This is a genomic window from Sphaerochaeta sp., assembly GCF_050256055.1.
Taxonomy (GTDB): domain Bacteria; phylum Spirochaetota; class Spirochaetia; order Sphaerochaetales; family Sphaerochaetaceae; genus Sphaerochaeta.
The window spans coordinates 1-57671 of record NZ_JBFWIJ010000019.1; the positions used below are offsets into that span (position 1 = coordinate 1).

50 protein-coding genes (1 of these 50 running past the window's edge) are annotated in these 57671 nt (G+C 48.4%); 37 read left to right on the top strand and 13 right to left on the bottom strand.

The genetic code is table 11. From position 1 onward, the window contains the following. Positions 1 to 29 precede the first annotated feature (29 nt). The 5 genes from AB7C91_RS08645 to AB7C91_RS08665 all read left to right on the top strand — a co-directional run bounded on the left by AB7C91_RS08645 (position 30) and on the right by AB7C91_RS08665 (position 6223). Positions 30 to 1133, top strand: a complete 1104-nt coding sequence (locus tag AB7C91_RS08645) for a substrate-binding domain-containing protein (protein WP_332445803.1) — start codon at positions 30 to 32, stop codon at positions 1131 to 1133. A gap of 63 nt (positions 1134 to 1196) precedes the next feature. Next, entirely contained in the window at positions 1197 to 2684 is a 1488-nt protein-coding gene (locus AB7C91_RS08650) for a sugar ABC transporter ATP-binding protein (RefSeq protein ID WP_332445804.1), read from the top strand. Positions 2685 to 2699: 15 nt separating this feature from the next. After that, positions 2700 to 3659, top strand: a complete 960-nt coding sequence (locus AB7C91_RS08655) for an ABC transporter permease (RefSeq protein WP_332445805.1) — start codon at positions 2700 to 2702, stop codon at positions 3657 to 3659. Then, the gene (locus AB7C91_RS08660; RefSeq protein WP_428590635.1) at positions 3656 to 5305 is read left to right on the top strand and encodes a glycoside hydrolase family 3 protein; all 1650 of its coding nucleotides are present in this window, start codon (positions 3656 to 3658) and stop codon (positions 5303 to 5305) included. The genes AB7C91_RS08655 and AB7C91_RS08660 overlap by 4 nt, the downstream gene beginning before the upstream one ends. A 54-nt stretch (positions 5306 to 5359) precedes the next feature. Beyond that, complete coding sequence (locus AB7C91_RS08665; protein WP_428590638.1) at positions 5360 to 6223, top strand: helix-turn-helix transcriptional regulator; 864 nt, start codon at positions 5360 to 5362, stop codon at positions 6221 to 6223. A gap of 218 nt (positions 6224 to 6441) precedes the next feature. Here AB7C91_RS08665 and AB7C91_RS08670 read toward each other — a convergent pair whose 3' ends face one another. Genes AB7C91_RS08670 through AB7C91_RS08680 form a run of 3 tightly spaced genes read right to left on the bottom strand, consistent with a single transcriptional unit; the run spans position 6442 to position 9724 of the window. Beyond that, on the bottom strand, positions 6442 to 7407 hold the full coding sequence (locus AB7C91_RS08670) for a D-2-hydroxyacid dehydrogenase (RefSeq protein ID WP_428590641.1): 966 nt from the start codon (positions 7405 to 7407) through the stop codon (positions 6442 to 6444). Between the two features lie 22 nt (positions 7408 to 7429). After that, on the bottom strand, positions 7430 to 8539 hold the full coding sequence (locus AB7C91_RS08675) for a GntR family transcriptional regulator (protein WP_332445810.1): 1110 nt from the start codon (positions 8537 to 8539) through the stop codon (positions 7430 to 7432). 39 nt (positions 8540 to 8578) lie between these two features. After that, entirely contained in the window at positions 8579 to 9724 is a 1146-nt protein-coding gene (locus tag AB7C91_RS08680) for an iron-containing alcohol dehydrogenase (protein WP_428590644.1), read from the bottom strand. Between the two features lie 411 nt (positions 9725 to 10135). Between AB7C91_RS08680 and AB7C91_RS08685 the strand changes: the two genes are divergently transcribed. The 5 genes from AB7C91_RS08685 to AB7C91_RS08705 all read left to right on the top strand — a co-directional run bounded on the left by AB7C91_RS08685 (position 10136) and on the right by AB7C91_RS08705 (position 15184). After that, positions 10136 to 11137, top strand: a complete 1002-nt coding sequence (locus tag AB7C91_RS08685; RefSeq protein ID WP_332445812.1) for a TRAP transporter substrate-binding protein — start codon at positions 10136 to 10138, stop codon at positions 11135 to 11137. Positions 11138 to 11205: 68 nt separating this feature from the next. Next, entirely contained in the window at positions 11206 to 11724 is a 519-nt protein-coding gene (locus AB7C91_RS08690; RefSeq protein WP_332445813.1) for a TRAP transporter small permease, read from the top strand. Beyond that, a complete protein-coding gene (locus AB7C91_RS08695) occupies positions 11721 to 12998 on the top strand; it encodes a TRAP transporter large permease (protein WP_332445814.1) in 1278 nt (425 codons plus the stop codon). Before AB7C91_RS08690 ends, AB7C91_RS08695 begins: the two co-directional genes overlap by 4 nt. Positions 12999 to 13030: 32 nt before the next feature. Beyond that, positions 13031 to 13477 (top strand): RbsD/FucU family protein, encoded by a 447-nt coding sequence (locus AB7C91_RS08700; protein ID WP_332445815.1) that lies wholly within the window; start codon positions 13031 to 13033, stop codon positions 13475 to 13477. Positions 13478 to 13525: 48 nt separating this feature from the next. After that, on the top strand, positions 13526 to 15184 hold the full coding sequence (locus AB7C91_RS08705) for a dihydroxy-acid dehydratase (protein ID WP_428590649.1): 1659 nt from the start codon (positions 13526 to 13528) through the stop codon (positions 15182 to 15184). A 153-nt stretch (positions 15185 to 15337) separates the two neighbouring features. Here AB7C91_RS08705 and AB7C91_RS08710 read toward each other — a convergent pair whose 3' ends face one another. The 6 genes from AB7C91_RS08710 to AB7C91_RS08735 are packed head-to-tail and all read right to left on the bottom strand — an operon-like array spanning position 15338 to position 22284. Then, entirely contained in the window at positions 15338 to 16522 is a 1185-nt protein-coding gene (locus AB7C91_RS08710) for a hypothetical protein (RefSeq protein ID WP_428590652.1), read from the bottom strand. A 4-nt stretch (positions 16523 to 16526) separates the two neighbouring features. Then, a complete protein-coding gene (locus AB7C91_RS08715) occupies positions 16527 to 17657 on the bottom strand; it encodes a 2-dehydropantoate 2-reductase N-terminal domain-containing protein (RefSeq protein ID WP_428590655.1) in 1131 nt (376 codons plus the stop codon). Next, positions 17654 to 19189: a xylulokinase gene (locus AB7C91_RS08720; protein WP_428590658.1), complete on the bottom strand. Its 1536-nt coding sequence runs from the start codon at positions 19187 to 19189 to the stop codon at positions 17654 to 17656. Before AB7C91_RS08720 ends, AB7C91_RS08715 begins: the two co-directional genes overlap by 4 nt. 8 nt (positions 19190 to 19197) lie before the next feature. Next, the gene (locus AB7C91_RS08725) at positions 19198 to 20031 is read right to left on the bottom strand and encodes a carbohydrate ABC transporter permease (protein ID WP_428590661.1); all 834 of its coding nucleotides are present in this window, start codon (positions 20029 to 20031) and stop codon (positions 19198 to 19200) included. Between the two features lie 12 nt (positions 20032 to 20043). After that, complete coding sequence (locus AB7C91_RS08730) at positions 20044 to 20922, bottom strand: carbohydrate ABC transporter permease (RefSeq protein WP_428590664.1); 879 nt, start codon at positions 20920 to 20922, stop codon at positions 20044 to 20046. 60 nt (positions 20923 to 20982) lie between these two features. Next, the gene (locus AB7C91_RS08735; protein ID WP_428590667.1) at positions 20983 to 22284 is read right to left on the bottom strand and encodes an ABC transporter substrate-binding protein; all 1302 of its coding nucleotides are present in this window, start codon (positions 22282 to 22284) and stop codon (positions 20983 to 20985) included. Positions 22285 to 22404: 120 nt separating this feature from the next. On the opposite strand from AB7C91_RS08735, the gene AB7C91_RS08740 reads away from it, so the two are divergent. Next, positions 22405 to 23250, top strand: coding sequence for a MurR/RpiR family transcriptional regulator (locus AB7C91_RS08740; protein WP_428590670.1), 846 nt, complete (start codon positions 22405 to 22407; stop codon positions 23248 to 23250). 105 nt (positions 23251 to 23355) lie between these two features. Here AB7C91_RS08740 and AB7C91_RS08745 read toward each other — a convergent pair whose 3' ends face one another. Beyond that, complete coding sequence (locus AB7C91_RS08745) at positions 23356 to 24021, bottom strand: GntR family transcriptional regulator (protein ID WP_428590673.1); 666 nt, start codon at positions 24019 to 24021, stop codon at positions 23356 to 23358. A gap of 216 nt (positions 24022 to 24237) precedes the next feature. On the opposite strand from AB7C91_RS08745, the gene AB7C91_RS08750 reads away from it, so the two are divergent. From AB7C91_RS08750 to AB7C91_RS08875, 26 genes are all read left to right on the top strand, one after another. Beyond that, positions 24238 to 25332 (top strand): mandelate racemase/muconate lactonizing enzyme family protein, encoded by a 1095-nt coding sequence (locus AB7C91_RS08750; RefSeq protein WP_428590676.1) that lies wholly within the window; start codon positions 24238 to 24240, stop codon positions 25330 to 25332. Positions 25333 to 25369: 37 nt separating this feature from the next. Then, a complete protein-coding gene (locus tag AB7C91_RS08755; RefSeq protein WP_428590679.1) occupies positions 25370 to 26704 on the top strand; it encodes an ABC transporter substrate-binding protein in 1335 nt (444 codons plus the stop codon). Between the two features lie 54 nt (positions 26705 to 26758). Next, positions 26759 to 27643, top strand: a complete 885-nt coding sequence (locus tag AB7C91_RS08760) for a carbohydrate ABC transporter permease (RefSeq protein ID WP_428590681.1) — start codon at positions 26759 to 26761, stop codon at positions 27641 to 27643. A 13-nt stretch (positions 27644 to 27656) separates the two neighbouring features. Next, positions 27657 to 28496 carry a carbohydrate ABC transporter permease gene (locus tag AB7C91_RS08765; protein ID WP_428590684.1) on the top strand — a complete coding sequence of 280 codons (840 nt, stop codon included), beginning with the start codon at positions 27657 to 27659 and terminating at the stop codon, positions 28494 to 28496. A 3-nt stretch (positions 28497 to 28499) separates the two neighbouring features. Then, a complete protein-coding gene (locus tag AB7C91_RS08770; protein WP_428590687.1) occupies positions 28500 to 29639 on the top strand; it encodes a mandelate racemase/muconate lactonizing enzyme family protein in 1140 nt (379 codons plus the stop codon). Between the two features lie 32 nt (positions 29640 to 29671). Next, a complete protein-coding gene (gene argH, locus AB7C91_RS08775) occupies positions 29672 to 31198 on the top strand; it encodes an argininosuccinate lyase (RefSeq protein ID WP_428590690.1) in 1527 nt (508 codons plus the stop codon). A 231-nt stretch (positions 31199 to 31429) separates the two neighbouring features. Then, positions 31430 to 32527: a M20/M25/M40 family metallo-hydrolase gene (locus AB7C91_RS08780; protein WP_332445817.1), complete on the top strand. Its 1098-nt coding sequence runs from the start codon at positions 31430 to 31432 to the stop codon at positions 32525 to 32527. Beyond that, entirely contained in the window at positions 32527 to 33456 is a 930-nt protein-coding gene (locus tag AB7C91_RS08785) for a nucleoside hydrolase (protein WP_332445818.1), read from the top strand. Before AB7C91_RS08780 ends, AB7C91_RS08785 begins: the two co-directional genes overlap by 1 nt. A 171-nt stretch (positions 33457 to 33627) precedes the next feature. After that, complete coding sequence (locus AB7C91_RS08790) at positions 33628 to 34113, top strand: MarR family transcriptional regulator (protein WP_332445819.1); 486 nt, start codon at positions 33628 to 33630, stop codon at positions 34111 to 34113. Beyond that, a complete protein-coding gene (locus tag AB7C91_RS08795) occupies positions 34106 to 36337 on the top strand; it encodes an ABC transporter ATP-binding protein (RefSeq protein ID WP_428590695.1) in 2232 nt (743 codons plus the stop codon). Before AB7C91_RS08790 ends, AB7C91_RS08795 begins: the two co-directional genes overlap by 8 nt. Next, entirely contained in the window at positions 36334 to 38229 is a 1896-nt protein-coding gene (locus tag AB7C91_RS08800) for an ABC transporter ATP-binding protein (RefSeq protein ID WP_428590698.1), read from the top strand. Before AB7C91_RS08795 ends, AB7C91_RS08800 begins: the two co-directional genes overlap by 4 nt. A 119-nt stretch (positions 38230 to 38348) precedes the next feature. Beyond that, positions 38349 to 39473 carry an ABC transporter ATP-binding protein gene (locus AB7C91_RS08805; protein ID WP_428590701.1) on the top strand — a complete coding sequence of 375 codons (1125 nt, stop codon included), beginning with the start codon at positions 38349 to 38351 and terminating at the stop codon, positions 39471 to 39473. Positions 39474 to 39477: 4 nt separating this feature from the next. Beyond that, the gene (locus tag AB7C91_RS08810; RefSeq protein WP_428590704.1) at positions 39478 to 40518 is read left to right on the top strand and encodes a sensor histidine kinase; all 1041 of its coding nucleotides are present in this window, start codon (positions 39478 to 39480) and stop codon (positions 40516 to 40518) included. Next, positions 40515 to 41213 (top strand): response regulator transcription factor, encoded by a 699-nt coding sequence (locus AB7C91_RS08815; RefSeq protein ID WP_332445824.1) that lies wholly within the window; start codon positions 40515 to 40517, stop codon positions 41211 to 41213. Before AB7C91_RS08810 ends, AB7C91_RS08815 begins: the two co-directional genes overlap by 4 nt. 116 nt (positions 41214 to 41329) lie before the next feature. After that, positions 41330 to 42358: an ABC transporter substrate-binding protein gene (locus tag AB7C91_RS08820; protein WP_332445825.1), complete on the top strand. Its 1029-nt coding sequence runs from the start codon at positions 41330 to 41332 to the stop codon at positions 42356 to 42358. 66 nt (positions 42359 to 42424) lie between these two features. Next, the gene (locus AB7C91_RS08825) at positions 42425 to 44137 is read left to right on the top strand and encodes an ABC transporter permease (protein WP_428590709.1); all 1713 of its coding nucleotides are present in this window, start codon (positions 42425 to 42427) and stop codon (positions 44135 to 44137) included. Continuing rightward, positions 44118 to 45233 (top strand): ABC transporter ATP-binding protein, encoded by a 1116-nt coding sequence (locus AB7C91_RS08830; protein ID WP_428590712.1) that lies wholly within the window; start codon positions 44118 to 44120, stop codon positions 45231 to 45233. Before AB7C91_RS08825 ends, AB7C91_RS08830 begins: the two co-directional genes overlap by 20 nt. Before the next feature lie 366 nt (positions 45234 to 45599). After that, positions 45600 to 46367: a DeoR/GlpR family DNA-binding transcription regulator gene (locus AB7C91_RS08835; protein WP_428590715.1), complete on the top strand. Its 768-nt coding sequence runs from the start codon at positions 45600 to 45602 to the stop codon at positions 46365 to 46367. Continuing rightward, the gene (locus tag AB7C91_RS08840; RefSeq protein ID WP_428590718.1) at positions 46360 to 47271 is read left to right on the top strand and encodes a TIM barrel protein; all 912 of its coding nucleotides are present in this window, start codon (positions 46360 to 46362) and stop codon (positions 47269 to 47271) included. Before AB7C91_RS08835 ends, AB7C91_RS08840 begins: the two co-directional genes overlap by 8 nt. An 11-nt stretch (positions 47272 to 47282) precedes the next feature. After that, a complete protein-coding gene (locus AB7C91_RS08845) occupies positions 47283 to 48113 on the top strand; it encodes a hypothetical protein (protein WP_332445830.1) in 831 nt (276 codons plus the stop codon). A gap of 148 nt (positions 48114 to 48261) precedes the next feature. Next, a complete protein-coding gene (locus AB7C91_RS08850; protein ID WP_332445831.1) occupies positions 48262 to 49251 on the top strand; it encodes an extracellular solute-binding protein in 990 nt (329 codons plus the stop codon). A 67-nt stretch (positions 49252 to 49318) separates the two neighbouring features. After that, positions 49319 to 50437, top strand: coding sequence for an ABC transporter ATP-binding protein (locus AB7C91_RS08855; protein ID WP_332445832.1), 1119 nt, complete (start codon positions 49319 to 49321; stop codon positions 50435 to 50437). Further along, positions 50437 to 52167, top strand: a complete 1731-nt coding sequence (locus AB7C91_RS08860) for an iron ABC transporter permease (protein WP_332445833.1) — start codon at positions 50437 to 50439, stop codon at positions 52165 to 52167. Before AB7C91_RS08855 ends, AB7C91_RS08860 begins: the two co-directional genes overlap by 1 nt. A 47-nt stretch (positions 52168 to 52214) precedes the next feature. After that, on the top strand, positions 52215 to 53477 hold the full coding sequence (locus tag AB7C91_RS08865) for an AGE family epimerase/isomerase (RefSeq protein WP_428590723.1): 1263 nt from the start codon (positions 52215 to 52217) through the stop codon (positions 53475 to 53477). Then, a complete protein-coding gene (locus tag AB7C91_RS08870; RefSeq protein WP_428590726.1) occupies positions 53467 to 55065 on the top strand; it encodes a hypothetical protein in 1599 nt (532 codons plus the stop codon). The genes AB7C91_RS08865 and AB7C91_RS08870 overlap by 11 nt, the downstream gene beginning before the upstream one ends. 81 nt (positions 55066 to 55146) lie before the next feature. Beyond that, positions 55147 to 55572, top strand: coding sequence for a rhodanese-like domain-containing protein (locus AB7C91_RS08875; RefSeq protein ID WP_332445836.1), 426 nt, complete (start codon positions 55147 to 55149; stop codon positions 55570 to 55572). 13 nt (positions 55573 to 55585) lie between these two features. Here the strand turns inward: AB7C91_RS08875 and AB7C91_RS08880 are convergent, their stop codons facing one another. From AB7C91_RS08880 to AB7C91_RS08890, 3 genes are all read right to left on the bottom strand, one after another. Further along, a complete protein-coding gene (locus AB7C91_RS08880) occupies positions 55586 to 56311 on the bottom strand; it encodes a transglutaminase-like domain-containing protein (RefSeq protein WP_428590729.1) in 726 nt (241 codons plus the stop codon). Between the two features lie 226 nt (positions 56312 to 56537). Further along, on the bottom strand, positions 56538 to 57407 hold the full coding sequence (locus AB7C91_RS08885; RefSeq protein ID WP_428590732.1) for an MBL fold metallo-hydrolase: 870 nt from the start codon (positions 57405 to 57407) through the stop codon (positions 56538 to 56540). Positions 57408 to 57410: 3 nt separating this feature from the next. Further along, on the bottom strand, positions 57411 to 57671 hold the 3' end of the coding sequence (locus tag AB7C91_RS08890; RefSeq protein ID WP_332445839.1) for a carbohydrate ABC transporter permease. Its footprint extends 579 nt past the window's final position; the window shows 261 of its 840 coding nt (coding positions 580-840); the start codon falls outside the window, past its right edge; it ends in the stop codon at positions 57411 to 57413.

A 57671-nucleotide genomic window follows, 5' to 3' on the forward strand; every position in this document is an offset into this window, starting at 1 on the left:
GAGCTATACTTGATCAAAAGGAGAGAATCATGAAAAAACAACTGGTACTGATTCTTGCAGTGTTGCTCGTATGTTCACTGACCCTTCCTGTTTATTCGCAGGGAACCAAGGAAGCTGCTGTCGATACTTCGCAGTATGTCTATGAAACAAAAGGCCCCAATGGGGAAGCTCCGACTGATTATTCAAAGGTCGTGCTTACCGATGCAGAGAAGGCTACCGTGAAGAAAGCAGGCTACAAGGTAGCCATCCTTATGCACGAGTCTTCCGACTGGGTAAATGCCGTGATAGCCGGTGCACGTTCCATGAGCACGGAACTCAACATGAATGTAGTTGCCGTTACCGATGCCGGACAAGATCCCAACAAACAACGTACCGATATCGAAACCACGCTTGCGCTCAATCCTGACATCATCATCACTTTGGTGCTGGACCCTGTCAGTGGCTCAGTGGCTTTGAAACAGGCTATCGATAAAGGTGTCAAAGTGGTGTTGATCAGCAACCTTCCAAGCAATTTTACGCATGGCAAGGACTATGCGGGAATCGTAACCGACGACCTGTTCCAAATGGGTAAGAGTGTTGCCGATATGATCGGATCCTATTTGAACGGAAAAGGTGAAGTCGCCCTAATGTTCCATGATGCCAACTACTATGTGACCAACCAACGTGACCAAGCTGTTGAAGCCGTTTTGCGAAGGGATTATCCCAATATCAAGATTGTAGCCAAACGTGGCATTGTAAACGCAAGCGATTCGGAAACCCTTGCATCGGCCATCCTGACCCAATACCCCAATGTGGACGCAATCTATGCTCCTTGGGATGTCCTTGCCGAGGGAGTTGTTGCTGCAGCAAGGACTGCCGGGAACAAGAACGTAGGAGTATTCACCATAGACCTTGGCGCAAATAATGTCATGGATATGGCGAAAGGTGGAAACATGAAGGGAGTCGTTGCCGACCTACCTTTTGTGCTCGGAGAAAGCTTGGTGAAGATGGGTGCACTGAGTATGCTTGGCAAGGAAACCCCTGCCTTTGTTACCGTCCCCGCAATTTCCATCACCAAGAAGAATATCGAAGCAGCTTGGAAGCAATCCCTGAATAGGGCCCTGCCTGCCGAAATTGCTCAAGCATTGAAATAACCATAGGGGTGCTTGTCGTGAATCGCTCCGACAAGCACCTATTTGCAAAGGATTGGAATGGACATGAACGAATATGCAATAGAAGCGAAAGGCATCAACATTGGCTTCAACGGCGTTCAAATTCTCCATGATGTGGATTTCTCCGTGAAAAAAGGAGAAGTACATGCTCTGGTGGGACCGAACGGTGCCGGTAAGTCAACCTTGGTAAAGATTCTCAATGGGGTATATGTCAAGGATGCAGGGATCATATCCCTGTATGGACAACCTTGTGAATACAGGACTCCCGAAGAAGCGTTGCAAGCAGGTATTGCTATGGTTTTTCAGGATTTGAGTTTGGTCCCCACCATGACTGTTGCTCAAAATATTTTTCTCAAATCGATTCCCTTTCGCTTCGGTCCATTCATAGATGACAAAGCAAGCGCAAAGTATGCGCTGCAATTGCTGGAACGCATCGGGGTGAATACTGAGATTCATCCTGGGGATCTGGTTTCTGATTTGAGCATCGGGCAACAACAGTTGGTGGAAATTGCAAAAGCTCTTTCCAATGATCCGAAGATACTCATCTTGGATGAACCGACTGCTTCGCTGTCCACGTCGGAGATTGAGCGATTGTTTACGGTGATCAACACCCTGAAACAGAAAGGGATCACCATTATTTACATCACCCATTACCTCCAGGATATCTTCAAGATTTGTGATGGAGTCACCATGATCCGAGATGGGAACGTGTTGTTTTCCAAATCAACGCAAGATATTACTTTGGAGCAATTGGTCGTATCCATGACCAACGATCAAGGAGGTAGCGTCACATGGGAGCATGTACAGGGACTGAGGGAAGCGAAGCCACTACTTGAAGCAATCGATTTGACTACCCGTTCGATCGAGAATGTCTCGCTCTCGGTGTATCCTGGAGAAATTGTGGGTATTGCCGGACTATTAGGGAGTGGACGTACGGAATTGCTTCGTGCATTGTTTGGCATCGATCCCCTCCTCCGTGGAGAAATCCGGCTTGATGGTAAACCGATTACTATCCATTCAACATCGGATGCTATTGCCCATGGAATTGCATTAGTTCCAGAGAATAGACGGGAACAAGGTTTGGTGCTCGACTATTCTGTTTCTGAGAATCTGGTAATGCCTATTGTCCATCGTATCAAACGGCTTCTGTTTGTCGATGAGCAAAAGAAGGACTCCATCTCCAAGCGGTACATCAAACAGCTTGGCGTCAAGACACAAGGGCCAAACCAAGTGGTCCGATATTTGTCAGGGGGAAACCAACAAAAGATCGTTGTGGCCAAATGTTTAGCCAGTGATTCTCGGGTATTGTTGCTCGACGATCCGACTTTTGGCGTCGATCTTCAGGCAAAACATGAAATTATGAAAATCATTCATGCTTATGCTGCAAAGGGGAATGCCGTGCTTATGGTTTCCTCAGAATTCAATGAACTTGCTGATTATTGTGATTCCATTTACGTCATGAAACGGGGAAAACTTTCAGCATGTATGTCTGGCTCGATGACCGAAGATACGCTTCTCTATATGGTCCAGTAATGTGAGGAACGATGCATGAATACTACACTTTCTGAAAAGATGAAACAGGTGAAATGGCGGGAATTGGTAATCTACTATATTTTTCTCGGTGTTATTCTTCTTTTCTCAATCCTTCTCTTTGATAAAGGGTTCCTCTCTGGTTCCAACCTGATGAATATCGCCCGCCAGACTGCCATGACATCGATTATGGCAATTGGCATGACATTTGTTCTTTCCACTGGGGAAATTGACCTTTCATTTGGTTCCGTAGTGGCACTTTCCTCCATAGTAACTGCAAAGATACTCAATGCAACAGGAAGTATTCTTCTTGCACTCGTGTGTGGTCTTGCGGTAGGGGCCGTGATTGGATTGTCCAATGGTCTTTTGGTGGCAAAGATGAACATTCCTTCCTTCTTGGTCACGCTTGGAATGAACGGGATTGTTCTGGGATTAGCCCGGTGGGTGAGTAACCTTCAATCGATACCCATCAACAACGATGCATTCACCTTTCTGTTTGGTTCAGGTGACCTCGGACCGCTTCCGATACTCTTTCTCTGGACGATCAGCTTGACGATCATTGGGCATTTGTTACTGAAGAAAACTCCCTATGGTCGTAGAGTGTTGGCAACCGGAGGGAACAAGATTTCAGCCATGTACTCAGGTATCAAAGTTCCGAATATCAAGATTTCCGTCATGCTCCTCAACGCGATCATGGCGGCTCTTGCCGGTATTCTCTATTCAGGAAGGCTTCATGGAGCACGATACACCTTGGGAGAGAACGATGTCATGATCGTTATTGCAGCGGTTATCATCGGTGGAACCAGCATGAATGGTGGCAAGGGCTCAGTTGTTGGTTCCCTGCTCGGAGCGTTGATTATGGGAATCTTGAACAACGGTTTGATCCTTATGGGATTCTCTGTGGATCAGCAGATGATATTCCGTGGGTTGATTATCATTGTTTCCGTTGCACTGACCATGCGGGAGAAAGTGAAATGAAGAAAACCAAGGAAGAAATCCTAACTCTAATCCAATCCATGTCGCCAAAAGAGAAAGCGGGGCAACTGTTTCTCCTTGCGTATCCGGGAAAAGATCCGGAAATCATTCGTCCACTTATCGAAACCTATGGGATTTGTGGCTGCTACATAAGCCAGGATAATGCCAGAACCTTCGATGAAGCTGAATCAATCAGTACCAAATTGCAGACCATGAGTTTGCAGAAACAAGGAATCCCATTGCTTCTCGGTGTTGACCAGGAAGGCGCTTGGGGGGTATTGGTACCCGAGTCACACACTGGACCGGGTAATATGGCGCTTAATGCCATCGATGATCCCCAAGCGGTTTCCATTATGTATTCTGTCATCGGAAACGAAATGCTCAGCGTCGGGTACAATCTGGTCCTTGGTCCGTGTTCCGATGTGAACAGCAATCCTCGTTCTCCCATTATCGGAACCCGGTCATTCGGGCAGTTCCCCGATCAAGTGGCAGAGGCAGTCTCCAAAGCAGTATCAGCCGCTCGTCATACCGGAATTCTTACGTGTCTGAAACATTTTCCAGGACATGGCGCCACCTCTGGGGATACGCATCGAGAAATTCCCTTCATCGATGCATCCTATGATTCGCTGCGTGCGTCTGATCTCGTCCCCTTCAAAGCAGGCATAGATGCTGGTGCCGAGCTGGTTATGACCAGTCATATCCGCTATCCCCAGATAGATCAGGATAATCCGGCAACGCTTTCCAAGACAATCCTGCAGGATATTCTTCGTGGTGAACTTGGTTTTACCGGGCTCATTCTTTCTGACAGCATGAATATGGGAGCTATCCGCAAGACCTATGATCCTGCACAGTCAACGTTGCTTGCGCTGCAGGCAGGCGTGGACATTGTCATGCTCAGTGAAGAGCACTATGATTTTGAAACCGGTGATTATTTAGGCAAACAACTGCGGAGCTTGGAACTTGTGGAGAAAGCGATTGAAACGGGTATACTGTCAGAGGAATTGGTTACCGATAAACTCTTGCGAATTCTTGATTGCAAGTTCAATGCAATGATGTTGCGAACTCCTCGTCTCATACCGGAACAAATGGAAACATATGCTGCACAATCACGCAACTTGGCAAGCCAGGCGGTTTCCCTTTTACAAAAAGGTTGTTGGCCACTTCCGCGCAAGGAAAGGATAATCTGTATTAATGCAACCCCCCGTTCCAGCTATCATTCCATGGTAAACAGCAGGGGTATCGGGCCGAATCAGGAGATACCGGCATTTGAAAGTTTCATTGAAGAATTTCAGAAATCTGAGGAACTGTTGGTACTCTCACACGAACAAGTGGATACAGAAAAAGTATTGCTTGATGCTGCAGCCGCCATTCTTGTGATTACCGAGGATTATCCGCTTCCTGGCGAGGATTTTGACAAACAGGCGCAACAGGAATTGGTACGTCGGTTGTGCGGCCAGTATGGGAAGAAGTTGATTATTATTGGATTGCGTAGCCCCTATGAGCTCTCGCTGTATCCCAAGAATGTAACGTACCTTTGTTCCTATTCAAGTCGAACGTGTTCAGCAAAGGCAGCTGCCAAATATGTGTTGGAACGGAAGGATGAGGCTATAGCTACTCGATTACCGGTTTCAGTACCGTACGAGCTTTAGGTTTTCAAAGAAAACAGCTTGCAGTGGGTTTGGCCGAACATCTATACTGCAGGTATGTTTGGAAAGAGTGGAACCATGCAAAAAGATTCATTTCTCGAAACGGTACAATCATCCCAGGTAGGGTCGGTGTATGTTTCCATTCTTGAAACACTGATTGAAAAGAACAACATATTTTTTCTGGTCTTTGACAAAACTGGTACGATTCTCTTCCAGAATATTCCCAATGGCAGCCGATTGAAGACTCTCGATGATCTCGTCTATCTGCTGCCACAGAAAAATATCGACAAAATCCGAAAAATTATGGAGCTTTCTTTTGAGGATGCTGTAGAAATAACTACCCGTGATGGATTTCTGGAATTTGTTCTGTTCTCACATGCTTCTCTTCCGGGTAGATTTTTTCTTCAAGTGAAGATGCATACTGAGTTGGATGCAACACAACTGGCGCAGGATCCGAAACAGGAAAGTAGGAAACAGACAGAGCAAGAGATGCAGGACATGCAGATGGTCCAAGCCTTTCTATTGGAATTGAAGGAGTTGGAAACCATAGAACCCACCGAAGAGAACAGAAAGCGGGTAAAGGACTATTTCCTCCCTCAGTTGGAGATACAAGAGCAGTTGGTAAAGGATCCTTTGACCCTCATCTGTTTGGATATCATTAAAAAAAATCTGGATGAGATGGTTGATGCTTCGGGAACCATGGGAAAGTTATACAAGGTGCTTACACCTTCCGAGGTAAAAGTTGCTGAATTCATCAGAATGGGGATGTCCAGTAAGGATATCGCCAATACGCTCGAGATTACTCAGAAGACAGTTGAGAACCATAGGAACAACCTCAGAGAAAAACTTGGTCTGAAAAACAAGGGCGTGAACCTTCAAGTATTTCTTATGAATATGGGTGAAGAGGAAGATTCTCAGTAGCACACCGATGGTTTTTCTTTTTCCGATTTTGATAATTTCAAGAAAGAAATCTGAAGTATGAGTGACGTGTTTGTATGCAATCAGTCCATGTGTCTTGATGATTGATCTTTCTTAGTCAGTCTTTGTAGTAATCAACTACGCTACTCGAAGGAAATCCTCTTTTATCTTTTCATTCTGTCACCCAGAACGCAGTGTAGGTGCATGTCAAACCCAGACAATCAATACCTGCGATCAAAGTCCACCAGATTCCGCATGGGCTGCCCATTGAGGTATCGCCCCAGATTCTCGAAGAAGATATTAAAGACTTGGTGCGGGTCGCTCAACGACATACCGCTTGCATGCGGGGTGATGAAGACATTGGGCATCCTCCAAAGTGGATGTTCAGGGGGAAGCGGTTCCGGTTCAGTTGCATCCAAGCCCGCACCTGCAAGCCTCCCGTCTTGCAGCGCCTGGACCAATGCCTCTTGGTCAGCCAACGCACCCCGAGCTACATTGATCAGGTACGAGCCTTGTTTCATCAAACCGATACGTCGTTCATCCAGGATGTTCTCCGTCTGGGGAGTCGAGGCAACACAGAGCACCACATAGTCTGCTCTGGAAAGCAGGTCGTCCAGAGACTCGGTGGTGTACAGTTCATCCACATACGGCGGTTTTTCCGTCATGGTCCGCTTCACAGCCAGTACCTGCATGCCATGAGCCTTGGCTCGGATGGCAATGTTCTTCCCTATGTCCCCGAACCCGATGAGCAGGATGGTGCTCTCCCAGATATCATGAGTGGGAAAATACCGCTGCCAATGTTGTGTTTCCATCTGACGCTGATACGTAAAGAAATAATGGTTGAATGCAATGATCATCCCCAGCACATGGTCGGCGATCTGCTTCCCATAGGTGCCGACTGCACTGGTCAGCAGGATGCCCTTATTCCGGAAGAGCGCTTTGTTGCTGTATTGGCCGACCCCGGCGCTTGGTGTCTGCAACCAGCGCAGATGCTCTGCATGCACCAGATCCCCGGGTTTGGGAAACCCGACGACTATCTGTGCCTTCGCCAACTGCTCGATGGTGTAGGATGGTTCATCAGCGACCGTCACCCGAAGCTCGGGATAGTGTTCGGCCAGTTTTTTCAATTCAGATGCATCGGGTTGGAAATGTGAACAATTGAGCAACAGCGTTTCTATCTGGTTCATACAGGAACATTCCTTATGGTTCTTAGGATTTTCGTACCGGCTCTGCGGTGGACTGGCGGATTACCAGTGAACAGGGTACATAACAGCGCATGGGAGTATTCAAAGTTGGATTGGCCATTTGGAACAAAAGCCCATTGATGGTCGCTTGGGCCAATTCTTTGATACCGGAATGGACGGTTGTGATCGCAGGGATTGCATACCGACTCTGTTCGATGTCATCGAACCCCACGATCGAGATATCCTTTGGGACTTGCAAACCCAACTCACTTGCAGCGCGGAGACATCCGATGGCGATATTGTCGTTGAAGCCAATGATTGCCGTAGGCATGGGGTCTGCCGTACTCAGCAATTCCTTGGTGATGCGATAAGCCGTATCGGGTTCCCAATCGCAACTGGCAATATAGGGCGGGGCGATCTGATTTTTCGAGAAGGAGTAGGTGCAGCCGATCATTCGCTCTTGGGACGTCAGATAGGTGTTGATGCCGGTAATCAACGCAAATGTGCGATGCCCCAGTCCGATGAGGTAGTCGCACATCTGGATCATCCCATTTGTATTGTCCGGCAGATACGAGAGCAATTTCGGGTTGTATTCATTCGCCAAAACACAGGGAATGTGTGCATCAATGGACATCTGGATGAACTTGTCGGCCGTATTGCTGACAAAGATGATTCCATCGAAGTGCTGACGTTTGAGGACGAGCGAGAAATCATCGTGCTCATCCAACGTTGAATAGAGGCAATTGTATCCATGGGCACGACATTCCCGTTCCGTGTGATAAAACAGGGTGGAGTAGAAAGGCTGACTGATACGATCGGTCCGGTGTACCGAGGGAGGAAGAAAAAACCCTATGTTTCCATTCAAGGCGGTTTTCCCCGAAGGTTCTTCCTGATCCTTGTGTATGGACACTTCTCCCTCACGGCACACCTTTGTCCCAATCCCTGCTTGTTTGACGACCAACTGGTCGTCAACCAGCATTTTCAGGGCTTTCCGAACGGTCGTCCGATCGACCTTGTGCTGCTCCCCGATTTCCCGTTCCGAGGGGAGCAGCTCCCCTTCTTGAAAGGTTCCCGAGAGTATTTGGGCCTTCAGCGTATCATAGACGATCTCATATAATAATTTTGTAGTGGCCACTGTGAAAAACTCCTCCATGAAACCTTATCGTGTAGCAAGTTACATTGCAAGCTTGAAAACGTATCTATACACGTCTTCATCAACCTTCCGTGGATTGCAGGTAATATGCCCGGTGGTTTTCTTCACGGTTTCCACCATCAGGTCCTCATCAGGGGTTTCCCCCTTCAGATATGCTTTGAGCGAAGTCGGAGCCCCGATGCTCTTTCTCAGGCGTTTCACTTCCTCGATCGCCCGCAGTGCGTTGTTTCGCTCACTTTCTCCATGCACGGCCACGCCAAGCGCTTCTGCAATCTGAGCATACTTATGCACAGCACAATCAAGATTGAACTCCATTGCCAACGGAAGGAAGATCGAGCAGGCATCCCCATGGGGGATGGTGTACATTGCCCCGATCGGCTGCGCCATGATATGGGCGATGCCGATGCCGGCTGAAATTGCACATCCTCCGAAATAGCTTGCAAGCAGCATGTCCGAACGAGCTGCAATATCATCAGGATGCTCGCAAGCGCGTTCCAATGACTGCTTGATCAGGCGGATGGCCTGGAGCCCGTTCATTTCCGTAAGCGGTGTGGCGTTCAGCGAGACATACGATTCAATGGCATGGCTGAGCGCGTCCATACCGGTTGCGGCGGTGAGCCGCTTCGGCATCCCCACGGTTACCAGCGGATCCAGGATGGCCACATCGGCGATCATGGTTGTGTGATAGAGACTTTTCTTCAAGCCGTTGTAGTTGTTCTTCACCACGGCAACTTTTGTAGCCTCTGCACCGGTTCCCGCAGTGGTGGGGACGGCGATGAAAAACGGTGGTACGTGGGTAACTGCCCGTCCATGCATCTGGTAGTCCTCGGCAAGTCCTCCGTTTGTGGCCAGCATGCCGATTGTCTTGGCTGCATCAATGACGCTCCCTCCCCCGACGGCGAGGGTGCAGTCACAATGTTCTGTAATAAATTGGTCACGTCCATTGTTGATCACCGTAAGATCAGGTTCCCCTTGTATGGCAAGGTATATAGAATATTCGATGCCCTCAGTGGTGAGGCCGTTGCAGATGCGCTCGCGAAGTGCGGGATTGGAGTTGCCTGAAGCAAAGAACACTTTCTTCAGTCCGTACCATTTCAAGATTCCCGGTATTTCATCAACTCGGTTTTCTCCGAACACTATCCGTCTGTTGTTTATCATCTCCCACATACGTTGCAGCCTCCAAAATTGTGCTGTTGACAGTCATCGCAGTGCTGTCATACCGGTTATGCCACCTGTAGCATACCTGTTGTTTGTATACTTGCATTGAACAGATCAAAAGTCAATAAAATTTCACGAACAAAATATCGCTTGGTGTTTTGTTTTATCATGCAGGATGAAATCCGTTCGCTGGGTATGGCAAAGCCATACTCTTCTGAATATCAAGTAATAGTATTATATATAATACAATATAAATACAAATGAAACCAATCGATCAGCATAATCGAGAATCTGTCAAATAGAGAAAAAAACTATTGCATTCGGGAAAACCTATGCTATGCTATGGGAAACATGTAGTAACACATGTATGTTCATTGAGAGTGGCGGATGTCTGTCACTCAGCCAAAAGGAGAAGAAAATATGAAGAAAACGGTTGTGTTTCTGCTGGTATTGGCTCTGCTTTCATCGGTGCTCTTCGCACAGGGGGGGAAGGAAGCTTCTGCTGCCGATGCAAAAGGACAGTACGTCATCAAGATGGCCACCCCGTCCAATCCGACGGACAATTGTGTAAAGGCATTCTTTGAATTCGAGAAAATCGTCGAGGAACGAACCAACGGTCGTGTCGATGTCCAGGTATTCCACAGCGCCCAGCTTGGTGCCCACCGCGACTATATCGAGCAGATGCAGATGGGTAGCCTGCAGGCAGCGGAAATCAACACTGCCGTACTTTCCGGTTTTGATTCGAAGTTCATGGTATTCGACCTTCCCTACCTTTCCAAGAATGTGGAACACCTGCAGAAGGTCCTTGCCGACGGTCTTGATGCCAAGCTCTCCGCTTCCTTGGAAGAGAGCACCGGTTTGAAGATTCTGGGTTGGATGATCCGCTCCCCTCGGAATATCTACAATTCCCGCAATCCCATCAATACCGCAGCTGATTTCAAGGGTATGAAGATTCGTGTTATGGAAAGCCCGATCATGACCAGAACCTTTGAGCTGCTTGGTGCGGTCCCGGTACCCCTTTCTGCTGCAGAGCGGTATATGGCATTGCAGACCGGAGTGGTCGACGGTGCAGAGAACTCGGTCGGCATCATTCTTTCCGAGAAAGAGTATGAAGTAACCAAGTATGTTTCGCTCACCGCCCATAACATTACTCCGAACATCATTGCCTTCGACAAGAAGTATTTTGACAAGCTTCCTGCCGACATTCAGAAAGTGCTGGTTGATGCAGGCAAGGAAGCCGGAGCATTTGCAACCAAGCTTGACTCGGACAGCCAGAACGACACCCTTGCCAAGCTGACCGAGCTGGGTATGAAGGTCAACGACATTACTGACAAGTCCACCTTCATCGCCGCAGTTTCCCCCATCTACTCTCAGTATCGCAATGAGATTGGTGGCGACATCATCGACGCATTTTTGAAGTAATTGATTGAAATGACCATGAGGGAGCGGCTAATTCCGTTCCCTCATGTCTGAACGCAAGGAGATGGGAAATGGAGAAGTTCGTCCACGTCCTGTATGACTACATTATTGAGTATATTGTACGGCTGATCGGTGTACTGCTCATCACCACCGTCCTCATGCAGATATTCACCCGCATATTCTTCAAGGTTCCTTTCTCTTGGACGGATGAATTAGCCCGTTTTGCTTTCATTTGGTATTGTTTTCTTGGAAGCGTGTTGACCATGCATAAGAAGATGCACCTGGGCATCGATTACTTTGAAAGCAAGATGAAACCGAAGAGTCGGTTTGTAAACCGCATTTTCGTGTATTCCATGCAAATCTTTTTCGCATCCTTGTTGGCATACTACGGATACAAACTTCTGGGAATCGTGGGACGGCAGAAATCGCCGATCATGCGTGTCCAGATGAAATACATCTACAGTGTGTTGCCGATCAGCGGGATCCTCTATTTGATCCTGAGCATTCATGAACTGTTGTTGCATCTCAAAGGCGAGGATACAGCGCAACCTGTGATGATGGAAACGCTCAAGGGAGATGTACAGATATGATAGCAGCAATTGTTTTCGTCATCATGATCGGCCTGATGGTATTCAATGTCCCGATTGCAATCTGTACCGCATTGGCGGCTGTCGGAGGCATTGCCTGGGCTTCCGATGTCCCGATGATGATCTTTGTCCAACGGATGTTCACCGGGATGGATACCTTTACCCTGATAGCGGTGCCGCTTTTCATATTGACCGGACGGTTCATGGCGTTGGGAGGGATCACCAACGACCTGATCTCCATGTCCAAGGTGTTGGTCGGATACTTCAAGGGAGGGCTTGCCTATATCAATATCGTAGCAAGCATGCTCTTTGCCGGCATCACCGGTTCAGCAGCCTCCGATACCTCCTCGATCGGTGCGATTCTCATCCCGGCTATGGAGGAACGGGGATTTGACAAGGATTTCTCGGTTGCCGTTACGGCCACCTCCTCAACGATCGGGGTCATGATTCCCCCTTCAATCCCCATGGTGGTATATGGAGCCTCTTCGGGTGCTTCCATCGGAAAACTTTTCCTAGGCGGCATCATTCCCGGCATATTGACCGGAGTAGCTCTGATGATCGTTTCCGGTGTGATATCCCATAAGAAAAACTATCCGAGCGATGCGTTTGTTGGATGGAAGGAAAGCATTCTCATCACCCTCAAGGGCATCCCCGCTTTGTTGACGGTGATCATCATTCTCGGAGGTATTGTCGGAGGAATATTCACCCCGACCGAGGCTGCAGGAGTTGCTGCCCTGTATTCCTTCCTGCTCGGTAGGTTCTATTACAAGGAATTGAGATTCCGGGATATTCCCAAGATGCTTGCCGAAGTCGCTCTGACAACCGGCCAAGTGGCATTGATGATCGCAACCGCATCTTCCTTGGCATGGCTTTTCGCCCAACAGGGTGTTCCTGCAATGATCGGCGGCCTGATTACAGGCATCACGACCAACAAATTCGTACTGCTTCTGATCATGAATGCATTATTGCTTTTCGTAGGCACTTGGTTGGATCTAAGTCCGGCAGTTATCATCTTCACGCCGATATTGCTGCCGATTGCAACCAGCCTCGGCATTGATCCCGTACATTTCGGGGTCATCATGGTCGTCAATCTTGCGATTGGTCTGTTTACCCCGCCCGTCGGTGTCTGCCTCTTTGTTTCCTGCGGGATCGCCAAATGTTCGATCAGCTATGTGGTGAAGGCCTTCATACCCTTCCTGGTGGTCATGATCGGTGTTCTGTTGCTGATTACCTATGTACCTGCACTGGTGATGACCATACCGAATCTGCTGATGTAAGGCAGCAAATACAAGGAAAAGGAAGAAGAATCATGGTATTGAAACATATTGATCCGCTGCTCTCGGCAGAACTCATGTCGGTAATGATGCAGATGGGGCATGGGGACGAGATCGTCTTCGCTGACCGTAATTTCCCCGCTGGTTCCTTGGCCAAACGCTTGATTGCGTACCAAGGAGTAACGATTGCATCGTTGCTTCCTGCTGTATTGCATTACTTTCCGATCGATTATGCGGTCGAACATCCGGTCTTTCTGATGCGCATTCCTGCAAATTCCGACTATACGGGAAATATCAGTGGAGCGTACCAAACTGTTTTGGATGCCGCCCACGGATCATCGGTTTCGATCGGATATCTGGACCGGCAGGATTTCTATGACCGCGCTTCACGCGCATTCGCTGTGGTTGCAACCAGCGAGTCGGCCCGCTTTGCAAACATCATCATCCGAAAGGGTATCGTCAGAATCGGTGAGGAACGGTAAGCCAAGCAAACCTACGGCTGCTGTATACCGCAACAGGGGGATCGTACTATGATTCGAACATGGAATGAGGAATCACTTGACCATAGGAATGCATTGCTCTATGCAATGGGCATTACCGAAGAGGATGCGAAGCGTCCGATCATCGGTATCCTGAATTCGTGGAATGAGATGAATCCAGGGCATTTCCCATTCAGGGATGTGATTGCCGAGTTGAAAGAGGAAATCTATCAAGCCGGTGGTTTGGCCTTGGAGTTGCCGGTAAGCGGCATTTGTGACGGCATTTGCTCAAACACCCCCGGGGATCGGTATACGTTGCCTTCCCGCGACTTGGTATCGACCGAGGTAGAGACGCTTGCGGAACTGAATATGCTTGAAGGCATGTTGCTGCTTTCCACCTGTGACAAGGTGGTTCCCGGTATGCTGATGGGGGCTCTGAAGGTAAACATCCCCACCGTAATGTTTACGGGCGGGTATATGGCCGCAGGGCATTACCAAGGGGAAATGCTTACCCTTACCCATACCAAGCAAGCCTTCGCCGCCTACCAGGGGGGCAAGCTGTCCAAGGAAGATTACAAAGGCATCGTACGATCGGCATGCCCGACACCGGGTGCCTGTCCGTTCATGGGGACGGCGAATACCATGTGCGCTACTGCAGAACTGCTTGGGTTCTCCCCGTTTGGGAATGCAAGCGTACGCAGCCAGACCGAGAAATGGCATGCGCTCGCCCGAGAAGCCGCCCGAAGACTGGTGCAATTGGTACAGCAGGAGATTCGTCCCCTCGATGTGATTACCCGCGACAATTTTGAGAACGTCGTTCGGTATATGATGGCTACCGGCGGTTCGACGAACTCCATCCTCCATATTCCCGCAATGGCCAGAATGGCAGGCATCGACATTGATCCGGTATTCTTTGATAAGATTAGTGCCGAAGTACCCTGGATCAGTGCCATCTATCCGAATCATAAGACCTACACCATGGAAGAGTTTGACCGTGCCGGTGGGCTTAACGCGGTGGTAGGCGAATTATTGGAAGCGGGAAAGATCATCGGTACTGCGAAGGGTATGTTCGGGACTACCGTTGCCATGGCGCAAGGCAGCAGGAGCTTGGATGCGAACGTCATTCGCTCTTGTGCCGACCCAATTCATCCACATGGCGGATTGGCCGTACTGAAGGGAAACATTGCGCCGGAAAGTTGCATCGTGAAGTTTGCGGCGATTCCTCGGGGGCTATGGACGTTCAGCGGTCCGGCAAAGGTCTACGAGTCCCAGGATGATGCATGGCAGGCAATGCTCAATGATAAGATTGTCGCAGGGGATGTGGTGGTCATCCGGTATGAAGGTCCGAAAGGTTCTCCGGGAATGCCTCATATGGAAACCTTCATGGCCGCAGTGTTGGGCAAGAAGATGGGCTCGGATATCGCATTGGTTTCCGATGGACGATTCTCCGGGGCGACCGGTGGTTTGGCAATCGGGCATGTCAGCCCGGAAGCCTATGACGGTGGACCCATCGCATTCATCCAAAATGGCGATATGATTCATATCGACATTGAACATAGATCACTCATGGTGGATATCAGTACTGAGGAGCTGGCAAAACGGAAGAAGGGCTGGAAGCCATTGGTCAAGCCGGCGACAGGTTATCTTGCACTGTACCGAAAGATGACTTCCTCCGCCCATCGAGGTGCTTCGATCTACTGGGATCTCTAAGTGACATACATCCTTTTTTCTGAAGCACGCTCTTTTGTGGCTAGCTGGCGCAAGGGAGCGTGTTTCTCCTTGGTAAGTAACTCCCAAAAAAAGTTTGAATAGTTCCCATGAATCATAATTGCCGATACTGTCTACTCGGTATTTTTGAACCGTTTATCGTATCCAACCGCGATTCTTGAGCATCTCAATTTTCACTTTAATGAGATTGATCAACTGTGCATCTGTATCCTGATGCAGCTTGCAGACATTCTCCAGAATAGAGTCGATCCCATGGTTGATTCGCATTTCTTTTAATTGTTGTGCGATGGGGTCGGATGGCTGGTCATAGAATATTGCCCCTGCAATGGAGGTTGCCAACCCTTCAGGTCGGCCACCATATTGGATCACCATTTTCGCTGGGCCTACCAACCTGTCCGTCGGGCCGAGCTTTCTGATAGGATCCCGTGCATTCCGTTCAAGATAATCAACGAGATGGATATTTTGGAGTTTATTCAACGAAGTCCTGGTGAATTCCATATGACTTGCATAGTCAAACCCATGCTTTGCGCACAAGGCTCTTCCCGTTTCCTCGTATACTTTTTCCAATACCTCCAGAATTTCTGGATCACGTGCAGCTTCAGAAATATAGGTATAGTGCTTCAGGCTCCCCAAATAGGAAACCGTTCCGTTTGCTGCATTGTAGGTATAGAATTTTCTATCCAGATATCCGTCAAAATCATCAACATAGGTAAGACCTTCCAATTTGGGGAGGTCTTTTTTGATCCGCTTCCGATCGATCGGCAAATACCAGAAATCTTGTACATTCACTGCAAGCGGGTCCTCCTGCAGCACTTCTTTGGTCGGCTCAATTGCCGAACGCATGATTACTGACTCAGTAAATCCTACATGAACATCCAGAAACTCGGCTTCTTGGTTTGACAGCCCTTCGTACACCGATGCCTTCAGTAGATCGGCAGGTTTGATCCAGTTCTCACAAAGGACAATATTGAGCGGATCATGATTGTTGGTTCGCATTCTCTGCAACAAGAGTGGTTTGAGAAATATACCGACAGAAGACAGGTTCTTTCCCCCAACAGACACAAAGATGGTATCAACCTCAGAGGATACGGCCTCCCCGATTTCCTTGCTGTCATCGTATCCCCATGCACTGACATTGGTCACCAGATCTGTATGGATTGTTTCTCCCAATATCCTGACGGTGTACTGTTTCCGTTCGTTCAATAATCGTACCAAATTGGAATTGTACTCAATAAACCGAAATGGATATCCTGCTTTCCAAAGGAGATGGCCTATAAATCCACGAGCAATTTTCCCTGCTCCGATCATGAGAATCTGCATTGTCTTACAACTCCTTTGTACGGGTTTGGAATGCACGAAGGTGAGTCTCAATCCGTTGGATCATCGCATTCGGAAGCTGAGGAACCAATCCTGCGACGCCTTCCTGCTTGTAGCGAGAAGATACGGCTTGTTCGTTCTGCTGCAGTGCATACCAAATTGCAGCAGCAATCACCAATTCCAACGGCTCTATTTCCAACTTCTGCTGCTCAGCAAGCAACAAGGGACCAACCAACCGCTCGTCAGGGGCAAGCTTACGCATCACATCCCGTGCATTGCGCTCGATCGAGTCCCTGATGTTTTGGTTCTGAAACTTATGCTTGGCTGATACAGCAAACTGTTCTTGTTCTTGGCTGTCGATTGCATACGCTTTGCAGAGCACCCTGTTGATTTTTCCATACAGAGCGTCGAGTACTCTGATGATTCTCGGGTCATTGGCTGCGTCGGCATACCAAGCATAGCCAAGATAGGAACCCAGGTAGGCTATCGCTGCGCTGCTGCAATTATACGTATAGATCTTTCGGGTCAATAACAACGGAAACTGCATTTCTGGAACGAAGGAAGAGGGGAGTGCATACAGGGAACCAGCTTTCAGTGCATCATAGGGGAGTTGATCGTATGCTTCAGAAAGAATGTCGACAGCAGAACCAGGTTTTTCGATGGTAGAGCAGAAAATTGCCGCTTCGGTTACCAGGAAAGAAAGGCTGTCGGTTTTGGTTGCTTCGTTTTGCCCGCTTGTCATCCGGATTGCTTTGTTCAGCTTCATAGCCGGATTGATTGCATTTTCCGCTGTGATGATCAACAGAGGATTCGTCTCCGTTCTTTTGTCCAGCGCTGCTTTGATCAAGGAGCCTGCCTGTTCCAAATTGCTTGCCCCTACGCTCACCAAGAGGATGTCAGCTTGGGCAATAGCTTCAAGCGCTTCCGGCTCCTCGGTATGGTAGGCCTTGGGAACCTGAAGGGTGAGATCAGGCCTTTCCCGACCGAAGAATTCAATGGTGTATTGTCCTTGATCCCGCAAGGTCGTAATGAGACTTAGGGATGAGTCAAGGAGTACAGGGACTTGTCCGGCTTCCTGTACTAATCGGGCCAAGAACCCTCTTCCCGTTTTCCCTGCTCCAAGAATGGTAAAATTCATACAGTGCTCCTTCGTCTTGCCAGCTGTTCATGGATTGGCTTGAGTTGTTGGTAGAGTTGTCGATAGAGAAGGAACATTTCTTCATAGGTGTCATGATACTTTGCATTGGGAGTGTACTGCTGAGCAGGGTGAACCATTGTTTGTACCGCAGTTGAGAGCGAAGGTGCAATACCAATTGCTGTTGCTGCCAAAATTGCAGCTCCCAAACTCGAACTCTCCTGACATTGCATCGACACCACTTCCGTATTGAGTATGTCCGCTTTCATCTGGTTCCATACGGGATCGGCACCCGCAGCTCCGGAAACCCGTAGTTGGGCGGGTGTTTTCTGTGATTCCTGCATGATGGAATAGCAATCCTTCAAGCTGAAACATACTCCTTCCAGTACGGCCCTGAGGAAGTGTGCTTTTGTATGAGCTGAACTGAATCCGACAAAACCTGCTTTTGCCTGCGCATCCCAGATGGGAGCACGCTCCCCATTGAGGTAGGGCAAGAAGAGGAAAGGAGCAGGTGCCGGAGCACCCTCCATCATATCCTTGACATATGCTTGTATGGTTTGGTTCGCTTTTCTCTCTCCGAATTGCTCCAGGAACCACTGCAGGGATCCTCCACCTGCTGAAGTTGCCCCATACCAAATATCCCAACCATCAACGACGGATGGATACCTGCCGAGTCGTTCGTCGTACGCTTGGGTGTCACTGGATCTGCAAAGCCGACCGATATGATCAGAGGTACCGGAGATAGTGAAGGCAAATTGGTCGTCTACGATCCCTGTTCCCACCAAGGATGCATGAAAATCGCCACAACCTGCAATTACCGGCGTTCCTGCAAGCAATCCTGTCTGTTCTGCAGCTTTTTGGGTGACCGAGCCAACAACCTCCATTGCGTCTCCAAACGACGGAAGACGTGCTTGTAAATCAGGTATGCCCAGAATTGTCGTTTGAATAAGGGGATCGATTTTTCCTGTCTTTGGATGCACCAACCCCCGCAAACTCAGCACATCGGTTGCATAGACACCGGTAAGCATGTAATTGAGGTATTCCTTGGTTTGCAGAAGTTTGAAAGGTTTGTCAAACAACTCAGGCCTATTCTGTTTCAGCCAAAGCAGACGCGGGATCGGCCATGCAGTCCCCGGGGGGAGGTGCATACCCAGCGCTTGATCAAGCTGTGTAGAGTGATAGTGTTCAGAGAGCCATTTCGCTTGGTCTGCAGCCCTTCCATCCTGCCAACTGATGGCACTCATGACCGGTACATGTTCTTGGTCAACGAGAATATGTGTACCGATTTGCCCGGTAAGTCCAATTGCTGCTATACAAGCTGAAGAGAGTCCACTTTTCTGCAAGAGTTCTCGTATCCCTTCTGCAGTGGTTTCCCACCATGTTTCTGGAGTATATTCACGAACTGCATGGCCAGCATCCCGTCTGATGGCCGATGTTGATTTACGGATTAGATGGATGAGTGTGCCTTGTGTATCGAATATGGCAATTTTTGAGGATGAAGATCCAGTGTCGATGGTTAAAAGATATGTTTGCATGGTGTTTCTTATCCTTTTACTGCACCAGCAGTGAGACCTTTGATGATGTATTTCTGCAAAAACAGGGAAATGATGATAACCGGTATGGTGACTACAACCGAACCGGCCATGAGGCCTCCCCAGTTGATGTCGGTATAGGAAATGAATCCATAGATGGCTACCGGCAAGGTTTTGGTAACCCGACCACTCAGAATGATGCCGAACATGAAATTATTCCAAGAGAAAACAAAAGAGAGAATCGAAGCGGTGACAATACCGGGACCTGAGATAGGAAGAATGATTTTCAAGAAACTATTGAAACGGGAACTTCCATCCACCGCGGCCGATTCCTCCAACTCTTTGGGCAGCGATTCAAAGAACGGTACCATGATCCATATGATGAACGGGAGAGCCACGACCATGTGTGCCAGGATCAAACCAAAATGGGTGTCGACGATCCCGAAGAAGGAAAATAAGACAAACCAAGGGACAAGAAACGTAATGGCGGGTATCATCCGTACCACCAGCAGCATGAGGCTGGTCATTTTCATACCGAACCGGGCAATGGCATACGAGGCGGGCAAAGCCAGTACCAGCGAGAGGAGGGTGGAAACAAGCGCTATGATGAAACTGTTGAGGATGGGGCGGAAAAAGCTGTAATTGGAGAAGAGCTCCCGATAGTTTCTACTTGTTGCATCAAATTTGAAGAGATACTGCATATTCAGCATTTGCGACTGCAGTTTGAACGAGGATAGCACCATCCAGATGAATGGAAAGGTCACTGCCAGAAGGATGATGTAGACGGTCAGATAATAGCCTGTTGATCGGATGATTCTGTTTTTCTTGCTCGAGTACCGTACCATGGGTCATTCCTCCTAAAAATCGATTCTGACACGGTCTCTGAGTCTGCCTACCAATAGGCTGAGTACCAGGACGAGCAGGAAGAATACTACCAACATGGCAGAGGCGTATCCGAGGTCAAAATATTGGAAGGCATTGATGAACGCCAATACATTCAGTGTTTCAGAAGAGAACGTGGGGCCGCCTTGCGTGGTCGCATAAATAATATCGAATGTCTTGAGCGCATCGATCAGTCGAAGCAGACTGGCGACTACGACGGTAGGAGTGATCATGGGCAGCGTTACGCGAAAAAGGATCTGATAGGCTTTCGCTCCATCCACATGGGCTGATTCTATGGGTTCCGTAGGTAGAGCGGCGAGGCCGGCCATTACGATCAGACTGATCATTGGGGTCCATTGCCAGATATCCATGATGACCAGGGCAAGTAAAGCTGTATCCGGGCTTCCGAGCCACAAGGGGAGATGTTCGAAGCCCAGGTACCCAAGTAGTGTGTTTGCAATGCCAAAGGTAGGTTCATAGATGAGCATCCAGACTAATCCTATGGAAACCGGTGTGGCTACCATGGGAAGCAGGAAGAATGTTTTGACCAATGGCTTTCCTATGAAATCGCGATTCAGAAAGAGTGCGATACCGGTTCCCAGCACTACCTCAAAGAGCAGTGCGGCTGCAGAGAAGAGAAGCGTCCGATAGGTTGCTTTGAGAAACCGAGAGTCAGCGAACATGGTGAGATAGTTGTCAAACCAGATGATGTCGGGTTTCCCCGCCATCGACCATTTCGTGAAGCTGAGGAAAAAGGTATAGAGTACAGGAATGATGACCATGATCGCGACGAACAGAAAGGCGGGTAAAATAAAGTAGTATTTGGTTCTCTGTTCGTTTTTCAATGCTTGCATAACAAAGCCTCTTCTCGGAAAGCAAGCAGGAGGAGGTGTTCCCCTCCTGCTTGTAACGATTTATTTCTTGTAATCTTCATCCAGAACTTTCTGGAAGTCAGCGTTTGCCTTGTCGGCTATTGCCTTGAGTTCAGCATCACTGACGCCTTGAATGGCAGCTTGGATGACTGTTCCAATGATATCACGGGTTTTGCCAACCTGGATGGTCACCGGTCGTTCGATGGAATATTTCGCTCCCATGGAATCCTTGACCGCTTGCACCAGGGAAGGGGGAAGATCCTTGGTGGCTGCAGGGTTGGTCCATGCCGACTGACGTGCACCAAATTGTCCGGCCTGCATGGCGAGCAGGGACATGTCCTTGCTGGTAGCCCATTTGATGAACTCCCAAGCAGCATCCTTCTTGGTGGAGAAGGAGGGGATCATGAGTGCCCAAGGGGCAACGTTGCAGATCGAGAGACCTTCGGGACCATCAGGAACGACGGCGAATTCCACCTTGTCCCATACCGAGGATTTGGTTTTGTCGACGGCACGCCCATACTGGCTGTCATTGTCAATACGCATGGCGGCAAGCCCTTCGGTAAAGATGTTGGAGGTTTCACCCCAGTTCATGCTCAAGACTCCGGGAGGGCCGTACTTTCTCAGAATGTTTCCATAGTATTGGAATGCTTTGAGTGCTTCAGGGGTGTTGATGGTTGCCGTTTTGTAGTCAGGGCTCTGATAGTCGGCACCATATCCCCTGAGGAAGGTCACAAACTGGGTAACAGCCGCATTGCCGGATCCACGTTCGACAAATCCATAGAATTTGTTGGCTGGATCATTCAGCTGGGCAGCGATTGCCTCAAGTTCTGCAAAGGTCTTGGGGGGCTTCAGACCCTTTGCAGCAAAAATGTCGGCACGATAATACAAGACAGGGCGTTCAGTGAAAAGGGGAATGCTATGGGTTTGTCCGTTGGTCCGGCTTCCTGCAATCGCACCCGGCATATAATCATTGATATCATATTCCGGTGATGCTGCAATGTAGGAATCCAGCGGTGTGCTCCATCCATTCTTGGCAAACATCAGCATTTCCTGGGGAGGACTGGTTGTATAGATGTCAAAGTCCTTGTTTCTTGCGGTAAGCTCTACTGTTGCTTTGTTTCTCAGTACGTCTTCTGGATACGCTTCCAATTCAACCTTGATTCCAGTTTTTGCGGTAAATTCGGGAAGCTTGGTTTTGATGAAGTCAGTCCAAGGAATACTCCCTGCAAGAACCCTGATGGTTACATCGGATTTTTGTTGAGTTTGTTCCGTGGTTCCTGCTGCACCAAGGGAGGTGGTTGCAACGAGCAGGACCACCAAAAGAGCAATCAGGGATTTTTTCATAGTCAACTCCTTTTTTGTTGATACAGCTAGTATATGAGTGTATGAAAAAAAATGTCAACAAAAAATTTTATCTAGTCGGGATTGTTCCCTTGTGCTATGATTCGATGCAAGAGGATTGAAATGGATAGTCTGTTGTTCCTTCTGGAGTCAAAACTGGACAACTTGCCGGAGTCAGAGCAAAAGGTAGCGCGATATATTTTGGATGAAAAGAAAAATGTAATCCATCAGAAGGTTGCTGATATCGCACGGGCTACCGGTGCAAGCACATCGGCGGTAATGAGACTATGCAGATCTCTTGGTATCCCGGGATTCCATGAGATGAAAATCATGTTGGCCAGGGATGTTTTTGTGGGAACCGAAACCAATGAGGCAATGGAAATCCAGGATCCGGCGGCTCTGAGTGAAGATGGACAATCGATAATATCCCATATAGGGCAGAGCAGTATTGAAAGTATCAAGGATTTGGAACGCATGGTCTCATTGCCGGAACTTGCAAAGACGGCTAAGCTTCTTGAAGAAGCGACGTATATCCATGCTTTCGGCATCGGGCTTTCCAACGGAATTGCCTTTGACTTTGCCCACAAAATGCAACGACTTGGACTTCTTTGCGGATATTATCAGGAAACCCAAATGCAAATGATTACCGCCACCAATATGAAACCAGGCATGGTGGGAATGGTTGTTTCGCATTCGGGAAATACTGATCAGATGGTACGCATCACGAAAACTATGAAGGAACGGGGTGTAACCGTAGTCACCATCACCGGGAACAGACTTGGTGATGTGGCGATGCTCAGCGATATTGTGCTTTTGGCCCCCCTTTCCGAACCTTTGAAGCGACAAGGCGCCAGTTCTTCTCGGATCAGCCAACTGGTGCTTATCGATATGTTGTTTTCCCGAATCATCAAGAACAAGCCGGATGAGTATATCCAAACAATCAAAAAAACCTATGCGGCGTATGATTAGGATGGTGAGCAAAGGGGGAGATGAAGTCCCGATGGTCGATATAGTGGTCTCAACCTTGATGTATGCCGAAACTAGAGATGCATATGTTTTATGTTTGGTCTAATTTTACATATTTTTTTTCGGATGCTGTGTTGCGGAATTCATAATTCTATACAAACACATTTGTGCATGAAATCTTGCTTTTTCTTCTGCATATTTTGAATTCTTAGCAATAATTGCTTCTAGCACCTCCATTCTTTCTGGAGCTGATTCATCAGGAAACAGTGGTATACTGTGTGTTACTTTACTAAAATTTTCAATGAGTGCAGAAATTGAAGTCGAATATTTGGCTAGCATAGGATTATCACAGAACTCACGAAGTGATGAAATAAATTTTAATCCGAATGCATGCATTTTCAATTCACGTTCTTTATCTTCTTGTATACTCATTATTTGGTTTAATTCGTCACGCATTCTTATAAAAGGTTCAACGGGCACATGTGGTTTGCAACAAAGATTTGCCATCATACCTTCGACTGCTTCTCTGGTTTCATACAGGTTACAGAGCTGAGTAAAATCTACAGACGCAACGAAAGCTCCTAGACGTGGTTTAATTATCACCACTTCTTCATCTTCCAGCTTATGTAAAGCTTCCCTAATGGGTGTCCTGCTCATATTTAGCGTAGCCGAGAGTACATTTTCAGGAAGTGGATCCCCTGGTTTGAATACCTGGTCTTTTATCAGGCGCTTGATTTCAAGGTATGCACTTTCACTTAATTTTGGCCGTTTCATGAATATATAAGTTTCCTTTTCCTAGGACATAGAATGGAGTAAAGATGCAAGAATTTCAAGAATAAAATACATGATGTGTACAAAATGTATAATTTTTTTTAATTCGCAAATACTCTGTATATAGCATGAGAAAAAAACTGTTGACAATTTTGTAAATACATAAATAGAATTACCTGTATACAACTTGAACTCAAATAGTACAATTGAGGTATTTTAATGAAAATTGTCAATTTACATGTACATGCTTATTCAGCTAATCATCGAACTCCGATTGCGAACGGGAAATACGCCTATGCTTCAACAGATATTGTGATTGTCAGTTTACACACTGATGATGGATATGAGGGATACGGGTGGGCTCATGGAACGAAGGTTGTCGTTGAGACTTTACTTAGTTTGAAAGAAAGGGTTATAGGTGAAGATCCTTTTAATGTTGAGCGTATTTGGGAGAAAATGTATCTACCCAAAGTGTATGGGAGGAAAGGCTTTGAGACACGAGCCATTAGTGCAATTGATATAGCTCTCTGGGACCTTAAAGGTAAAGTTGCAGGAAGATCCATCGGTCAGCTTTTGGGAGGATACCGAGACACTGTTCCTGCTTACATCGCGGGAGGGTATTACGAGAAAGGTAAGGGGTATGCTGGACTAAAGAAAGAGATGGAAGCGAATCTAGCGTCAGGCGCCAAAGCTATTAAAATGAAGATTGGTGGTGTTGGTATTGCAGAAGATTTGGACAGGATCGATGTTGTTCGTGATACGATAGGACCTAATATCAAAATCTTGGTAGATGCAAATAATGCCTATAATCGATTGGATGCACTTAAAATTGGTCGTGAACTTGACAAGCGAGATATTTATTGGTTTGAAGAACCCCTTTCTCCTGATGATATTGAAGGTTGTGCAGAACTCTGTCGGAAACTTGATACTCCTATTGCTATTGGTGAAAATGAATACACTCGTTGGGGCTTTAAACAGCTTATGGATGCTCACGCAGCACAAATCTATAATGCTGATGCTCAGGTCCTTGGCGGAATTACCGAGTGGAAAAAAGTAGCTGACTTGGCGATGGCTAACCATGTCATGATTGCGCCACATGGAGATCAAGAGATTCATGCCCAATTGGTTAGCGCAATCCCAAATGGCTTGATAGTTGAATACTATGATAATAATACAAATGCATTAAAGGAGGCGATGTTTCCTTCTTCACTCAGTCTAGATCCAGAAGGGAATGTTACTCCCTCAAAATCGCCTGGGTTGGGGATTCCTTTGGATTATGATCGGCTTGCATCTTTCTTAACTTTTGAAATGTGAAAATTCGCGGTTCGCCGCAATAAAAAAGGAGAGATATATGAAACGTTTTTCTATCATTACTTTGCTGCTGATGCTGCTTTGTACTTCGGTACTATTTGCAGCTGGAACTTCAGAAGCGGCAAAGGTACAGCCAACTCAGGAATTGACGGGTAAACTTACTATCTGGTCAATGTTGACACAAAGTGAACGTGCAACAGAATTTGAGAATTTGGCGACAGCTTATGAGAAGGACCATCCCGGTGTTGATGTTGAAATCACCGTCATGCCTTGGAGTGGGGCTATGGACAAAATTATGGCTTCCATAATGGCTGGGAATCCTCCTGATATTACAGTTACTGGTAACGGGTATCCTCAAACACTCTCGGCCACTGGTGGTCTGATGGAATTGTCAGATTTAGTGAATTCGATTGGAGGCAAGGACGCCTTTCTTGGAACCTCTCTGTCCGTATTAGGTTCTGCTGAAGACGGAGGTGTCTATTCTGTTCCTTTGTATGTTACTCCCTATGTAGCTTATTACAGAAAAAGTTGGCTTGCAGAGGCAGGTATAACAAAGCTACCAACAACGTGGGAAGAATACTACACAATGTGCAAGGCTGTTACGAACCCAGCGCAAAATCGCTATGGTTTTGGTATCCCGCTCGGCGACCTTCATGGATGGAAGACAATCTGGTCGATTCTTCAGACAAATGGAGTTGATTTGGTTCGGCAGAACGAGAAAGGCGAATGGATAGTTGATGTGAATACTGAAGATTACAAATCGATTGTCTGGACGTATGATTATCTTTACAGACTTATCAAGGATTGCTCTCCTGCAGGTACAGTCAGCTATACTCAAGCAAATGTCAGAGAATTGGTAGCAACTGGTAGCATAATGAGTCGAATTGATACACCAGAGATTTATTATAATGTCAAAGCTATGAATCCTGACGCAATGAATGATGTTGCATATTTTGAGATCCCCAAGCGCAAGCAGGGTGGTAGCGGTACTGGGTGGGTAGGTCTTTCGGTTACAGAGAAAGGAAACAAAGCATTGGCATCAGATTTTATAAAATATATCTTCACTGGTGATCGCTTAGTTGATTTCTTTGCGAGTTATCCTTATGCAATGTTCCCAGCCAAAGCTGACATTTTCTATTCCAAGAGTTATCAAGAGAAACTCCCTCCTGAACTCAAGGCGATGGTGCCTGATATGGCCTTGAATATTCTGAAGGATGCAAGTGGACTTACCATGGCTAATGGACCTTTCCCTGCAGCAGGTGAAGTTGAATCTAAAATGATTCTTGGAAATCCTTTGGCCAATATGTTCATCAAGGGCATTAGTGCTCAACAAGCTGCTGATGAACTAATTTCCGAATTGAAAGCGCTCCTGTAGGGGCTCAAGGGATATAGGTACATGAAAAACATGCGAACGTCACAGAGTCATACGATGGCAAAAAAGCAGAGCCGTGTTGGAATACTGCTATATGCTCCAGCCATAATTCTTATCCTCGCCATAGTAATCTATCCAATGATATATGCACTGCAAATGAGTGTTACCAATTATCGGCCTACTCTTGCAAAGGTTAGTATTGTTGGGATGAAGAACTATGTGATTCTACTCGAAGATATAAAGTTTTGGCAATCTCTAGGACGTTCGCTTGTTTTTACTTTTGGTTCTCTTATTCCCCAGATTGTTTTAGGTTTAGCTATGGCTTCCCTCCTTAACAATCCTCTTTTGAAATGGAAAATGTTATTTAGAGGCTTAGCTATTACGCCGTGGCTTATTCCTACTGTTGCCGTTGCAATGATCTTTCGATGGATGTTTCACGATCTCTACGGGATTATTAATTATCTTCTAGTCGATTTGGGGTTCATTGATTCTCCGAAGGCTTGGATAGCTCAGCAGGGAAGTGCTATGTTCCTGCTCGTTCTGGCAAATATTTGGCGAGGAACTCCTTTGATGATTACAATGTTTCTAGCTGGTTTGCAAGGAATTCCCTTGGAGCTATATGAATCTGCACAAGTGGATGGAGCTAATGCATGGTTCCAGTTTAGAAAAATTACATTGCCTTTGCTTATGCCTGTAGTTATGGTATCCGGTATTCTCCGATTCATTTGGACGTTTAATTTTTACGATTTACCTTGGGTTATGACTGGAGGCGGACCGTCTGAATCTACGCAGACAACACCAATTTATGCATTTAGAAAAGCCTTCTCCAGTTATCGAATGGGTGAAGGTTCCGCAATCACAATAGTCCTGTTTATTATTCTTGTAATATTCTCTATATCGTATTTTAAGATAAAGAAATATCAAGATAAAATATATAATTGACAAGGTAGATACAATGAACAAGAATATTAGAAAACGTAATGAAAGCATACTGGTTCATACATTAGCCATTATTTCTTTGCTTTTCATTCTCTTCCCAATTTACTGGTTGGTAATCAGTGCGTTGCAAAGTCCTCAAACAATTATCAGCATACCCCCATCCCTTCTCCCTCGTTCCTTTTCACTGTATTTCGTAAAGAAGGTGTTTGCAGAATTTGGTATTGGAAGATTCTTGGCAAATAGCATTTTTTTATCGTTGGGTTCAACATTACTTACTCTCATAATTGCTTGTTTTGCAGCTTTTAGTTACACCGCATATCGATATTCCCTAAAAGAAAGTTTCTCTAAACTTGTCCTATTTGTGTATATGTTTCCTCAGATCCTCATCATTATTCCAATATACTTACTCATGTCGAAAGTTGGACTCATCAACACATATGGTGGATTAATTCTTTGTTATATTGCATTTGAGCTCCCAATCTGTATTTGGACAATGCAATCATATTTTGCAACGATACCTAAGGATCTAATTGATGCTGCTGAGATTGATGGACTGAGAAGAATTAGTACGCTTTGGTATGTTTTTCTTCCGGTTGCCCTTCCTGGTCTTGCAGCCTCAGGGGTGATGACATTTATCGGAATCTGGAATAATTTCTTATTAGCAAATACATTGTTAATTGATGAAGCAAAAAAGACTCTTCCCGTAGTTATTGCAGATTTTGCTTCAAGGGATAGCATGATGCAAGGTGATGTCCTGGCTGCTTCATTGGTCGTCTGTATTCCTTCTTTTTTCTTCGCACTCTTTGCCCAAAAATATTTGGTTGGAGGATTAACTGCTGGTTCAGTAAAAGCATAGTGTATGAAAATAACAGATATCAAAACAAGACTTATTGATTCATTTATGTTTGTAGAGATTTATACGGATGAAGGTATAAAAGGCTTAGGCGAATCTGGTTCGTGGGCTTTCCTGGAAGCGTCTGCACAAGTTGTGGAAACTTTTAAAAGGTACTTGATCGGCCAAGATCCATTGCTTAGGGAACACCACTGGCAATATCTCTATCGTTGTTATCATTTCCGTGGGGCTGCAATAATGGGAGCTTTGTCTGCTGTTGATATTGCATTATGGGATATTGCAGGGAAATATTTTGGTGTGCCAGTGTACCAGCTTTTGGGAGGGAAGACCCGAGATTCTGTTCGTACTTATTACCATGTATTTGGGAAGAACAGAAAAGAGTTGGTCAACGGGTGTATACAAGCAAAAAAACTAGGTTTTACCGCAATTGGACATCTTACTCCCTTTGCCGATGAACCAAGAGAGGAACGCTACCAGAAGACATATGCAAACAAGATTGAAGATGCGATTGAAAGTGTTCGGAAATATCGAGAAGCCGTTGGAGACGAAGTTGATTTATGTATTGAAATACATAGGCAATTACCTTTGCATGAAGCAATAGCGCTAGCAAAAGGTATCGAGAGATTTCATCCTTTTTTTTATGAGGATCCAGTTCGACCAGACAATTTTGACCTTATGGCCCAGATTCAGGAAAATATACCCATCAGTATAGCTACAGGTGAACGTCTTCATTCCATTGAGGAGTTCACCATGTTGCTTCAACGAAAAGCATGCCATTTCATACGTCCGGATGTCTGTATGTGTGGGGGTATTACTCATACAAAAAAAATTGCAGCAGTAGCGGAGGGTTTTGGTGTCCAAGTTGTACCCCATAATCCACTTAGTCCTGTCAGTACGGCTGCTTGTGTTCAGATAGCTGCTGCAATTCCTAACTTCGCCATTCAAGAATTTCCTCTTGGCGAAGATTCTCTGCCCAAGAATGGCATTGTGAAAAGCTCATTGAAGATTGTTAATGGGTATATTCCCGTGCCCACGGTTCCAGGTATTGGCGTTGAATTATATGAGGATGCTCAAGAACGCTTTCCCTATAAACCAAGAGAATATACCACGCGATTACAGTCCGATGGATCTGTAATGGATCAGTGAGTGATAGATGAATCTCTAGGAGAAAACTTTATATGAATTTGCCAAGGACTTTTGAAGAGGTGAAAAATTCCGTATTACGAGAAGAGGGAGAAACATATCCAGGAAAATCTTTGGTTGATATGGAGTTAAGGCCTGGTTACGATAGAGCTAAAAATTCAATGATTGCTCACATGTTGGCAATCAATGAAGCTCATCTGTTGATGTTAATCAAACAAGAAATAATTACAAAAGAACAAGGTAGAGTGATCCTACATGGACTTGAAACAATTGATTACGATGTTTATAAACGTAGCAATTATTCTGGTGAGTATGAGGATTTATTTTTTGCAATTGAGTCTGAATTGATTCGTAGAACAAATGGGCTTGGCGGGAATCTTCATTTGGGGAGAAGTCGAAACGATATGTGCCTTTGCCTCTCTAGGATGGTCATCCGTGAAGATATGCTTGATCTCTTAAAGGAACTGATAAAGGTTCTTAACACCGTTTTGCGTTTTGCTCAAGCATATAAAGATTGTATATATGTAGTTCATACGCACACTCAGCATGCACAACCGAGTGTTTTGGGGCATTATTTTCTAGGTGTTTTTGAAATGCTTGTGAGAGATGTAAAACGATTAAAATCAGCATATAACCAAATCAACGAATCTCCTATGGGTGCTGCAGCAATAACAACGAGCGGATTCCCACTTGATAGAAAATTCGTGAGTGATCTTATTGGATGTGATAATTTTATTTACAATGCGTATGACGCAATAGGAAATGTAGATTTCTTTACTGAGACTTCAGCCGCAATAAGTCTTGCCGCTTTAAACCTCGGCCGAGTTGTCACAGACATGACTCTTTGGGCAACTGAAGAGCTACATATGATCAGGGTATCTGATGGATATATTTCAACTAGTTCAATTATGCCACAAAAGCGAAATCCAATAGCTCTCGAGCATCTTCGGTCGAACCTTTCCCTAACAAAGGGATTGGCTGATAGTATTCAGCTAGGATTCCTAAAATCTCCTTATGGAGATATCTCTGATTATGAGGATGCTGAAGAACCAATGGCGCAATCAATGAAACAGCTAAGAATGAACTACCACTTGTTCAGTGCAGTATTGGCAACTCTTGAAGTTGATGCATCAACATTGAGCACTCGAGCATATGAAAGTTTTTCTGTGGTGACTGAGATGGCAGATGAATTGTATCGACGATATCGAATACCTTTTAGGAAAGCTCATCACATCGTAGCATCTCTAGTCAAAGAGGCCGAGACAAAGAAAATTAATTTGAAACAAATAGATGAGAAACTCTTTTCTAGTGTATATGAGCGTACTATGGGCCTCTCATTTACTGGCGATTTTTCGAGCATTAGAGAGAGTTTGGATCCAAAACGTTTCATCGAGAAACGAGGAGTAGAGGGAGGAACTTCCTCAATGGCAATGAATAGTATGATAGAAAAAAACGAGAATTCATTGTTGGAAATACAAAAATGGTACGATGATCTTACTTCACGACTATTACAAGCCAATATGAATAGGAAGGAATTAGTACGTGAAATACTTGCAACCTGAGCATCATGTTGGAGATTACTTTCATCATCGACCAAACTTTAATATATTGCTTCTATAAAAGTGTTTATCCATGATAACATTAATTCTACTTCCCCGAGGATATTGAATTCCAAATTCATATTTTTTCTTTGCAAGTATTAAGCCCCTTGAGGATAGTTAATTGTCTCTTGTGGTAAATTTCTTTGCTTCCTGAGACTTGCCTCATTGGGGATAACACATCAGAATGCACCTATGAGTGAAGTCCCGATGGTCGATATAGTGGTCTCAACGTTTCTTTCCTTGCTAGCCATTGACAGCCCAAGCGGGAAGGAAGACGCAATACGGCAATTCGTGGTTGCTCAGCTTGCCAAGGAGAATATCCCCTTCATCCAGGATGCATTCGGCAACGTGTATGCATGGGTGAATTGCAGCGAGAAACCCCCGATTAGCTTTTCCTGCCATCTCGACACCGTGGACCTTGCCGTAGGGGTGAAACCGCTGTTTGAAGATGGTTTGATCAAAACCGACCATACCACCGCCTTGGGAGCCGACGACAAGCTGGGGGTGGCCATGGCCTTGACCCTCATGCAAAAGCGACACGAATTGGGACCGTTCGGCCTGCTGTTCACCGTCCAGGAAGAAGTCGGGTTGCAAGGTGCCAAACACCTCGGTCCGGAAATCCTCTCCCAGCTTGCATGTGTATTCGTGCTGGATACCGGAAAACCGGTAGGAACGATGATCATCAGAGCCCCTTGGAAGCTTGCAGTCACCATAGCATTCCATGGAAAGGCTGCACATGCAGGAATCGCCCCTGAAGAGGGATTGAGTGCCATATCCTTGGCAAGCAAAGCCATCAATTCCATGCAGTTGCTCAGGATCGACGACCAGACGACCGCCAACATCGGATCGTTGCATGCCCAAGGAAGTACCAACGTGGTATGTGACTATGCCGAACTGCACATGGAGATCCGAAGTTTGGAGAAACAGCGCGCATTCGCGCATCTTGAGCACGTACGCTCTTGTTGCAACCTTGCCTGTTCTGAAACCGGTGGGACCTTCGACGTATCTGAGACGCTCTCTTACGCCGGGTATCAGGTTGATGTTTCAAAAGCACGACAGCTGTTGAGAAAAGCCTGCAACCAAAGTGGCCTGGTCTGTACGGAAATTTCCACTGGTGGGGGAAGTGATGCAAACATCCTCCGGGAACAAGGCATTGACGCCGTCCTGCTGGGAATAGGATATGAAGGAGGGCATGGCGTGCATGAACAAGTGGGCTTGGAGGAGATCAAGAAGTTGGCCATACTGGTACACCATTTGGCAGAAGTGGGAGCATGCAGCAGGAATCAGTGATGAAACCACAAACGAAGCTCATTTTGGATTTGGATACCGGCATCGATGACTCGATCGCCTTGGTCTGTGCCGCCCTGCAGACGGATATGCACCTGTTGGGAGTAACCGGAACCTACGGGAATGTGACCACTGAAGAAGGGGTAAGAAATACCTTGGATGTCCTTTCCTTGGTGGGACGGGATGACGTGCCGGTGTATGCCGGTTGCACTCATGCCTTTGAGGAGGATGCCTATCTGCCCGAAGCAGTCAGTCGACGCATCCATGGCGCAAACGGCGTGGGGCAGGTAGTCCTGCCTCGTGCAATGCGCGAAGCAGAATCGGAGCACGCTGTTGATTTCCTCATCCGCTCCATGGTGCAGTACGGCTCTTCCTTGACTCTGGTCACCACCGGACCCTGTACCAATCTAGCCACCGCGATCAGGACCGAGCCCTCACTCCGGTCCTGGAAGGGCAGGGTGGTGATGATGGGAGGCGCTCTCACCGTCCGGGGCAACGTGACACATTTTGCGGAAGCGAACATCATCAAGGACCCGGAGGCTGCAAAGTTGGTCCTCGAAAGCGGATTGGATGTGACCATGGTAGGACTGGACGTGACGATGCGCTCCCGTCTGACGATGGATGACGTGAGGCGGTGGCGAAGCAACGGCACCGCATACGGGCCCTATCTTGCCGATATGCTTGCCTATTACATTGCCAATACGCTGGGAAGTGAGGAAACCTACATCCACGACCCTAGTGCACTGGCATGTGCCCTGCATCCCGAATACTTTACGATGCTTGCGCTCTTCCTGACGGTGGAGACTGAAGGTGTGGACCGGGGAAGAACCCTCGTTGACCACAGGAAAATCCGGGAAACAGATCCCCTGTCCAAAGTATGCATCGATGTTGATGCCCCCAAGGTTGAATCTTGGCTCGGTTCCCTCATGTAGCATCCAATCGACATGCTCCTACTCCTTTCTGTGTGATGGTGTATTGCATCGCTGGATGGCTTGGACCATAAACTTCAAAAATCTTTGCAAATGTACTTGTCTCTTTGCATGCTCTTTCGTATTGTTACCCATGTAAATTAATAAAGACTTATTAGTTAAGGATGCAACTAAATGGAAGACAGTACATTGAAGGAGCAATTGATCCATGCATTGCTGCGATTCAAGAAATTGGGGATGACCTTTCCCGCCGATTATCATGTGAATGTCGGAGAGTTCTTTGTGATGAAGAACTTGGAGAAAGGGCATCTATGCCCAGAGGGTCCGATGAATGTTTCGGATATCCATCACAACCTGCATGTGACCAAGCCGGCCATCTCCCAGATGCTGAATTCCTTGGAGAAAAAAGGGTATGTAAGCCGGGCGATCGACCCGACCGATCGGCGTAGGATTTCCGTCACCTTGACGGAGGAAGGAAGCAAGGTGCTGAAAGCAGTCAAACAGTATATGGACCAAACGCTTGAGATGACCATTACCCGGTTTGGTGAGGATAATGTCCGTGAGCTTATTTCCTTGTTCACCTTGCTTGTGGATATTTCAGAGGATGTGCAGGCACAAGCCATGTCTGCATACAGGAAGGGAGAAAACCTAATTGACTAAATTGGCAAACTATCTGAAGCCATTTTCCGTTGGATTGATCATGGCGGTCATTTTGTTGGCGGCCCAGGTGGTAAGCAACCTGAGTCTGCCCAATTACATGTCGGACATCGTGAATGTCGGCATCCAGCAGAACGGAGTCACCCATGCAGCTCCGCCGGCCATCAGTGAGAAGGGCATGGCGCTGATGACCACGTTCATGGATGCATCGGAGAAACAAGCATTCACTCAAAATTATGCGCTGAAAGCGGTGACTGATCTGAATGAGAAAGGTGTCAGCTACCAGAGCCTGTATCCAAAGGCTGGTGGTTCCCTCTATATACGACAGGCTGTGGATGCACAGACCCAGCAGACGCTTGACCAAGCATTCGGGACTGCGGCCATGACCATGGTGACCTTGCTGCAGGACATGGCTTCCAAGAGCGGGAGCACCGCCAATGCATCGGCCATGGGTATGCAGCAGATGGACAGCTCAGCACTCTACCAAGTGGCACAGATGATCGGTTCCGTACCGCCTTCAGTCATTTCCGATGCCCATGCAAAGGCACTGGAAAAAGATTCTTCCTTTTTGAAACAGAGCGGTATTGTCCTTTCCAAGGTCTTTTTAGGGGAACTGGGAGTCGACATGACCCACCTGCAGACTTCATATATCCTCAGGATCGGAATGATCATGCTCATCGTCACCCTGCTCGGTGGTGTGGCAACCATCCTGGTGAGCTTCTTATCCTCCCGAATAGCAAGTGCGGTGGCGAGGGACCTGCGCAAGGATGTCTTTGCACGGATTGAAACTTTCACCAATGCCGAGTTCGACCAATTCTCCACCGCTTCCTTGATAACCCGCTGTACGAATGACGTCATGCAGATCCAACGATTCCTCACCATGGGCATCAGGATGATCGCCTACGCACCCATCATGGGATTGGGCAGTGTATTGATGGCTATCGACAAATCCGTGTCGATGAGCTGGATCATCGCCGTAGCCTGTCTGGTACTCATCGGCCTGATCATGGTGCTGATGTCGGTCGTCATGCCCAAGTTCAAGGTCATCCAGAATCTGGTCGACCGCTTGAACCTGGTTTCCCGAGAGAATCTGAGCGGACTGATGGTCATCCGGGCATTCGGTACCCAGGAATATGAGAAGCAGCGGTTTGCCCGTGCCAATGATGATCTGACCGAAACCAACTTGTTTGTGAATCGGATCATGTCGTTGATGATGCCGTTGATGACCCTGATCATGAACGGGGTCACCTTGACCATCGTCTGGGTCGGTGCCCATCAGATCGCCGAATCGGCGTTGCAGGTCGGGGACATGATGGCCTTCATGCAATATGCCATGCAGATCATCCTCGCCTTCCTGATGCTTTCCTTCATGTTCGTCATGGTACCTCGTGCGATGGTCTCCGCAAATCGTATCGCTGAAGTTCTGGAGACCGGCATTTCCATCAAGGATCCCGCGCAGGCCAAGCCGTTCAACGAGGATCGGAAGGGATATGTGGAATTCAATCATGTGAATTTCCGCTACCACAATGCAGAGGAAGATGCCCTGAGTGATATCACCTTTACAGCAAAACCGGGTGAGATGACGGCGATCATCGGCTCGACCGGGTCGGGAAAATCCACGATCGCCAATATGATCCTCCGTTTCTATGACGTCAGTGCCGGAGAAATTCTGGTCGACGGGGTGGATGTCCGGCAGGTACGGCAGCATGATCTGCGAGAGAAAATCGGGTACATCCCACAGAAGGGGATGCTCTTCTCCGGGACCATCGCCTCAAATCTGCGCTATGGAAAACAAGATGCCACAGACGAAGAGATCGAACAGGCCGCACATGTGGCGCAGGCCATGGAATTCATCGACGAGAAACCCGATCGATTCAATACGGCAATCTCCCAGGGGGGCGTGAATGTATCGGGAGGACAGAAACAACGTCTGGCGATCGCCCGTGCATTGATCAAGAAGCCGGAGATTTTTGTATTCGACGACAGCTTCTCCGCCTTGGATTACAAGACGGATGTAGCGTTGAGAAAAGCTTTGAAGGGATCCACCGGAGCGAGCACACTGATAGTCATCGCCCAGCGGGTAAGTACGATCAAACAAGCCCAACAGATCATTGTGCTGGACAAGGGAAGAATCGTCGGCAAGGGAACGCACGAACAACTGTTGAAGACCTGTGAACCCTATTATGAGATTGCGTCTTCGCAACTTTCTCAGGAGGAACTGGCATGAGCCAAGAACATACTACACCGAAAAGCACGCCGCAGCGGGGACCTATGGGCCCTCGGGGTGGCCATGGGATGATGATGCCGGGGGAGAAGGCCAAAGATTTCTCCGGCTCCATGGCAAAATTGATTGCCTATCTGGGAGTCTATAAATGGGCCATCCTCTTTGTATGGGTATTGGCCATCGTCTCCACAATTTTTACCATCTTGGGACCGAAACTGCTGGGAAAGGCAACTGATGAGCTGTTTTCCGGCATTATGGCCAAGTTGGCCGGAAGCGGAGCGGTGAACTTTGGCAAGATTGGAGAGATCATCGTTTGGTTGATCGGCCTGTATGCCGTCAGCGCGTTGTTTTCCTATTTGCAGGGGTATGTGATGGCTGGTGTATCCGCCAAACTTACGTTCCGCTTGCGCAAGGATATCAGCGAGAAGATGCATGTGCTCCCGTTCTCCTACTATGACAAGACCACCCATGGTGAGGTTCTGAGCAGGATCACCAACGATGTCGATACGATCAACCAGACGCTGAACCAGAGCATGACTCAGATTATCACTTCAGTGACGACCCTACTCGGTATCGTGGTGATGATGCTTACCATCAGCTGGCAGTTGACCTTGGTCGCTTTGTGCATCCTTCCGGTCTCCCTGCTGGTGGTCATGCTGATCATCAAGAAATCCCAAACGCATTTCAAGAATCAGCAGAACTATCTGGGAAACGTCAACGGACATGTGGAGGAAATGCTTTCCAGCCATGTGGTCGTCAAATCATTCAACGGGGAACAGAAGTCGTTGGAAACCTTCAACACGATGAATGACAATCTGTACAAGTCGGCTTGGAAGGCCAACTTCCTTTCCGGTCTGATGATGCCCATCATCACCTTCATCGGCAACTTCGCCTATGTGGCGATCTGTATCTTCGGCGGGTATCTGGCGGTCAAGGGACGGATGACCGTTGGGGGAATCCAGGCGTTCATCCAGTATGTCAGGACCTTCACCCAGCCCATCACCCAGATTGCCAACATCTCCAATGTGCTGCAGCTCACCGCAGCCGCCACCGAGCGGGTGTTCGAGTTCCTCGGAGAAGAAGAGGAAGTTGCCGACGCTCCTGACGCATTGACGGTTCAGCAGGACGACCATGGTTCTTTGCCGACCGATGTACAGGTGGAAGGCACCGTACAGTTCAACGATGTCTCCTTTGGCTATGAAAAGGAGAAGATCGTCATCCACGATTTCAACGCAACGGTAAAACCGGGGCAGAAGATCGCCATCGTCGGTCCTACCGGAGCTGGGAAGACGACCATCGTCAAGCTGTTGATGCGGTTCTATGACGTGAATCAGGGATCGATCACGATCGACGGGAATTCCATACAGGTGTTCAAGCGTGATGCGCTGCGTTCACTGTTCGGCATGGTGCTTCAGGATACCTGGTTGTTCAACGGGACGATCGCCGACAACATCAGGTACGGGAAACTGGATGCCACCGAGGAGCAAGTCATTCGGGCGGCCCAAACAGCCCAAGTGGACCATTTCGTACGTACGCTGCCCGAGGGGTACCATATGATCCTCAACGAGGAGGCGAACAACATTTCCCAGGGACAGAAGCAGCTGCTCACCATCGCCAGGGCCATCTTGGCCGATCCTGAGATTCTGATTCTTGACGAGGCGACCAGCAGTGTCGATACCCGTACGGAAATCCTGATCCAGAAGGCTATGGATAACCTGATGAAGGGGAGGACGAGCTTCGTCATCGCCCACCGGTTGTCCACCATCCGTAATGCAGATTTGATTCTGGTGATGCAGGACGGTGATATTGTCGAGCAAGGTACGCATGATGTGTTGATCAAGCGCAATGGTGCGTATGCCGCATTGTACAACAGCCAGTTCGAAGCAGCCGTCTGATCATACTCTGCTTGGCAAGGTCTTCTGAAAACGCTTTGCCAAGCAGGCCTTGCTGCCATTTTTTCTGGTGGTTGCCTACAGTTCAGTGTATCATCTTCTCTTGAGGAGCCGCGCTCTGTATGGAAGCAACCAAGGAAACTCCAGCCTTTTTGGAACTCAGGGAGGTCAGTAAGACCTATATGCCGACGAAAACCCAACGCATACAAGCGGTGGAACGGGTATCGTTTCGTGTGGGAAGGGGGGAGTTTGTTACGCTCATCGGACCCTCGGGGTGTGGCAAGAGCACGACGCTCAGGATGATCGCGGGGTTTCTCAAACCTACCAGTGGGGATATTCTTCTGGATGGAGTTTCCATTACGTCCTTGGGTCCCGACCAACGGAACATCCCCATGGTGTTTCAGAATTATGCGTTGTTTCCGCACCTCAATGTATTTGAGAATATTGCCTATGGGCTGAAAGCCCGGAATCTTAGCGCAGATGCCATTGCCCATGATGTGGCGATGATGTGCCAGATGCTGAATCTGGTAGGAATCGAAACCCGATTCCCTGATGAATTATCCGATGGACAGCAACAGCGTGTCTCCCTTGCCCGAGCGCTTGTGTTGAAACCCAAGATCCTTCTGTTCGATGAACCCTTATCCAACCTTGATGCCCGACTTCGGATCCAAACACGTGCAGAGATCAAACGGATGCAGCAAATTCTGAAAATCACCGTCTTGTATGTGACCCATGACCAAATGGAAGCGTTGAGTATCCCGGACCGAGTATTGGTCATGCACAAAGGCCGCGTCGTTCAGCAAGGCAGGCCCAGGGAAATCTACAACGATCCCAAAACTCCCTTCGTCGCCGATTTCATCGGGAATGCAAACTTCTATGATGCATACGTGGTGTCGGTTCAAGCTGACTTCGTCCAGGTTTCCCTGCATGACAGGGAATTCAATATTCCGCTCAGCCATTGTGATCACCTGCCCACCAAGGATGAGATCGTATTACTCTCCATCCATCCCATCACCATCACGTTGGGTGATGCTGTTGCGCAGTTGGCGGAAAATCAGTATCGAGCTACCGTTGAGCAGTGCCTGTTCAATGGCCAATCCTTTGAATACACTACTACCTTCGGAGATACCACCATCAGGGTATTGCATCCCAATCTGCAAGGCAGTGCCTTGGAATATGCAGTGGGGGAATCGGTGGTGCTGACCTTTCATCCTCAGACCTTTCATATCTATTCAATCAAGGGGTAGGGATATGCAACGGACGTACAAACAGGTGCCGATGCTCGATGTGCTGGTGGCAGTTGGTGAACACTTTCTGCTGATTCTCCTGTTGCGTATCATTGTCGATCCATTGGTTACCCTCTGTTTCGCCCTTGTGTATGTCACCCTTCGGTATACCTACACGAAACATGGCTTGGTGCTGGATATGGTGATTTTGCTGCTCGGCCCCCTGTCTCTGGCCTTGTTTTCTTCCTTGCCTTTTTTCCCCACCGTTGTCCTGCTGTATCTTGGTGCTTCTCTGGCATACCTTCTGCGTTACCGCCATGCTTTGGCCCGTATGCTTCACCTGTTCCCCCAAAAGGAATCCTCGCTTACCAAGGAAGCCCACCAGATGATGCTAGCTACCCTTGCCCACGAGATCCGTACCCCTCTGACGATCATGCAGACCACTGAGAATGTTTTGATGCAGCAAATACCGGGTCCCTTGAATCCTCGACAGAAGAAGTTCATGGAATCCATCTACATCAATACCCAACGGCTGATCACCTTCTCCGAAAATATGCTGACTCTGCTCAAGCTTGAACGGGATTGGAAACCGGACCTTTCTACCACAATCGATTTGAAGAACGTAATCAGACAAGTGTCCCAAAGCATGGAACCGATGTTGGAGAGCAAAGGTCAGCATATCAAAGTCAGCTTTCCCTCATTGCTCTCCCACCCGAAAGCCGATGAAGCGTGGATTCGCCAGGTATTGATCAACTTGGTGCACAATGCATCGAAGCATACCGACGAACACGGGTTCATCCTCATTTCCGTTACGCAGGATGAATCGCAGGTTGTGGTAACCGTTACGGACAACGGGCATGGGTTGTTGGGAGGTCAGAGAGAGACACTGTTCAAAGAGTTCTATCAGGAAAATCAGGATTTGAAAGAATATCAGGATGGATTTGGTCTGGGACTGGCGATAGTTCGCATGATCATCGAACGGCATCATGGACAAGTCTATATCACCAGCTCAAAACAGTTGGGCACCATGGTCTCGTTCAATTTGCCAGCAAAGGAGATGCAATGAAGCGAAGGATTTTGATTGTTGACGACGAACCTGACATTCTGGATGTGCTGGCGTTTGTACTGGAGGATGCCGGGTATGAAACCATGACTGTAGCACGAGGGGATGAGGTGTTGCCCTTGGTGAACCATTGGGTGCCTGATCTGGTCATTCTGGATATCGGCCTGCCTGGATTGAGTGGATTGGAAGTTTGTCCTGCATTGGTTGATTTGGATATCCCGGTTTTGGTTCTGAGTTCGCATGACCGTGACGACCAAATCGTGGAAGGATTGGAAGTCGGGGCTGAGGACTACGTATCAAAACCCTTCAACTTAAAGGAACTGTTGCTTCGCATCGAGAAAATCATCAGACGGACTAAAACGGCGGAACCTTCCTTGCCGACAATCACCATTGGGGATCTGCAGGTTGATCTGCGTACCCATATGGTTCGGGTGGAAGGGGAAGCCGTGAATCTGACCCCCACCGAATACAAGATTGTGGAGGTATTGGCCAAACATGCGCATACTCCGGTTTCAAGCGGGTTCCTACTCAAGGAAATCTGGAATTCCGAAGATTGGTTGCAAGGTCCGGAGATGGTGAAGGTGAATATCAGCAGGGTTCGCAAGAAATTGGAAAAAGATCCAGCCAATCCTCGTTATCTGCTCAATCGTTGGGGGTATGGGTACCTATTGACGGATGCAATGCTCGACGGCATCTGAGATTGTTACGGATTTGTAACTTGCGTGGTCAAGGATCCGGACACAGACTGAAAAGGACGATGGGGGGGATGGACCGCCCTGTCAATTCTCACCGTTCTGAAAAAGGGAGGAACGTTATGAACAAACTGCAAAAAGTTGTGTCTGTGCTGGTCTTGATCGCTTTGTGTGCACTGCCCTTGTCTGCTGCCGGCGTCCAAGAACAAACCAAAACAGGTGGTACACTGAATGTGTATTCCATCATGCCGGAAAAGTATGCTACCAAGATATTCGAGGAGTTCACCAAGGATACCGGTATCACGGTGAATTTTGTTCGGCTTTCTTCTGGTGAAGCACTTGCCAGAATCATCGCAGAGAAAGCCAATCCCCAGGTGGATGCCCTGTGGGGTGGTCCGGCTGATACCTATGAAGCAGGCGTCTTGGAGGGGGTGTTTGACACCTATGTACCAGCAGAGGCCGACAAGATTCCCGCACAATTCAAATCTGCGAATGGCTACTGGACCGGTATCGGGGTCATCCCTCTTACATTCATGAGTAATGCAGCCTTCCTCAAGGAGAAAGGACTGAAAGCACCGACCAGTTGGTATGATCTGCTGGATCCTGCTTATCGGAACAGCCTGCAGATGGCCGATGCCCGTACCAGCGGGACGGCAACCGAACGCATCTACTCGTTGGTGAAGGTGATGGGAGAGGACGAGGCGTTTGCCTACCAGAAGAAACTGCATCAGAACATCCAGCTTTACACCAAAGGCGGAGCCGGTGGAGCCATGCCGGTGGCAACCGGTCAGGCTGGGGCTGGTATTTTCTACATCGTCGATGCCTTGGATATCCAGCAACAAGGATATGATTTGGTCATCTCCTATCCGAAGGAAGGCGTAACCTATGGTGTCGAAGCTTCGGGCATTATCAAGGGAGCAAAGAATCTGCAATCAGCGAAGGCCTTGATGGATTGGGCATCTTCAAAGAGATTGGGCGAGGTCATGGTTGCGAACTTGATCAACTACATTCCTACCCGCCCGGATGTAACCGTAACCAATCCGGCTTTGGATATGTCGCAGGTGAAGTTGCTTGAGGCTGATATTGCTTGGAAGGGTGAAAACAGGACCCGGCTCGTCGAGCGTTGGGTTGCGGATGTCATCCAGCAGTAACAAAGGTGGAAAGAGGGGTTCGCCATCGGCGATCCCCTCCCGTTCCCCGGTATAAAGGAACAAGTCATGTCTGATTCCAATGGGTACCGTCACAAACGAGCATCAATGATGAAAACCGATCCGGCTTTGTTTTCCGCCTTGGTCGCTGTATGGCTTTCATTCGCCGTATTCATCTTCCTGCCGTTGTTGCGTCTTTTGGCAACCACATTCGTAGTGGACGGTGCCGTTTCGTTTTCCAATATGCGCAAGGTATTCTCCACCGGCTACAATGTGAAGGCATTGTACGGTAGTTTGGTCCTTGCCACTTCGGTCAGTATTTCAGGGACGTTTCTTGGGTATCTGTTTGCCTTGGCGGTAACCCGTACCTCGCTTCCCAAGCCCTTGAAGGCGTTGGTAAGTGCAATCACCATTCTGCCTTTGATTTCTCCTCCGTTTACCAGCAGCATCTCCCTGACCTTGGCCCTCGGTCCGAACGGCATGTTGCTTAAAGCCTTGGGCATCGGGGATTTCTCCATCTATGGTTTTCTCGGAACATGGATTTCCGAAACCTTGACCTATTTTCCCGTGGCATTCATGGTGATCACCGCCATTCTCAATACCATGAGTGCGACCTTGGACGATGCCGCCCTTTCCTTGGGCGCTTCCCGTTGGCGGATGTTCGGCACCATCACCATCCCGCTTTCCCTTCCTGGTATCGGCAATTCCATTTTATTGCTCTTTGGCGCCAGCCTCGCGGACTTCGCCACTCCCTTGATCCTGGGTGGGCACTCGTTTCCCGTCCTGCCCACTGAGGCATATTTGTTGATCACCGGGATGTTCGACTTGAAGGGAGGTGCCACCCTTTCCTTCCTGTTGCTGGTTCCGGCTTTGGTTGTGTTTGTTTTGCAACGACTGCTCTTGGGCAAGAAAAGTTTTGTTTCGGTCACCGGTAAAAACGGGGCACGTACCGAGTTCGCCAAACTTCCCCACACACTGAATATTATTTTGGTCGTGGTGTGCTCGTTCGTCGTGGTGTTCATTCTCTATCTGTACGCAATTATTCTCTGGGGTTCCTTTGTGAAGGTCTGGAGTGTCAATAATTCATTTACCTTTGAACATTATGCATATGTTTTCAAACATGGACGGAAAGCCATTTCCGATACTCTCTTGATCGCCCTGCTCTCCACGGTGATAGGGTCGTTACTTGCGGTCGTTATTGGGTATATGACCCAACGCAAACAGTTCTTTGGAAAACGGTTCCTTGAATTCAGCAGCATGCTCAACTATGCGCTTCCCGGGACGGTGGTTGGTATCGCCTATATCATCGCCTTCAATCAGAAGCCTATTTTGTTGACCGGAACATTGTCCATCTTGGTAGCCGCTTATGTGTTCAGATACTATGCAACCGGGATTCGTTCGGTCATTGCTTCCTTGCAACAGATAGATCCGGCACTCGAGGAGGCTTCTTTGAGTCTGGGAGCTGGATCGGTCTATACCTTTACCCATGTGACGATTCCGTTGATCATCCCCGCCGTTCTGGCTGGTATGCGGTATTTGTTCATCCATTGCATGACGGCCATCAGTGCAACCATTTTCTTGGTTTCCGTGCATTGGACGTTGTTGACGACCAGAATCCTGGAAAGCATGACCGAACTGCAGTTCTCCCAGGCATCGGCGTTCTCCATCGTCTTGATTGTCATCGTCTTTCTGGCGGATGCCTTGATGCTTTTCCTGCTTCGGCTCTCCACCTCCAAATTCCATAGACCCCAGGAGATTTCCTATGAAAAAATCGGCGCTTGAACTTCGTGATGTAACCAAGGTATTTCAGAAAGGACGGGAAAACGTGCGGGCAGTGGATACGGTGAATCTTATTGTCGAGGAAGGGGAGTTGGTGACCTTTCTCGGGCCTTCAGGTTGTGGAAAGACGACGACCCTGCGTATGGTTGCCGGATTCGAACTTCCCAGTTCAGGTTCCATCACTGTCAAAGGTCAGGATATAACCAATACTCCGGTGAACAAGCGGGAGATAGGGTTTGTATTTCAGAATTATGCTTTGTTTCCCCATATGAGCGTATACAACAATGTGGCGTATGGCTTGAAAGCCCGAGGAGAGAAGGAGAGCGAAATCCGGCCGAAGGTTATTTCAGCACTGCAGTTGGTCGGATTGGAGAATACCGAAAACCGATACCCCAGCCAACTTTCCGGTGGTGAGCAGCAGCGGGTCGCTTTGGCTCGGGTTATCGTCATGGAACCAACGTTGTTATTGATGGACGAACCGCTCTCCAACCTTGATGCAAAGCTTCGGCTGCATATGCGCACGGAGATTCGTAAGCTGCAGAAGAAACTGGGTATCACCTGCCTGTATGTAACCCATGACCAAAGTGAGGCACTGACGATGGCTGACCGGATTGTAGTCATGAACAAGGGCAAGGTTGAGCAGATCGGGACTCCTTTTGAGATTTACAGTAATCCGCAGTCGCTCTTTGTAGCCGACTTCATCGGACAGGCGAACATCATTTCCCTCGAGGTAGCAACTATCGGGGAAGATACGCTGACTTCGTTGATTCCCGGAGGTGGTTCGTATACTGCCCGTGCATTGCATCCCGATACGTACCAAGATGGGGCCGAATTATACCAAGTCGGGAAATCGGCTTCCTTGATCATCCGCCCGGAGAGCATTCTGGTGGAAGATCCAAATACGGAAGCGGGACGATTTCCTGCTGAGGTACAGTCCTCGATATTCGTCGGAAGCCATATCGAGTATGAGCTGTTGCTGCAGAACAAAGTAATGGTAAAAGCCTCAGTACCCTTTGCTACCGGGATGCAGATTTTTGCAGAAGGAGCCTCTGTTTCTCTCTGCTTTGATCCATCCAATGCAGCGTTTCTTCCCTCTTGAAGCGTAGGCTTGAACGTTCTTCATCCTCTTATCCTTGATTATCTTCGGGTAATCGTATGTATAGGCATGCGGTTACCCGTTTCTTTGTTCGTGCCATGGGAATGTAAAACGAAAGTAGGCATCGGTTTCATGATGGTTTCCCGTTGTCTGTTCTTTGAGCCTATGTTTTTACGAATATCCTGATTCTCGGTCACTTCTAGAGGAAAAGCGATAGAAGACATTCGTTGCTTGTATGGTTTCTGGCTTGCTTTATACTCTATAAAGACAAAAAAAGAAAAGTTTACTCCGTGAAAAAGAAAAATGATGACAAACCATTCATTTCTTACTACACTGAAAGAGGCCAAGTTGTATTGGCAAGGAGTGACGATGAATCCGGCAGCCAGAAAAAAACAAATTTTAAGTGTACTTGAGCGAGACGGATCCGTCCATGTACCCGATCTTGCAATGGCTTTACAGGTTTCCCGGGTTACCATCAGAAACGATCTGGATGAAATGGCGACAAAAGGTTTGCTCGTACGTACCCATGGGGGTGCGATCACCGCCGAGAAGCAAGGTAGTTCGCGTTTTATCAGCCAGACCCTCCATGAATTCACGGACCAGAAAAAAGCCATCGCGCAACTTGCTGCAACCTTGGTGAAGCCAGGCCAGTCAATCATCATCGACAACGGAAGTACCACGCTCCACATCGCCCCGTTCATTGCAGATTTGGCAATCACCGTATCGACCAGTTCGCTTTTGGTGATGCAAGAGCTCATGCATGCGGAAAAAGTGGACCTGCTGATGGCAGGAGGCATCCTCAGAAGGCCTTCCATGGGTTTGATGGGTAATTATGCCAAAGAATTCTATCGACAGATCCATGCCGATTGGTGCTTTCTGGGAGCTTCGGGCTACAGTTCGAAACACGGGGTGTTTTGTACCAACCTTATTGAAGCAGATACAAAACAAACCATGATCCAAAGCGCATCGAAAGTTTGCCTATTGGTTGACAGCTCCAAGATGGAGCATCTTTCCTTGGCGAAAGTATGCGACTGGTCGTCCATTCATTACCTGATCACCGATGCCATTACCGACGACGTCCGGGCAGCAATTGAGAGTCACGGGGTGAAAATCCTTACGGTGGATGAGCATGTCTGAATTGGTCATGTCTCTGGTAGGATTCCGGTCCGTTGAGGAGGTGGCTGCGTACGCAAGGAAGTTCCCTTCCATGCAGTTTGAACTCTCCTACAAAATGGATAGTCAGTTTCTTGCAGCGGTAGCTCCGTATTTGGCTGGACGAGTGGCTTCCGTGCACGCTTGCTGTCCATCACTGCCCATCTTCCCGAATTTCGGGAGTTATGATCGGCAGGTGTTGCAAGCAAGCTACGATGCAGTTGAGGAAAGCCTGAAGACAGCAAAAGCGTTTGGTGCCGATATCCTGGTATTGCATCCAGGCTATGTGTGCGATTGGTCCATCCCCAGGGAAAACGCCGAACGTTCGAAGTTGCTCAACGACCCGATATTCACCCCGTATATCCATATTGCAGATGGGGCGATCTGCAAGCCGGATTATCCGCGTACGTCTGTCTACCAACATCATGCCAAGCAGGCGTTTGAACAATTGATCCAGGTTGCAAAATTGGCCGATGCATACCAAGTACGCCTCGCTGTGGAAAATCTGAATCCGAGGGTTGGGTATTTGTTCCAGACACCCGAGGAGATGGTGCAGATCGCCCGTTTGTCACCATCGCTGCACCTTTGTTTGGATGTCGGCCATCTTTGGATATCCAGTTCTGTGTATGGATTTCCCTATTTTGATGCTTTGAAGGAAATAATGGAAACAGGGAAGGTGGTCAACTGTCACCTGCACAGCAACAGTACGCAAGTGGGGATTGGTCGGTATCGTGATGATCATCATAGTTTCGAGAAATATGGTTTCCCTGCAGAAGCCGTATTGCGCATCGTCACAGGAAGTGGTGCAAATCTTGTACTTGAAACAGTTGAGGAACCAGAGCTGAACACAAATTCATTGATGCGTTTTTCTGCTTCGCTTACGGTCTGAAGGAATACAACATGCACATACTGGAGCAACAGCTTGTCGGGAAACGGGGAATCGCAGAACTCTGTGAGGATGGAATCTTCTGCAACGAGCATTTTGCAGCGGTGGTTGATGGATGTACGAGCCGTCAAGGATTCGACGGCATCGACGAACCTGGTGGGGTCATAGCAAAACGCTGTATACTGGAGACCTTGTCCTTTCTGAGAGGCGATGAAACCTACGTGCAGGTATTCAGTGCACTCAATGCATCCATTTTCCGTTGGTATGCAATGCATGGATTGGAGCAGATGGCATCAGAGCATCCAAATCTGCGCTGCAGTGCGTATGCGGCAATTGTGAGCAGGCATCATCGTGAGGTATGGGTGCTTGGCGATTGCCAGGCCCGCTTTGAAGGGGTTTTGCTTACGCGGAGCAAGGCGATTGACACCCTGATGGAAGGCGTACGCTCCCTCTTGATCGAGCACGCACTGGCAACCGGATACACCAAAAGCATGCTGCTGGAGAATCCTGCAATCATCCAAGACAGGCTTAAGGCATTGATGCAGCTGCAACCGGTATTCCAGAATACCAAGAATAGGTACACCTATTCCTATTCTGTTCTCGATGGATTCTTTGATGCATACGCTGAAATACAAATCGGCAAGCTTCCCGACACCCCGGTTGAGGTTGCGCTTGCCAGTGATGGGTACCCGGTGTTGCATCCCACCCTGGAGCAGTGTGAAGCGACTTTGCACGCCCAGCTTGCCGAGGATCCCTTGATGGCGTTTTCCCATCGTGCAACAAAGCCGTTGATTCCGGGGAATCTTTCCTTTGACGATAGAAGCTTTTTGCGAATTCTTATCTAATTTTGCTCTATTAGCCAGATTTTATAATTGATACGTAAAAGAAAATAAAAAGAAAAATTTAACTTGCGTTTTTTTGCCTATGGCCCCTATACTAAAGCAAACGAAAATTCTTGGTCCCAAGAATCGTACAAACATAGGAGGATTAGGTATGAAGAAAACATTACTCGTAATGCTTTGTCTCATTCTGTCTTTTTTCCCGCTATTTGCACAGGGTGCATCAGAAGGAACAAAGAAAGTTGACAGTCTTACGGTCTGGAGTGGTGCCAGCGAGGATGAAGCAGAAGCTTTGGTGCAGAAGTTCAACACCTTGCATCCGGAAATCACGGTGAGCATCATCCGTGCAGGTTCCGGAGAACTGGTGAATCGCCTGTATTCGGAGCAGCCGAAGCCGGAAGGTGATATTTTGCTGATGCTTGCAAAGGAGAATATGGAACTTGCATATGACTACCTTGCTCCATACAAGACGGCAAACCATGACCAGATTGACGCTTCGGTGCGCGACACAGCGGATGTACCCCGTTTTTATGGCACCTCGATGCCTCTGCAGGCTTTCATGGTGAACACCAATTTGCTCAAGAGTTCGGAATATCCGAAGAGTTGGTCCGATCTTATCGATCCCCGCTTCAAGGGCGAGATCGTGCTTGCCAACCCGGCTTTGAGTGGATCCGCATATGCCCAGGTGTATATGATCTACAAGCTCTATGGGAATGACTTCTTGGCCAAATTGGCAAAGAATGCCGTTTTCACGGCAAGTTCTACTGCAGGTCCTGAGTCTGTAGCCCGCGGTGAGTATGCAGTGACGGTCACCGGAGAATCGAATATCGGTAAATACATCGGCGACGGGGCTCCCGTTACCTATGTGTATCCAGAGGAAGGCACCGGAGCACGTTTCGATGCGACGGCGATCATCGCCAACGGACCAAACCCGGAGGCCGCCAAGTTGTTCATGGATTTCATGACCAGTACCGATGCGTATGAAATCGTCAGAACCACCCGCAACCGCCGTGTCGTATCCACCCTGTTGCCCGGTCCTGCGAATCTGCCGTCTTTGTCGGAAATCAAATTGTTCCCCTATGATGATCTTGAAGCAAAGAACATCAAGGAAACGTTGGTCAACGATTTTTCCAGCATGATGTAACACAGCATCCTGCCTGGATGCAGCCATCCAGGCAGGATTGTCCTATGAGAAGGAGTATCTATCTACCATGAGTTTGAATCTGACATATAAGAATGTGAATAAAATCTTCGGGGAACAATCCAAAAACCCTGTACATGCGCTCAATGATGTTTCCTTTACGATTGAGCCGGGTGAGCTTTTTTGTCTTTTGGGGCCCTCCGGTTGTGGGAAGACCACCTTGTTGCGCTCTACCGCCGGATTGGAGTCCATTTCCAGTGGGCAGATTCTCTATGGTGACAAGGATATGACCTTGATTCCTCCGTTCAGGCGGAATATCGGAATGGTGTTCCAGAGCTTTGCACTCTATCCGCATATGAATATTTTTGAGAATGTGGCATATGGGCTGCGTGTGCGCAAGACTCCCGATGAGGAAGTGAGAAAGCGGGTAACCGAAGTCATGGAACTGGTTGGATTGACCGAAGAATTGAAACGCAATCCTTCACCGACCGGGCTCTCCGGCGGTCAGCAGCAACGGGTGGCCATCGCACGCGCACTGGTCTATGACCCGGATATCCTGTTGCTGGATGAACCGTTGGCCAATCTGGATGCAAAACTGCGCAGATACATGCGTGCAGAGATTCGAAGAATCCAGAAGGCGACTAACATTACCACCATTTTCGTCACCCATGACCAAGAGGAAGCGATGGCAATCGGGGATCGTTTGGCGGTCCTGCGCAAAGGTGTCGTTGAGCAGATTGGTTCTTCCAATGAACTGTATACCAAACCGAACAATGCTTTCGTCTCCAATTTCATTGGAAAAATGAATTTTTTCAATGCCCGGCTGACCGGTGAGCATCAGGCGACGATTGATACTACCTCGACGAGGGTGGATATCAAACCGCAGAATGTCCGCTTGCCTTTGCAGACAACGATCAACCCAGGCCAGGCGGTGTTGGTGGGCGCCCGACCGGAACAGATTGAGATACAGGCACAGCATAGCCCGGGCTTGATCAAAGGTGAGGTGCAAATCATCCAACATCTGGGACAGTTCGTCCGCTATGAGGTGGTGATCGACCAGGCGATCAGCGATGTGCCTATGGAAATCGATATGCCTTACATGCTGGAGGGCGTCCGCGAGCATGATGCCGTTTTTGTTTCCGTGAAGGAAGGGTTGCCGTTCCTGTTCCTGCCGGAGGTCCGAAACTGATGGCTAGAAATACATTGCAAAGCGCACAGGAAAAGACGAAACTGAAGAAATTCCTGGAAAAGGATTTCACTCCCTACCTTGTATTTGCCATTCCCCTTTCCTTCATGGCCATTTTCCTTATTTATCCGATGGTCATCACGTTGGTACGCGCTTTCATGCCTGCCGGAAACAAACTGGTGGCAGGAAGCTTCTCCCTTCAGGGATTCACCAAATTCTTTGAGAGTCTGATGTATCAGAAGGCTCTGTTCAATTCCTTCATGGTGAGCATATCGGTGACCTTGTTGTGCATATTAATCGGGGTCCCCATGGGGTATTTCGTGGCAAGGGTGAAGATGCCGGGCAAGAACCTTATGCTGAGTCTGGGCATTCTTCCCATCATCATGCCGTCATTTGTCGGAGCCTTCACTTGGATCATCCTTTTGGGAAGACAGGGGGTGGTCCGCCATTTCCTAAACATTCTGTTTGCTCCCCTGGGCATTGAAGTCCCCACCATCTACGGGATGTTCGGCATGATCCTATGCATGACGTTGACATATTATCCTTTTGTATTCCAGCTTTCTTACGGAGCGTTCGCCTCGGCTAATTCCCTGTTGGAGGAAGCAGGCATGCTCATGGGAGCGAGCCGATGGTATATTTTCAGGACGATTACGTTTCCCTTGATTCTTCCCAGCCTGGGAGCAGGAGCCTTGCTCGTGTTCGTCCGATCGATCGGTAATTTTGGGATCCCCGCCATCATCGGTGGCGACAAGTACGTCCTGCCTACCTTGATCTACTTTCGGGTGAACGGATTCTGGGATCTCAACGGGGCCGCCTCGATAGCGGTCATCAACGTAGCGATCACCGCTTTGGTCCTGTATCTGCAGAAACGGGTGATAAACCGGCATGAGTATGAGACCATCTCGGCGACACACTCTGAAATCAAACAGCACGAAGGCACGTTGATCCGCGTTGTTGCCATTGTCTATTGCGTCATCATTCTCGTCGTATCCCTGTTGCCCCAGCTCACCATCATCATCATGTCGTTCTTTGAAAAGTGGGTGGGATTATTCCCGGAAGGTTTTACGCTCGCCAACTATATCCGTATTCCCCGGTATTCAAGCAACGAGATGTTCAATACCTTTTTCCTTTCGTTGTTGGCCACTTTGCTGGCGGCAATTCTCGGTAGCTTGATCGCCTATATCACCGAGCGGAAGAAACCGAAAGGAGCTGCCCTGTTGGATATGTCCATCATGGCTCCCTTCATTCTTCCGGGAACCGTTGTTTCAGTTGCCTTGCTCTCCGCATTCAGCGGCAGCAGTCTGATCAGACTGACCGGGACCTATACGATCATCGTCATCTCCTACATGATCAGGAGAACCCCGTACGTGTACCGTTCGGTGGCGGCAAGCCTGTCACAGCTGAATCCATCCTTGGAAGAGGCTTCCACGATTGCAGGGGCGAATTGGTTCTATACGTTCCGAAGGGTAAGTGTGCCCCTGATCATGCCGGCCATCATCAGTGGTTCCATCCTTACGCTTACCACGTTGCTGCAAGAGTTGAGCACTACCATCCTGTTGTATAGTTCCCGGACAAGAACGGTTCCCATCCAGATCTATGGCGCGGTCGCCGATGGAAAACTGGGAGAGGCGAGTGCCTTGTCGGTGATTCTTTTGGTTGTCGTTTTCGTCATCGTCTATCTGATGAATCACAAGCAAGGCAAATCCATCGCCTCCAGTTTCAAGATGGGTTGATGCCATACCGATGCCGGGAGCAATCCCGGCATCAGATGGATTGTCATATGGAAAAAATGCTCGAGTTTTACCGGTGTCATTTGAAGCAGCAGATTCTGCCTTTTTGGGAACAGGCTTTCGATGATACTTTTGCAGGTGTATTCACCTGTTTCTCCAATGATGGCAGCCGATTGGTTTCCACCGATAAATATACCTGGTCGCAAGCAAGGATGCTCTGGTGTCTTTCCTATTTGCTTTCCAGTCATGCGTGCAGCAAAGGGATCGAACAACCAAGGTTGGATGCCTTGGGGCGGCAGGCTCACCGATTGTATTCCTTCCTGCATGAGCATGTGTTCTTGCCCGGGGACCTGGAAGTCTGTGCTTTCGTGCTGGACAGGGAAGGAGTGCCCAAGGAACCTGTGCCGGGCCAAGGCCTCTATACCAGTTTTTATGCTGATTGTTTCGTAATCATGGCTTTCAGCCGGTATGCACATTTGGTTGGTGCTTCATCCATAGCCAAAGAGGCATTGGCGGTATATGAAAAATTGCTCCGGGTATTGGATGCCGGGGTGGTCCGTACCGAACCGTATGCCTTGCCTGAAGGGACGAAGGCACAGTCCGTGTACATGATTCTCTGCAATACCGCCCATGAGTTGGCTCTCTGTCTCGAAGGGTTTCATATGCAACAGGCGGCTGCGGTCCGGGCCCAGGCGACGGCATATGCCGCAAGAATCATGGATACATTCATCGATGTGCAATCAATGCAGCTGTGCGAACTTACGGGTGATGATGCAAAACAATCATCATTACTGATCCGTCATCGAAACCCCGGTCATGCATTGGAATGCATGTGGTTCTGTATGGATGTTCTTGATGATCGGTACATTGAGCGCATCGAAAAGACCATGAAAGCCATGCTTGCATTGGGATGGGATGACCAATACGGGGGTCTGTTTCGGTATGTGGACATGCAGGGGGGACAGGTGAAAGGTCTGAGCGATGGCAGCCCGTTCGCCGATCTTGTTGCCCGAACCTGGGATTACAAGCTGTGGTGGCCGCATGCCGAGGCACTGTACGCGTGTTTGCGGATGTATGTGAAGACCGGGGAGCTCACATTTCTGGATTGGCACCGGCGATTATCCGCATACACTTTTCCTACCTTCACGGCACCACAAGGGAAGGAATGGATTCAGATCAGACAACGAGATGGCCGGCCCGTGGATACGGTGGTGGCACTCCCGGTGAAGGACCCCTACCACATCTTCAGGATGCTCCTGTTGAGTATAGAGCTGTTGGATGCTCACAGAAAGGATGAGACAAATGATGTATGATACAATGACGGATATACAAAAGCAGGCACTGAATACCAGTATGTTCAAGGCCTATGATATTAGAACCAAAAGCGCAGCGTTGACCAAGGATCTTGCAGTCAGACTGATTCATGCAGTGGGATGGTATCTCTCCGAGGTTCTCAAGGTTGATGAGGTGGTGCTGGGAAGGGATGCCCGGTTGGGAGCCCCCGCACTGATGGAGACCGCGTTGGATCTTTTCACCCAGGCCGGGCTGCAGGTCATCGTCAACCCTTTGCAGATTTCCACCTGCCAGTTCTATTTCAGCTGTATGCAACACCCGAAAGCTGCCGGTATCATGTTTACCGCCAGCCATAATCCCGGCATGTACATCGGGATGAAGTTGATGGCGCCGGGTCTGCAGACCCTGGCGATGGGCAGCGGCCCTGATGGTGGAATCGCCTGCATCAGGGAAGCCTATTGTGAAGGGAAATCCTGCAATCTGCATACAAGCGAACGAAAGAAGGTGCTGGTGCGACGGTATTTGGACCAGTACATCGATTACTCGATCCAGTTGGCAAATGTGGAACCAAATACCCTTGACGGTGTTTCCCTGCTCACCGACTTTCTTTGTGGTGCGGCGGGAACGGAAGTGGTGGAGGCTTTGCAGTCGCTCGGGGCCAAGGTGAGGGTACGTAATCTGGTCCCTGATGGGAAGTTCCCTGCAGGGGATCCCAACCCTATTATTGATGAGAGCATCAGGCCGACATGGGATATAATGCGCTCAGAATCGTTCGATTTTGGGTTCTGTTACGATGGGGATGGAGACCGTATGGATGTCATGGATTCCCATGGATCCCAGTTGACGCCATCCTTCAATCTTTCGTTGCTCATCCCTGAGATCAAACGGTTCTTCAAGGAGGTGCATGCCGCTGGATTCTTTGGAAACGCACCATGGGAGCCGCATATGTATTATGATGTGAAGGCGAATCCGCTCTCAGTCGTCCAGCAGGCCTCGCGTGGAATCGGGGTTCATATCATCAGAAACGGCCATTCCTTCATAAAAGAAGCGTTGCGGCAAAATCTGGGCAATCAATATTTGGTGGCAAGTGAAGAGTCTGCACATTATTACATGAATTTTCCCCTTGACCTGAAGGACTACTCCAAAGGATTTGCCGCTACAGAAAATACTTTGTATTTCACCATATTGACAGCCAAAATGTGGTCCCAAAATCCACACTTGTATGAAGCTGCCATGCAAAAGCAACAGAGTATTTATCGCCAGCGAGAGTGGCCGTGTCACTTTTTCAACGATGAGCATCTACAACCGGTGGTCGACCGGGTCGAAGAGCTATTCAAAGCCCAGGGCCTGAAAGTGTTCAAAACCATGGAAGACGGCAACGATCTTGATGCCGTGTTGATGCGTAGCGGTCTCCCCGAGCGTATTGATGCGAATACAAACCTGTCAGGTGATTGGCTTCAGGTTGCAGAGCGGATCAGCAGAAGTGAGGAAGGAATGGCACGTTGGGAGGTTGCCTCCAGCAGTTCTGAGCGACTTGCCCAGGCAGTCAAGGATATCCATTCGGTCACTGACGGCTATGTGGAAGCGAAGCTTGCCGAGTATGAATGATTTGATCTGATACTCTGGCTTGGGATACCGGTTGACGAATGCGTTCCCATTCTGCATTCTATTAATAGGAGAGAGTCTTACATGAATACTAATCTTATTAAATGGATCATATTGGGTGTTGCAGCGGTGGTGGTTGTCTTAGTGGCGATGAATCTGGTTCCATCGAAGCAGGCAACGGCTTCATCAGAATCTCAAGCAGTCTATCGCAAGATTACAGCCGATGAGGCGAAGGCAATGATGGACGGCAGCAAGTCGGTGACCATCCTCGATGTCCGTACCCCGGCAGAGTTCGCCTCCGGCCATATTGAAAAGGCCATCAACATAGCCAACGAAACAATCGGGGGGCAAAGACCTGCCGGGCTTCCCGATTTGGATGCAACCATACTGGTCTACTGCAGAAGCGGGAACCGAAGCGCTCAGGCGGCAAACAAACTGGTGGCGATGGGATATACCAACATCTACGATTTCGGTGGGCTGAACACCTGGAAGTATGGGACGGTCCAATAAACCTGCTTTGTGGTCAGCGTTTGCGCAGTTTGAGGATCGCGCGATTCATTTGGGGTTTGATGGAGAACCGATAGGGCAGGGAATGTGACCAAGTCTCTGCATCCGGGAAGGCTTTGAATAAGGCATCGGGATCGGAGAAAATCCCCAGATCCTTGGTTACCGCCCTGTCCTGGATGTAGGTATGGTCCTCCTCCCAATTGATCGGAGGATTCCTGAAATGCAGGACGGCGATGCCGTACCCATAGAAACTACCCATGTAGTCGCTGTATTTTTCCTGCAGCTGCTCGAGGTAGGTGTAATCGATGATTACGCCTTCCAAAGAGAGCCAACGATGGTTGAACAGGACCTCGGGATGGCAATGCAGGAGCTGTGAAGGACACATCCGGTAGGAAAGACCATGCAGAAGCCCCTGGAAGAGGGATTTTTCAATCTTGGAAGCCCGCAATCGGCACGGGATGCCCACCGCGCGCAGCAGGGCCGTAACCAAAGTGGTCTTGGTCAGCGCATTGCCCATGCCGGCACTCAAAACTTCGGAAGCGGGAACACACGGATGCTCGGGTTGTCCATAGGCTATCCGATCCCTGACGAACGTGTAGATTACGTTGATCTTCTCGGAATCCGAAGTGAGCATCCTCCATTTCTGTGCGTTGACCAAGTTCTGGACCGGCTGGCTTTCATAATCCAGCAAGCTGGTAGGACGAAGATACTCCCGCTTCGTGGAAAGTTCTTCCGATTGCACAACACTTGGTTTTAATCGTGTCATTGAATATGACATATGTAATGAGTGGTACATGATTGAACTAGCGTAATACATTTTTCAGCACCATGCAATAATTCATCATGTTTTATGAATCAATGAAAAGAAAAAGAAATAATACTCAATTTGTTCAGAACTATGAAGTGATCAACATATGACATAGTTATTGAAAGATTTCATTTGTATTATTTACTCGGAAAAAGATATGCTATAAGTGAGAATCCCTCTTACCCTGCTCAGGTATCCAGATGCTTGTTCCCAACTTCGGAACCCAAATCTGAAAGGGCAAAGCCGAAGCCTGGGCAGAACGAACAAACGCCTCGGGATCGGCCCCATTGTTGGCGAACATATCAAAATGCATGGGGATGACCAAGCGGGCATGGGAAAGGGAGGCAAGTTGCAATGCTTGCTCAGGTTGCATATTGCCGATGATACCCAAATGCTTGCGCACCGCATCCGTGCCGTTGATCGGAAGCATCATGACGTCGATGGGAAGCCGGGGAGAGAGGGTGCGGACCAGATTTGATTCAAAGACTGCATCCCCGCTGTGAAACAGGGAAATACCGGGGAAGGAGAACAGATACCCGAGGAAACGGGAGAAACCGCGGCTGTCGGTCTCGTAGCTCTCATGGGCTACCATGATCGGGAGGACCGAACACTCGTCGCTGAGCTTGATCGCCTCGTTCTGGATGGCATACATCATCTGCTCTTGGGGCAGCGAAGCCCCTTTCTCCTGGATGCCGGAAGGAATGATGCATCGGCATGCAGCCTGTGACTCCAGAATCCCCGCTAGGGTGGGTAGATCGAGATGATCGGCATGGGAATGGGAACAGAAGAGGTGTGTCAGCCTGGGAGCCGAGCCACCGGGGAAGGGAGGCGGATAGAGCCGTCTGGGATTTTGGTGGGCATCATAGAGCTGGGAAAGCACCAAGTCGATGCCGATGGTACAGTCGCTGCTCTTGATGATGAATCCACACTGTCCCAGGTACCAGAGGCGAAGCTGTCCGCCGGGTACCGTGGTTGCATCGATTTCGTGTGCCAGTTCTGTTCCTCGGGTATGCCAGATTGCCGGTTCCATGGTTTATCCTTTGATTCCTGAAGTCGAGATTCCTTCCACGAAGTATCGTTGCGCAAAGAAGAACAAGACGATCAAGGGGAGGATCGAAAGCAGGGCCATCGCCATGATCTGGTTCCATGCCACCGCCGATGCGCTGTCCAGGGAAATACGGAGCCCGAGCGACAGGGGGAACTTCTCCACCTTGCTGATATACACCAAGGTGTTGAAGAAGTCGTTCCACGTCCACATCAATTGGAACAGGCCTGCAGAGAACAACGCCGGTTT

Excerpts from the sequence above, each read along its gene's own strand:
- AB7C91_RS08860 (WP_332445833.1), top strand. The coding sequence starts at position 50,437 with ATGGCTAGAAATACATTGCAAAGCGCACAGGAAAAGACGAAACTGAAG.
- AB7C91_RS08865 (WP_428590723.1), top strand. The coding sequence starts at position 52,215 with ATGGAAAAAATGCTCGAGTTTTACCGGTGTCATTTGAAGCAGCAGATT.
- AB7C91_RS08785 (WP_332445818.1), top strand. The coding sequence starts at position 32,527 with ATGAAACCACAAACGAAGCTCATTTTGGATTTGGATACCGGCATCGAT.
- AB7C91_RS08715 (WP_428590655.1), bottom strand. The coding sequence starts at position 17,657 with ATGAATTTTACCATTCTTGGAGCAGGGAAAACGGGAAGAGGGTTCTTG.
- AB7C91_RS08845 (WP_332445830.1), top strand. The coding sequence starts at position 47,283 with ATGCACATACTGGAGCAACAGCTTGTCGGGAAACGGGGAATCGCAGAA.
- AB7C91_RS08835 (WP_428590715.1), top strand. The coding sequence starts at position 45,600 with ATGAATCCGGCAGCCAGAAAAAAACAAATTTTAAGTGTACTTGAGCGA.
- AB7C91_RS08855 (WP_332445832.1), top strand. The coding sequence starts at position 49,319 with ATGAGTTTGAATCTGACATATAAGAATGTGAATAAAATCTTCGGGGAA.
- AB7C91_RS08665 (WP_428590638.1), top strand. The coding sequence starts at position 5,360 with ATGTTTGGAAAGAGTGGAACCATGCAAAAAGATTCATTTCTCGAAACG.
- AB7C91_RS08810 (WP_428590704.1), top strand. The coding sequence starts at position 39,478 with ATGCAACGGACGTACAAACAGGTGCCGATGCTCGATGTGCTGGTGGCA.
- AB7C91_RS08750 (WP_428590676.1), top strand. The coding sequence starts at position 24,238 with ATGAAAATTGTCAATTTACATGTACATGCTTATTCAGCTAATCATCGA.
- AB7C91_RS08705 (WP_428590649.1), top strand. The coding sequence starts at position 13,526 with ATGATTCGAACATGGAATGAGGAATCACTTGACCATAGGAATGCATTG.
- AB7C91_RS08680 (WP_428590644.1), bottom strand. The coding sequence starts at position 9,724 with ATGTGGGAGATGATAAACAACAGACGGATAGTGTTCGGAGAAAACCGA.
- AB7C91_RS08805 (WP_428590701.1), top strand. The coding sequence starts at position 38,349 with ATGGAAGCAACCAAGGAAACTCCAGCCTTTTTGGAACTCAGGGAGGTC.
- AB7C91_RS08760 (WP_428590681.1), top strand. The coding sequence starts at position 26,759 with ATGGCAAAAAAGCAGAGCCGTGTTGGAATACTGCTATATGCTCCAGCC.
- AB7C91_RS08770 (WP_428590687.1), top strand. The coding sequence starts at position 28,500 with ATGAAAATAACAGATATCAAAACAAGACTTATTGATTCATTTATGTTT.
- AB7C91_RS08870 (WP_428590726.1), top strand. The coding sequence starts at position 53,467 with ATGATGTATGATACAATGACGGATATACAAAAGCAGGCACTGAATACC.
- AB7C91_RS08655 (WP_332445805.1), top strand. The coding sequence starts at position 2,700 with ATGAATACTACACTTTCTGAAAAGATGAAACAGGTGAAATGGCGGGAA.
- AB7C91_RS08830 (WP_428590712.1), top strand. The coding sequence starts at position 44,118 with ATGAAAAAATCGGCGCTTGAACTTCGTGATGTAACCAAGGTATTTCAG.
- AB7C91_RS08780 (WP_332445817.1), top strand. The coding sequence starts at position 31,430 with ATGAGTGAAGTCCCGATGGTCGATATAGTGGTCTCAACGTTTCTTTCC.
- AB7C91_RS08695 (WP_332445814.1), top strand. The coding sequence starts at position 11,721 with ATGATAGCAGCAATTGTTTTCGTCATCATGATCGGCCTGATGGTATTC.
- AB7C91_RS08875 (WP_332445836.1), top strand. The coding sequence starts at position 55,147 with ATGAATACTAATCTTATTAAATGGATCATATTGGGTGTTGCAGCGGTG.
- AB7C91_RS08815 (WP_332445824.1), top strand. The coding sequence starts at position 40,515 with ATGAAGCGAAGGATTTTGATTGTTGACGACGAACCTGACATTCTGGAT.
- AB7C91_RS08700 (WP_332445815.1), top strand. The coding sequence starts at position 13,031 with ATGGTATTGAAACATATTGATCCGCTGCTCTCGGCAGAACTCATGTCG.
- AB7C91_RS08730 (WP_428590664.1), bottom strand. The coding sequence starts at position 20,922 with ATGCAAGCATTGAAAAACGAACAGAGAACCAAATACTACTTTATTTTA.
- argH (WP_428590690.1), top strand. The coding sequence starts at position 29,672 with ATGAATTTGCCAAGGACTTTTGAAGAGGTGAAAAATTCCGTATTACGA.
- AB7C91_RS08660 (WP_428590635.1), top strand. The coding sequence starts at position 3,656 with ATGAAGAAAACCAAGGAAGAAATCCTAACTCTAATCCAATCCATGTCG.
- AB7C91_RS08710 (WP_428590652.1), bottom strand. The coding sequence starts at position 16,522 with ATGCAGATTCTCATGATCGGAGCAGGGAAAATTGCTCGTGGATTTATA.
- AB7C91_RS08790 (WP_332445819.1), top strand. The coding sequence starts at position 33,628 with ATGGAAGACAGTACATTGAAGGAGCAATTGATCCATGCATTGCTGCGA.
- AB7C91_RS08720 (WP_428590658.1), bottom strand. The coding sequence starts at position 19,189 with ATGCAAACATATCTTTTAACCATCGACACTGGATCTTCATCCTCAAAA.
- AB7C91_RS08725 (WP_428590661.1), bottom strand. The coding sequence starts at position 20,031 with ATGGTACGGTACTCGAGCAAGAAAAACAGAATCATCCGATCAACAGGC.
- AB7C91_RS08840 (WP_428590718.1), top strand. The coding sequence starts at position 46,360 with ATGTCTGAATTGGTCATGTCTCTGGTAGGATTCCGGTCCGTTGAGGAG.
- AB7C91_RS08690 (WP_332445813.1), top strand. The coding sequence starts at position 11,206 with ATGGAGAAGTTCGTCCACGTCCTGTATGACTACATTATTGAGTATATT.
- AB7C91_RS08650 (WP_332445804.1), top strand. The coding sequence starts at position 1,197 with ATGAACGAATATGCAATAGAAGCGAAAGGCATCAACATTGGCTTCAAC.
- AB7C91_RS08735 (WP_428590667.1), bottom strand. The coding sequence starts at position 22,284 with ATGAAAAAATCCCTGATTGCTCTTTTGGTGGTCCTGCTCGTTGCAACC.
- AB7C91_RS08885 (WP_428590732.1), bottom strand. The coding sequence starts at position 57,407 with ATGGAACCGGCAATCTGGCATACCCGAGGAACAGAACTGGCACACGAA.
- AB7C91_RS08800 (WP_428590698.1), top strand. The coding sequence starts at position 36,334 with ATGAGCCAAGAACATACTACACCGAAAAGCACGCCGCAGCGGGGACCT.
- AB7C91_RS08740 (WP_428590670.1), top strand. The coding sequence starts at position 22,405 with ATGGATAGTCTGTTGTTCCTTCTGGAGTCAAAACTGGACAACTTGCCG.
- AB7C91_RS08850 (WP_332445831.1), top strand. The coding sequence starts at position 48,262 with ATGAAGAAAACATTACTCGTAATGCTTTGTCTCATTCTGTCTTTTTTC.
- AB7C91_RS08820 (WP_332445825.1), top strand. The coding sequence starts at position 41,330 with ATGAACAAACTGCAAAAAGTTGTGTCTGTGCTGGTCTTGATCGCTTTG.
- AB7C91_RS08765 (WP_428590684.1), top strand. The coding sequence starts at position 27,657 with ATGAACAAGAATATTAGAAAACGTAATGAAAGCATACTGGTTCATACA.
- AB7C91_RS08745 (WP_428590673.1), bottom strand. The coding sequence starts at position 24,021 with ATGAAACGGCCAAAATTAAGTGAAAGTGCATACCTTGAAATCAAGCGC.
- AB7C91_RS08825 (WP_428590709.1), top strand. The coding sequence starts at position 42,425 with ATGTCTGATTCCAATGGGTACCGTCACAAACGAGCATCAATGATGAAA.
- AB7C91_RS08685 (WP_332445812.1), top strand. The coding sequence starts at position 10,136 with ATGAAGAAAACGGTTGTGTTTCTGCTGGTATTGGCTCTGCTTTCATCG.
- AB7C91_RS08645 (WP_332445803.1), top strand. The coding sequence starts at position 30 with ATGAAAAAACAACTGGTACTGATTCTTGCAGTGTTGCTCGTATGTTCA.
- AB7C91_RS08670 (WP_428590641.1), bottom strand. The coding sequence starts at position 7,407 with ATGAACCAGATAGAAACGCTGTTGCTCAATTGTTCACATTTCCAACCC.
- AB7C91_RS08755 (WP_428590679.1), top strand. The coding sequence starts at position 25,370 with ATGAAACGTTTTTCTATCATTACTTTGCTGCTGATGCTGCTTTGTACT.